This window comes from Meiothermus rufus DSM 22234 (assembly GCF_000423425.1).
Taxonomy (GTDB): Bacteria; Deinococcota; Deinococci; order Deinococcales; family Thermaceae; genus Meiothermus; species Meiothermus rufus.
Genome location: NZ_AUHY01000006.1, coordinates 1 through 55136 on the forward strand (window position 1 = coordinate 1; position 55136 = coordinate 55136).

Genomic DNA, 55136 nt, shown 5'->3' on the forward strand with positions numbered 1-55136 from the left:
ACCTTGGGGCTAAACTATTGCTTGTGTCTGCCGGGATGGCGGAATGGTAGACGCTACGGACTTAAAATCCGTTGCCCGCAAGGGCGTGTGGGTTCGAGTCCCATTCCCGGCACCAGCTTTTGGGAGGGCTAGCCCTCCTTCACAATTTTTTCCACTACTTTGCGTACCCGCTCCCCCGGGGCCACCGGGCCTAGGGCTTTGGTGGCAATGCCCACGGCAGCCATAGGCGACTTGAGCGAGGAGAAGTCTACGTTGGCCCGTAGCCAGGCTTCGATTTCTTTCTCGCTCATCTCCTGCGGCAAGTAGCGGTCGATGAAGGCTAGCTCGAAGGAGTTGTTGTTTTCCTCCGCGGTAGCCCGCAGGGCCTTCAGAATTTTGACTGCCTCGGTATCGGGTAGAGGGCGGCCATCGCCTTTACGGTCGAACTCTGCTTTGACCACCCGGGCGAAGTCGCGGCTGGCCGTGTCGCCCCGTTTCATGGCCTCGGCGATTTCCCTTTTGATGCGCTCGTAGATGCTGCTACTCATATTCTTAGTCTAGTGCACTTTTGCTTGCGCGGTATGATGGGCCGGGTATGCGTGCGCTTCTGTCTGTCTCGGATAAGACGGGTTTGGTAGATTTTGCCGCTGGTTTGTTGGAACTGGGTTTTGAGCTGGTTTCCACCGGTGGAACCTATCGGGTGCTGCAGGGTGCAGGGCTTCCTGTGACCTATGTTTCTCAGGTGACCGGCTTTCCCGAAATTCTGGACGGGCGGGTCAAGACCTTGCATCCTCACATCCACGCGGGCCTACTGGCGACCAAGACCCCAGCGCACGAAGCTGAGCTGCAGGCCCACAACATAAGCCGCATCGAGCTGTTGTGTGTGAATCTTTATCCCTTTCGCGAGACCCTGGCTCGAGGTGCCCCTTTCGAGGAATGCCTAGAGAACATCGATATTGGAGGGCCTGCTATGTTGCGGGCGGCGGCCAAAAACCACCCGGTAGTGCTGCCAGTCTGCGACCCGGCCGATTACCCGAGGGTGCTCGAGGCCTTGCGAAACGGCATCAGCGGCGAGTTTCGCCGGCAGTTGGCCTACAAAGCTTTTGCCCATACCGCAGCTTACGATGCTGCCATTGCCAACTTTCTAGCCTTTGAGAAGTTCCCTCAGACCCAGCTCCTTACCCTCAAGCGCCTGCCGGTGGAGCTACGCTATGGGGAAAACCCCCACCAGGAAGCGGCTTTGTATGCCTTGGAGGGCCAGAGTGGGCCGGTATTGCAGGCCCAGGTACTGGCGGGGAAGCCTATGGGTTTCAATAACTACGCCGATGCTGAAGCGGCCTGGGCCTTGGTACAGGAGTTCGACCTGCCGGCCTGCGTTGTGGTAAAGCACGCTAACCCTTGCGGGGTGGCCCTGGCTGATAACCCCAAAGTAGCCTGGGAAAGGGCCCGCGATGCCGATACCCTCTCGGTATTTGGTGGGGTGGTGGCTCTCAACCGCCCCGTAGACCTCGAGACCGCCATGGCCATGCGGGGTACTTTCCTCGAGGTGCTGATTGCCCCCGCGGTAAGCCCGGAGGCTTTGGAATGGTTCCGCAGTAAGAAGCCCGACCTGCGGGTGCTGGTCGCGGGCCAGGAAGACGCCGACTTACGCGAGTTTCGCCCCTTGCTGGGGGGCTTTTTGGCCCAGGAGCGCGACCGCCGGCGCTGGGAAGATGTAGAGCTTCGCTACGTCACCGAGCGCATCCCTACCGCTGAAGAACTCTTGGACCTAAAGTTCGCCTGGTATGTGGTCAAGCACGCCCGCTCCAACAGCGTGGTGCTGGCCAAGGATGGGGCCACGGTGGGCCTAGGTACCGGGGCGGTGAGCCGCATCTGGGCTGCTGAGCGGGCTATCCAAAACGCCGGCCCCCTGGCTCAAGGAGCGGTACTGGCCTCCGAGGCTTTCTTCCCTTTCGATGATGTGGTGCGGGCCGCAGCGGCAGCGGGGGTGCGGGCCATTGTGCAGCCGGGCGGAGCCAAGCGCGATGCCGAGGTGATTGCGGCTTGCAACGAGCTGGGTTTAGCCATGGTTTTCACCGGCTCGCGCCATTTCAAGCACTGACGGGAGTGGGCCGCATCTGGCTGCGAAAGACCAGCCCCACCCCCAAAAGTACCAGTCCCGCGCCCACCCAGGTCCAAAGGCCTAAAGGTTCGCGCAAGACCAGCCAACCCAGCAAAAGGGCAATGACCGGGTTGACATACGCGTAGGTGGTGACCAAGCTCAAGGGGAGCAGCCGCACCGCCAGGATGTAGGAGGTGTAGGCGATCAGCGAGCCAAAGACGATCAGGTAGAGGTTAACCGCCCAGCCTGCCAGGGTGGCCCCTTGCCAGTTTTCGCCCAGGAGGGCCGATAGCAGCAAGAACCCCAGGCCACCGAATAGCTGCTGGTAGCCCGAGACCACCACCGGGTGGATGGGGGTGTGCTCGAGCCGGCTGCTTTGGCGTTGGGTGTAAAGGGTGCCGCTGGCCCAGAAAAAGGGGGAAAGCAAAAGCAGAAAAAAGGCCAATAGATGGGTGGGGGCCCCTTGGCTGAGCTTGGGTACGTTCAGGGCCAGGATGCCCAAGAGCCCCACCAGCAAGCCCAGCACCAGGAGGCCCGGGGGGCGCTTGCGGTGTAAAAGCCCCTCCAAAAGGGCAGCCCAGATAGGAGAGGTGGAGATCATCAGGGCTACGTAGCCCGAAGGGACGTACTGGGTGGCCAGCAAAATAAGGCCGTTACCCCCCAGCCAAAGCATAGCCCCCGACAAAGCCAACATGCCCACCTCGGCTCGCTTTAACCGAACCCGCCAGCCCTGCCAAGCGGCAAAAGCCAAGAGCAATAGTGCGGCAGGGATGAAGCGGGTGGCCCCCATCCAGAAGGGGGCAAAGCCATACATCAACCCTAGCTTGAACGCCAGGTAGGTGCTGCTCCAGACCAGGTAAACCACCCCCAGGTGGAAAAGGCCAACGCGGGAGAAGGTCATGTTAGAAGAGGGGGTCTTGCTGGATGGCCTTGATCTCTACCCCTTGCTTGGGGCCGAGTTCGTCGAGGGTTTTTTTCACCAGCTGGATGTCCAGCCAGGTGAGGTGTTTGGGGCTGCCGGGCTCGCGCGAGGGGTTGCGCAGCAGGTAAGCCGGGTGAAACATGGGGAAGACCTTGATGCCCTGCCATTCAAAGAACTTCCCCCGTACCTTGGTGATGGAGAGCTTCTCTCCAGCAAAGAACTCCAGCGCGGTAGCCCCCAGGGGGATGATGATCTGAGGGCGCACGATTTGAATCTGCTTAATCAGCCACAGCGTGGTGCAGGTTTTGGCCTCGAGGGGGTCGGGCACTCGGTTTTGTGGAGGGCGACACTTGACGATGTTGGTGATGTACACACTGGTGCGGGGAATGCCGGCAGCCTCGAGGATTTTGTCCAGCAGTTGCCCGCTGCGTCCCACAAAGGGACGGCCCTGCAGGTCTTCTTCTTCGCCGGGGCCTTCACCGACGATCATCAGCTTGGCATCGGGGTTGCCTTCGCCGAAAACGACGTGGGTTCGCTGGCGCGATAGCGCACAGGCCACGCAGGCTTTGGCTTGGGCAGCAAGCAGCTCGAGGTTCATAGGCAAAAAGAGGAGGGGTGGACGGTGGAGCCACCCCTGGTGGTGCTGGTTATGAGCCGGCTCGGTCGCAGTCTTCTACGAGGTACGGGCTTACTCCAGGGGTTTGCGGGCTTTGCGGGCTTCCCGACGCACCTTAGGGTCTAGCCCAATCATCAGGAAGAAATTCTCCAGGGCGTTCTCCTGGCCTTTGATCTCGGGGTGGGCATCCTCGGCAGTGCCAGTGACGAACGGCAGGGACTGGTACATTTCCAAAGCCTGCGCCACCACTGCATCAGGCCCCTGGGTTTCGGCCACCTCAGCCAGCTTGGCGTAGATTTCCCGCCGGGCTTCGGCGTGCAGGCGGAAAACCTCGGGGTTGGGGGTTTCCGGCGCCCGGAGGACGTCTTGTTTGGCAATACGGCGATAGTGCTTGAGACCGCGCACGATTTCCTCGGTGGAGAGGGTCACCTTGTACTCCATCCTGGCTCCTTTCAACGCTAAACCCCTGGGGCGAGGATTAGGTTGATACTACCGAAGCGATTATAGGATTCCCAAAAATAGGGTGTCAACGCGGTGTAATAGGAATGCTTTTTGGGTAAGCTCAGGGTTTTAAGGGTCGGGGGAAGGCGGCTCTGGCAGGCTATACTGCCTTATATGGAAAGCCTGGGGCACTACTTGTTGCGCGGGCCCTTGGCCCTGCCCGAGGGGGGTGCAACCGAGGTTTACGAGGGCCAGGATGTGCGAACCGGCATTGAGGTGCTGGCCTTCAGGCCCTGTAGTGGGGAGCCGCCCAGGCTGGCTTTTGCCCAGGCCTTGCCCTGGATAGACCACCTCGAGCAGGCCTGGATTGCCGAGGTACCAGTGGGGGCAGTACAGGCTTCCTGGCTGGTGGGCCAGGTGGAGCCTGTGCGGCTGGCCCAGTGGGTCAAGCAACTGGTGGGGTTGCTCGAACAGGCCCGCGCGCAGGACATTCCCATTGGGCGGATCATTCCCGAGCTTATCTGGGTGCGGGGGAGCCGGGCCTGGTTGGGCGGGGTGGGGGTGGAAGTCCCAGAGCAGCGCTGGGATTTTTCCGGTTTACTGCAGGCCATACGGGCCATCGCGAAGGAAACCTACCCTACCCTGCCCTGGCGGGAGGTACTGGAGGGCTATTTGACTGGGCAGGTGGGGCACGCCCAACTGCTGGAGCAGCTCGAGGCTTTTATCGCTGCACCCGAGGCCGAGGTGGCTCCCACAGCACAGGAGAGTGCACCGACGGAGCCTTCTTCTGCGGCTTCCCCCCCGCCCAACAAGTCCCTCAAGGTGGAACAGGAAGAACCCCCCCCGCCCCCACCCCCGCCGCCCCGCCGCATTCGCATTGAGGAGCGCCTCGAGCCGCCTTTCGAGGTGCTTGAGCCACCCCAAACCAGCCGCCGGGCCTTGCTTTTCTGGCTTTGGCTGGTTCCGCTTTTCTTGTTGCTGGGGGGGGTGGGCCTGTGGTGGCGTTATCGGCCTCCGCCTTCCCCTCGGGCCACGGGCTATCCGGTGGTGTTTCGCCTCGAGCCTTCCGCGGCCCGTGCCTCGCTGGCCGTGCTGGAAGCCCCCGAGGGCTCAGCTATGCCCCTAGGGGTCGAGCTAGCCGAGCTGCCGGGAGAGGTGACCTTCGACCGCCCAGGGATTTACCGCATCCGGGTGCGGGTGCCGGGCCGGGCCCCAGTAGATGCCCTCATCGAGGTGCCCAATCCTGGCGGGGTTACCATCCAACTGCGCTAGGCGCTCGACGCCTGTATTGGCCAGGCCGTATGCTGCTGGCATGAGCGTGGTTATTCTCGACTTTGGCTCGCAGTATACCCGGCTGATTGCCCGGCGTATCCGAGAGCTGCGGGCCTACTCAGTAATCCTACCGGGAACTGCCAGCCTCGAGCGCATCCAGGCTGAGAACCCCCAGGCCCTGATTCTCTCTGGGGGGCCAGCCTCGGTTTTCGATCCAGCCAGCCCAAAGCCAGCACCTGGGGTATTGGCGCAGGGCTGGCCGGTGCTGGGTATCTGTTATGGCATGCAGTACCTCAGCCAGCACTACGGGGGCCGGGTGGAGCGGGCCGGGCGGCGCGAGTACGGCAAGGCCCACCTGATTTTCCACACCGGGCCGCTTTTCGCGGGCCTCGAGGGCGAACTGCAGATGTGGATGTCCCACTCTGACGCAGTGACCGCGCTGCCCCCTGGTTGGCAGGTAGTCGCTAGTACCGAGGAAAACCCGGTGGCAGCGATTGCGGCACCGGATGGACGAACCTTTGGCGTGCAGTTCCACCCCGAGGTGGTACACAGCCCCAAGGGCATGCAGGTGCTGGAGAACTTCCTGAGCCTGGCTGGGGTCAGTCGGGACTGGACTCCCCAGCACACCCTGGAAAACCTAATCGCCGAGATTCGCACCAAGGTAGGCTCCGATAAGGTTTTACTGGCGGTTTCGGGGGGGGTAGACTCCTCCACCCTGGCCCTGCTGCTCTCCCAAGCCATCGGCGACCAGCTCACCGCGGTTTTTGTGGATCATGGTCTGCTGCGGCTCAACGAGCGGCACGAGGTGGAGCAGGCTTTGCGCCCGCTGGGCCAGGCCCTACGAGTGGTGGAGGCCTCGGCCCAGTTTTTGGCCGCGTTGCAAGGGGTTACCGACCCCGAGGAAAAGCGCAAGATTGTGGGCCGAGAGTTTATCCGGGTTTTCGAGCGCGAGGCCCGGCGGCTTTCCGCGCAGGGCTACCGCTGGCTGGCCCAGGGTACCCTTTATCCCGATGTCATCGAGTCGGCGGGGGGTGGCGAGGGCAGCGCCAACATCAAGAGCCATCACAATGTGGGTGGCCTACCCCCTGACCTCCAGTTTGAGCTGCTCGAGCCCTTCCGCTACCTCTTCAAAGATGAGGTGCGCGAACTGGCCTTGCTTTTGGGTTTGCCCGAGCCTATTCGAATGCGCCACCCCTTTCCTGGCCCCGGCCTGGCCATCCGCATCTTGGGGGAGGTGACCCCGCAAAGGTTGGATATTCTGCGCCGGGCCGACGATATCTTCATCTCCAGCCTGCGCGATTGGGGCCTTTATGACCAGGTTTCCCAGGCTGCGGCCATCCTTACGCCCTTGCAAAGCGTGGGCGTGGTAGGGGATGAGCGTAGCTACGGCTACGTGCTGGGCCTGCGGGCGGTTTCCACCACAGACTTCATGACCGCCGACTGGGCCCGGCTGCCGCTGGAGTTTTTGGACGAGGTGGCCCGCAAGATTACCCGCCAGGTACCGGAGGTTGGCCGGGTGGTTTACGACATTACTAGTAAGCCTCCGGCCACCATCGAATGGGAGTAAGCCTTAAGCCAGTGTAGATTAGGGGCAATGCACGCTTCTGACTATAGCGCAACCCGCCCGTTGGTGGTGCTGCACCAGGGCCATAGCCGGTGGTATCCACCGCTGCTGGCGGCCTCGCTTAGCCTGGATTTGCCGCTATTTGTCTACCCCAGCCAGGTTGGCCCTGCCCTCGAGGCCGCCCTAAGGGGGCTTTGGCCTTTGGGCTTTCGTGCCGCAGCTATAGAGGACCCCGGCCTACAGGCGCTGGCTTTAGACCTTGTGGCCCACCTCGAGGCCGAGGCCGCCCAGGCCCGTCGGGTTGACCTGGTGGTGCCTGAGCCCAGCGGAACCCGAGGGTTTTACCAGGAGGCCTTGGCCCTGGCCCAGCTGATCCGTCGCTATGCCCTAGGCGACCAGGCCTTGTGGTTGGGGCCCCTCCGCCCCGAGCTGGCCCTGGGGCTGCGGGGCCTGGGCAAAGTCTCGCTTATGGCCCAGAGTTTTGCCCAAGGCGAGAGCTTTTTGCGCTTGCTTCCCTCGCCCCAGCAGGGGGTGGTGGCGGTCTCTTTGGCTCAGGCGGCGGGGGTGGCCCGCCAGGCTGATCTCATTCTGTACCTTGGGGGCAGTCTTCCCTTGGGTCTGCTCCAGCCGTACCATCGCTTAATTGCCCTCAGCCCCCTGCCTGCCGAGGCGTTGCGCCAGATTGGGGAATATGTGCCTCCAGAGGAGTTCCAACGCTTTCACCTGTCGGCCTTGCTCGAGCCCCTTGGCTATGCCTTGCCCCCGGAGGCCTTCACCCTTTGATACCACCCTTGGTAAGAGCCTATCTTGCTTCGATAGGGTAGGCTAGCGCTCTTCCAGAACCCCCTGTCGCAGCAGGGCGGGCAGAATGGGATCGCCCACCCGCAGCAAGGCATAGCTGCCCAGTCGGCGGGCCACAGTGCGCAGGCGCAAAAGGTGTTTTTCCAGAGCCTCCTGATAGGCTTTGACCTCAGCCGGGCCTACCTCGAGGCGCTGGGCGGTTTCCACGTCCTGTAGCAGGGTCTCGCCAAAGCTAGGCGCCAGCTCTTCAGGGGCCATAACCTGTACCAGCACCACACGCTGTAGCTTTTGCAGCAGCCGCGACCAGTCTAACGCGTCGAGTCCATCGGTAATGAGCACCGTGACCCCGGTGGGTCGGGGGAAACGGAGCAGTACGGAAGGACCTTCGGCCTGGGGCCGGGGCTGGCCCCGGTAGCGCCCCGCACCCCATAGCCATGCTCCTTCGGTACGGGCTAGGCCAGCCAGTAGGCGCAAAACCCGCTGGGCATAAGCCTCCTTACCGAAGAGCTGCATGCTAGGGGAGCCGTCTAGGAAAAAGGTAAAGCGGGCAGGGGCCTCGTTTTGGAAGATTCGGGTGTAAAGCCGGCCTGTACGGGCATAGGCCCGCCAGTCGATGAAGCGGGGCTCGTCACCCTGGGCATAACCCCGCAACTCATAGAACTCCAATCCTCGACCGGGCCGGGCCTGGCTGCGCTCGCCGGCTAGCGGTTGGGTGGGGCGGATGCGGATGCGGTAGCGGGTCATCCTGCCACCGATGGTACACCCCATGGTTGTAAGTTTGGCGGAGAGGTGCTAATATCCCCATTTGGTGCTCGCATAGGCCAGACGGCCAGAGCAGCCAAAGACAGCGACGGGCCTACGCCTTAATCATGTCGCCGAGGCGCTAGTAGGGAAGCGTTCTTTGCAGCTATAGGCTTGGGAGTCCCTAATCCCAAAAGAGCCGGGCTGAAGGCTGGCTTTTAGGTCTTGCGCAAGACCTAAGCTCCAGCTCTAAGGCCTAGACTAGGAGGAACTTTGCCTAGCAAGCGCAACATCGAAAAACTCGAGGCGCTGACCGCCATGCTCAAGCAGGCGGAAGGCTCGTTCTTCTTGGTGAACTATCAGGGGCTCGAGGCAGGGCCAACCGGCAAGCTCCGCCGGGTAGTGCGGGAGAAGGGGGGCGAGCTTTTCGTCGCCAAGAACACCCTTATCCGCAAAGCCCTGAGCGAGCTGGGCCTACCGGAGATCGAAGGCCTGCAAGGGCCTTCAGCGGTGGTAGTTTTCCAAGACCCTGCCGCGGTAGCCAAGGCTCTAAAAGAGTTCGCCAAGACGAACGATAAAGGCATTCCTGCCTTTAAGGCGGGCCTGCTGGCAGGACAGGCCCTCACGGGCCAGCAGGTAGAGGCCTTGGCCGACCTGCCCAGCCAGAAGGAGCTGCAGGCCGAACTTGTTGGTGTGCTCTCGGCCACGATGTCCAATTTCGTGGGTGTACTGGGAGCAAAGGCACAGGAACTGGTGGGCATTTTGGAAGCCCAGGTACAGAAACTAGAGGCCGCCTAGGCCAAAAAGGAGGAAGGAAATGGCTTTGGATATTGCTGCGATCAAGGCTCAACTCTCCAATGCAACCGTGCTGGAACTCAAGCAACTCATTGATGAGCTCAAGGAGGAGTGGGGTGTAACCGCGGCGGCCCCGGTGGCGGTGGCTATGCCGGGTGCAGCGGCGGGTGCGGCAGCCCCGGCGGCGGAAGAGAAGACGGAGTTTGATGTGATCCTGAAGGAAGCTGGGGCCCAGAAGCTCAACGTCATCAAGGAGCTCCGGGCCATCACCGGACTGGGCCTGAAGGAGGCCAAGGACCTGGCCGAGGCTGGCGGTGTGGTCAAGGAAGGTGTTTCCAAAGAGGAAGCCGAGAAGATCAAGAAGCAGCTCGAGGACGCTGGCGCCAAGGTGGAGCTCAAGTAAGCTCTTGCGACCGTAGGGCCCTGCGCTGGCCTGTGCCCCTGGCTTCGGCTAGGGGCTTTTTGTTTTATAGTGAGCGTGATGTCTGGCTACGATGTGCTGATTGTGGGGGCAGGGATTATCGGGGCGGCCTGTGCCTACCGCCTAGCCGAACGGGGGTTGCGGGTGGGGGTGCTCGAGCGGGCCCCGGCTCCGGCTATGGGCTCCACCGGCAAGAGCGCTGCGGGGGTGCGGGTGCAATTTACCGAGGCCACCAATATTCTTCTGTCCTGGCACTCCATTCAGGAGTACCGGCAGATGCCCGAGGCGGCCTACCGGCCCATTGGCTACTTGCTTTTGGTACCCGAAGGCCAGTGGGCCGCGCACCTGGAGGGCGTGGCGCTGCAACAGCAACTGGGCGTGCCGGTGGAGGTGCGCGACCTCGAGGCAGCCCAGGAGTGGTTCAACTTTTTACCGCTGGCAAAGGGCCTAGAGCCCATCCGGGGGGCGACCTACGGCCCTGCCGACGGCATCGTAGACCCCCACGGCATCTGCCTGGCGTATTTGCACCGGGCGCGGGCGCTGGGGGCCGAACTTTATACCGGGACCGAGTTTCTGGCCGCCGAACCCGATGGCGTTGGTTGGCAGGTGCAGACCTCGAGGGGCCTTTTTACGGCCCGCTACGTGCTGAATGCCGCGGGGGCCTGGGCCGGCGAGGTGGGCCGGCGGGCGGAGCTTTCCATTCCGGTAGAGCCGGCCCGGCGGATGGTCTTCTGCACCGCACCGGTGCCACACCCCTACTGGCATCCCCTGACCATCGACCTTTCCAGCGGCTTCTGGTTTCGCCCCGAACACGACCGGCTGATTTTTGGCCGCAGCAACCCCGCCGACCTGGGCTTCCAGGAAGGCATGGACTGGGCCTGGCTCGAGCCCACCCTGGAGGTGGGCCTGGCCCGCTTCCCCTGGCTAGAGCGCCTTCAGCTCGACCAAAGGGCTAGCTGGTGGGGCTACTACGAGATCACCCCCGACCACAATCCCATCCTGGGGCATATGCCGGGCGTGGAAGGCTGGGTGAACGCCTGCGGCTTCTCCGGCCACGGGGTGCAGCAGGCCGCCATGGTGGGCCGCCTGATGGCCGAGGAAATTGTTCTGGGCCAAGCCCAGAGCCTAGACATCACGCCTTTGCGCTACGAGCGCTTCCTAAGGGAAAAGCGGTTGGTGGAAAAGAACATCGTCTAGCCCAAGGCCCGCCATAGGGGGCTTTGGGGGTTGGCCAGGGCCTCTAGGATGTTGAAGTGGTGGTAGCCGGGCAGCACCATCACCTCGGGGCAGTTCTGCGGCCAGGCCTGGTGCAAGAGCTGGCTCTGACGGTGAAACTCGCTGGACTCGAGGGCCCCCACCGCCAGCACCAGCGGGGCGGGGAGGGTGGGCTTTTTATGAACCGGGCTACAGGCTCGAGCCTGGGCGCTGTCTAGCCGTAGGTCGGCGTTGACCGAGACCTGAAGAAGGGGCGTCAGGTCGAACAGGCCGCTGAGGGCCAGCCCCCCCACAATGGCCTGGTCTGGCACACCGTAGTCGGCCCACTGGGTGGCGAATAGCTCGGCGGTCAGGTGTCCCCCGGCGGAGTGCCCGCTAAGAACCATGCGCTGGCTGTCGGCCCCGTAGCGAGGGGCCTGGTGGTAAAGCCAGGCTACCGCCCGGCGGCACTGCTCGGTGATCTCGGCCAGGCTGACTGCAGGGCACAGGGGGTAGTTCAGCACCGCCAGGCTAAGGCCTGCCTCCACCAGGGGTGGGGCTAGCCAGGAGAAGTCGTCCTTGTCGAAGGCCCGCCAGTAGCCACCGTGGATGAAGACCAGCAGGAGGCGGCTTTTTTGTGCGGGAAAGAGGTCGAGGGTCTCCTTAGGCCCGGGGCCATAGGCCAGGTTGGCCCGGTAGGCTAGCTGCGCCCGCGCGGCCCGGGAATCCTCGGCCCAGCGGCGGAAGTATTCGGCATGCTCGGGTACCGAGAGCCGGGGGTTGTACTGGAGTTCGTGCCAGGAGGGTTCCATCTTGCTCGTGACGACTCCCCGGACTAAAGTCCAGGGCTTCTCGGGAATCATAGCATGGCTATGCCCGAAGGCCCCGTCCAGGCCCAGCATCGCATCGCGACGCAATACCTTGACTCCGTATCGGCAGGCGAGCGCTATGCTCAAGCTCTGCCATGGGTTTGCGTTTGGAGTTTTACCCACCGGACTACCCGGTGGAACCCCCTACCCCAAGTTTCAAGGTTCGCCGGGGACTTGCGTCCCCATAGGGAATTGTAGCATACCTGTTGTCCAACACAGCAGTCCACCTGCGGTGGACGTGAGGGTCAGATTGCGCCGACGCCGAGCGCGGCGCAATCCCCCGGTTTGAAAACCGGGGGATTATAGCCCCCCACGCCCCCTCTTCTCTAAACGCTCAGATACCGCTTCCATACCTCGGGCTGGTGCCGGAGGGCCTGGGAGTCGCCCTGCCAGACCACCCGCCCTCGCTCCAGGATGGTGTGCTGGTCGGCCAGGGCGATAAGCCGCTCGATGTACTTGTCGATGACCAGGATGGTCTGGCCGCTTTCCTTGAGGAGGCGCAAAGCGCGCCAGATTTCCTGGCGCAACAGGGGGGCCAGGCCTTCGGTGGCCTCGTCCAGGATGAGCAGCCGGGGGTTGGTCATCAGGGCCCGGCCAATGGCCAGCATCTGCTGCTCGCCGCCGGAAAGCTGGTAGCCCAGGTGGTGCTGGCGCTCCTTCAGGCGGGGGAAAAGCGCGTAGATCCGCGAGAGGGTCCAGGGGTTGGGGCTTTGGTTGCGGTTGGCGGCAAAGGCCACCAGGTTCTCCTTCACGGTAAGGTTGGGGAAGATCTGCCGGCCCTCCGGCACCAGGGCAATGCCCCGGGCGGCGATCTGCTCGGGCGGCAGGCCGTCGATGCGCGCGCCGGCGAAGCGAATCTGGCCGGCGCGGGGTGGGGTCAGGCCCATAATGGAGCGCACCGTGGTGGTCTTGCCCATCCCGTTGCGGCCCAGCAGGGTGGCGACCTGGCCCGGTAGAATCTCCAGGTGGACGTCGAAGAGCACCTGGCTGGGGCCGTAGGCGGTCTGGAGTCCCCGGATTTCCAGCAGTGGATTCACAAAGCCCCTCCTTCGTCGCCCAGATAGGCTTTGTGCACCTCGGGGTTGGCGCGGATTTCCTCGGGGGGACCCGAGGCGATGACCTGGCCGTAGACCAGCACCGAGATACGCGCTGACAGGCGAAAGACCGCGTTCATATCGTGTTCGATCAGCAGGATGGAAAGGCTTTGCCCCAGCCGGGCGATGAGTTCGACCATGCGCTCGGACTCCTCGAGCCCCAGCCCGGCCATGGGCTCGTCCAGAAGCAACAGCTTGGGCTGGCAGGCCAGGGCCAGGCCCACCTCGAGCTGCCGCTGCTCGCCGTGGGAGAGCTGGGCCACCGGGGTGTGGTTGCGGGCGCTCAGGCCCAAGAGCTCGGAGACCTTCTCTGCCTCTTCCCGCAGGCCTCTCTCGCGCGACACCGGCTGCCAGAAGCGGAAGCTGCTGCCCAGGCGGGCCTGTACGGCCAGCTCGAGGTTCTCCAGCACGGTGTAGTTTTTGTAGAGGTTGGTGATCTGGAAGGTGCGGGCCAGGCCCAGCCGCACCCGCCGGTGCTGCGGCAGGGAGGTAATCTCCTGCCCGTCGAAGTAAATCCGGCCCCGGGTGGGGGGCAAGGCCCCGCTGATGAGGTTGATCAGGGTGGTTTTTCCTGCCCCGTTGGGGCCGATCAGGGCGTGAATCTGGCCGGCCTCGACCTGCAGGTGGCAGTTGTTTACCGCGGCCAGGCCGCCAAACTGCTTGCTGAGGCCCTCTAGCACCAGGAGGCTCATAGACCCTTCCTCCGGCGCCATAGCCCGGCTAAGCCCTTGGGGGCAAACAGCACCACCAGCAGCAGGATCACCCCCACCCCAAGCTGCCAGTGGATGGTCAGGTCTTGCAGCACCTCCTCCACCAGCGACAGCACCACCGCGCCCAGCACCCCGCCCCAGAACTGCCCCACCCCACCCAGGATGACCATCATCATCAGGTGGCCGGACTGCTGCCAGGCCAGCAGGTTGGGGGAGGCGTACTGGGTGTAGTGGGCCATCAGTACCCCGGCCAGCCCGGCCAGCGTTCCAGCCAGCACGAAGGCCAAAAGCTGGAAGTAGTAGACCGGGTAGCCCAAAGCTGCGGTGCGCGACTCGTTTTCCCGGATGGCCTGCAGTACCCGGCCAAACCTCGAGCCCACCAGGCGGTAAAGCCCGTACAGGCAAGCCGCCAGCACGCCCAGGGTGAGGTAGTAGAGGGTGGTGTCGTTGAGCTCGAACAGACCGAACTCGGGCCGCCTTGCCCTAAGCCCATCCTCGCCGCCGTACTGTTTGAAGGAGACCACCACGAAGTAGATCATCTGGGCAAAAGCCAGGGTAATCATGATGAAGTAGACCCCCCGGGTGCGCAAAGAGATGGCCCCAATCAAGAAGGCCAGCAGGGCACACAGCGCCAGGGCCACCGGCCAGATCACCCAGGCCGAGGTCAGTCCTTCGCGGGTCAGGATGGCCACGGTGTAGGCCCCCACCCCGAAGTAGGCTGCATGGCCGAAACTGACCATACCGCCGTAACCCAGGATCAGGTTGAGGCTGCTGGCGGCCAGGGCGAAGATCATGATCTTGGTCAGCAGGCCCATGTAGAACTCGAGGCCGGTCGCGCTGGCTACGGGGGGAAAGGCCAAAAGCAGGCCCAAAAGCAGTAAGAGCCATCCCTTTCGCAACATCCGGTACTCCTAGGTGCGCGCTGGGAACAGGCCCTGGGGCTTGAAGAAGAGCACCACCGCCATCAGCAGATAGATCAGGATGGAGGCCAGGGCCGGGCCCAGGTTGGAGGCCACCTCGGGCGAGGCCACCTGCCCTAGCAGCAGGGGTAGAAAGGCCCGCCCGGCGGTGTCCACAATGCCTACCAGCAAGGCCCCCACCAGTGCCCCCTTGATCGAACCGATGCCCCCAATCACAATCACCACAAAGGCCAGTATCAGAATGCTCTCGCCCATGCCCACCTGCACGGCCAGAATGGGGCCCAGGAAAGCCCCGGCCACCGCGCAAAGGGCCGCGCCCACCCCAAACAGCAGGGTGAAGAGGGGCTTGATGGGTACCCCCATGGCCTGGGCCATCTCCCGGTTTGAGGCCCCGGCCCGCAGCCACATGCCGGCTCGGGTGTGGTTGACCAAGAGCAAAAGCAGCACCGCTACCGCCAGCCCGACCGCAATGATGGTCAGGCGAAAAGCCGAGTAGAAGAGGCCCGGCAGAATTTCCACCGGCCCCGAAAGCCCTTCGGGGGCCGAGAGCAGCAAGGGCTGGGAGCCCCAGATGAGCCGTACCCCCTCGTTGAGGATGAGGATCAGGGCAAAGGTGGCCAGTACCTGGGAAAGGTGGTCCCGCCGGTAGAGCTGGCGCAGGATGGAGACCTCGAGCAGCATCCCAATCAGGGCCGTGCCCAGCACCGCCAGCACCACCGCCAGCCAGAAGACCCCGGTGAGGCCCACCAAGGTGGCGGTCAGGTAGGCCCCGATCATGTACAGCGAGCCGTGGGCCAGGTTGATCATGTCCATGATGCCAAAGACCAGGGTCAGGCCGGCCGCGAGCAGAAAGAGCATCAGGCCAAACTGCAGGCCGTTCAGCATCTGTTCTAGGAACAAAGAAGGGGGCATAGGGACGGGTTAGCGCAGCTTGCACTGCGATACGTAGGCGTCGCTGTGGTTGGTGAAGATGGTGCCCACCAGCCGGTTGACGATCTCGCCATTGGGGGCCTGGATCACCTGGCGCAGGTAGTAATTCTGGATGGGGTAGCCGTTGGGGTTGAACTTCAGGGGGCCTCGAGTGCTGTTAAAGCCGGCCAAAAAAGCCTTGCGCAGCTCGTCTTTTTTGCTCAGGTCGCCGCCCACCGCCCGGATGGCCGCATCCAGCATCAGGGCGGTGTCGTAGCCTTGCGAGGCGTAGAGGGTGGGGGTGCGGCCATAGGCCTTGCGGAACTCCTCCACAAAGCGCTGGTTCACCGGGTTGTTGAGCTCGAGGGCCCACTGCGAGCTGTTGTAGACCCCCACCAAAGCCCGGCCCACCGCCCGGATGACGTCGGCATCGGCAGAGAAACCGGGCAGAAAGAGGGGAATCTCCCGCATCAGGCCCGCTTCGGCATACTGCTTGATGAAGTTAACCCCCATGGCCCCGGGCTCGAAGGCGTAGACCGCTCTGGGCCTAGCGGCCCGAATCTGGGCAATCTCGGCGGAGAAGTCGAGCTGGTTGAGGCGGTGGTACACCTCGGCCACCACCCGGCCCCTGTAGAAGCGCTTAAAGCCGGTCAGGGCGTCGCGCCCGGCAGGGTAGTTGGGGGCCAGCAGGAAGACGTTTTCGAAGCGGCGGGTCTGGACATACTGCCCCATGGCCTCGTGCAGATTGTCGTTCTGCCAGGCGGCGTTGAAGAAGTAGGGGCTGCAGCGCTCCCCGGCGTACTCCGAGGGGCCGGCGTTCAGGCTGATGTAGAAGACCTTTTCCTCGAAGATGGCCTCGCCTACCGCCAGCAGGATGTTGGAGAAGATGATACCGGTGAGGAAGTCGACCCGGTCGCGCTTGAGCATCCGGTCCACCGCCTGACGGGCCACGTCGGGGTTCTGCTGGTCGTCGGCGATCAGAACCTCCACCGGCAGGCCGCCTAGCTGGTTGTTCAAAAGCCGCACCGCCAGGTTGAAGCCGTCGCGGGCGTCGATGCCCAAGGCGGCCCCGCCACCGGAGAGGGTGCTGACGAAGCCCACCTTGACGCTGCGCGGCTGGGCCAGGGAAAAACCAACCAACCCCAAGAAAACCAACAACCAGAGCACTTTTTTCATCCTTACCTCCTAGGGCTTGCCGTGTTTGAGGCATGATACCGGGTTTGCCATGATTTGTTGAGCCTCACTCATAGCTCGGTGCGCACCTGCCACAGCTCGGGGAAGAGCACGACCTCCAGGGCCCGCTTCAAATAGGGCACCCCGGCGGTGCCCCCGCTGCCAGGCTTGTGGCCGATGGTGCGCTCGACGGTGGTCAGGTGGTTGAAGCGCCAGCGGCGGAAGTTGTCCTCGAGGTCAACCAGCTTTTCGGCCAGGTAGTAAAGCTCCCAGTGCTCCTCGGGCTGGTGGTAGACCTGTAGCCAGGCCTGCAGCACCGCAGGGTGGGCCTGGTAGGGCTGGGTGTAGTCGCGCTCCAGCACCTCGGCAGGCAACGGCAGCCCCCGGGCGGCGAGCAGGCGCAGGGTCAGGTCGTAGAGGCTGGGGGCTTTGAGGGCCTCTTCCAGCCGCTGGTGGTGGGCGGGCTGGTGCCGGTGGGGCCGCATCATGAAAGGCACTTTGTTGCCCAGCAGAAACTCCACCAGGCGATACTGGTACGACTGGAAGCCCGAGGCCCGCCCAAAGGCCCAGCGGAACTTCAGGTAGTCGGCGGAGGTCATGGTCTTGAGCACCTCCCAGCTCCGGCTCATCTGCTCCTGGACCCGGCAGACCCGGGTGAGCATCTTGAGGGCCGGGTCTACTACCCCCTGGGCCAGCAGCCCCATGGCGGCTTCCAGCTCGTGGATGATGAGCTTCAGCCATAGCTCCTGCACCTGGTGGATCAGGATGAAGAGCATCTCGTCGTGGGCCGGGGTAAGGGGGTGCTGGGCCGATAGCACCTGCTCAAGCCGCAGGTAGTCGCCGTAGGACAAATCCTGGCCGAAGTCGGTGTGGGCCTGGGTATAGATCTCGTCCTTCATGGCATCCCCTTCAGGTCACTTTGGCCCGGGCCTGGTAGTGAGGGTCTTTCCAGAGGGCCTGCTCGAGTACCCGCTTTAGCCGTTCTACCGCCTCCACCACGTCGGCATAGCGCAGGTAAAGCGGGGTGAAGCCAAAGCGCAGGATGTCTGGGGCGCGGAAGTCGCCGATGACCCCCTGGTCGATCAGGGCCTGCATGATGGCGTAGCCCTCGGGGTGGCGGTAGGAGACCTGGCTGCCCCGCCGATGGTGCTCCAAGGGGGTGGCCAGGCGGAGGCCGTAGCGCCGGGCCAGGGGCTCCATGCGCTCGATAAACAGATCGGTAAGGCCCAGCGACTTCTGCCGCACGGTTTCCAGATCCACGTCGGCGAAGACCTCGAGGGCCGCGTCCAGTGCACAGAGCGAGAGGATGCTGGGGGTGCCCACCATCAGGCGGCGGATGTCCTCGGCGGGGGTGTACTCCGGCATGAAGGCAAAGGGGTTCTGGTGGCCCATCCAGCCCGAAAGGAAGGGCACCACCGATGGCTGGTGCCGCTCGGCCACGAACAAAAAGGCCGGAGCACCGGGGCCGCCGTTCAGGTACTTGTAGCCGCAGCCCACTGCGAAGTCCACCTGGTGCCGATTAAGCGCCACCGGGAAGGCCCCCGCGCTGTGGGCCAGATCCCACAGCACCAGGGCGCCGTGCTGGTGGGCCAGCCGGGTCAGGTGGGCCATGTCGTGGCGGTAGCCGGTGCGGTAGTCCACCTCGGTCAGCAGCAGCACCGCGGTCTGGTCGTCCAGGGCGGCCTCGAGGCCCTCCTTGTCGACCAGGCTTAGCTCGTAGCCTTCTAGCAGCCGGGCCACTCCCTGGGCGATGTACAGGTCGGTGGGGAAGTTGTCCCGCTCCGAAACGATAACCTTGCGCCCCGCCCGAAGCCGCAAAGCAGCTAGCAGCAGTTTGAAGAGATTGACCGAGGTGGAGTCGGCGGCCACCACCTCCTCTGGCTTGGCCCCAATCAGCCGGGCGATCTTGGCCCCGACCCGCTGGGGCAGGTCGATCCAGCCGTGGCGGTTCCAGCTACGGATCAGGTCCTGGCCCCACTGCTGGGCCACCACCTGCTCGAGGTGGCCCAGTACCCGCCGGGGCAGGGCGCCCAGCGAGTTGCCGTCCAGGTAGATCACCCCAGGGGGCAGGACGAACTCGGCCCGCTTGTGCCGTAGGGGGTCGGTCCGGTCGAGGGTGTGGATGGGGGTTGGCATAGGACTCCTTTACTCCGGTATAACCGCGGTGGCTTCGATCTCTACCTTGGCCCGCTCCTCCATCAGGGCCTTGACCTCCACCACCGACATGGGGGGGAAGTGGCGCCCCATCACCGCACGGTAGGCGGCCCCCAGGTCTTCCAGCGAGGCCAGGTACTCCTCTTTACTGGTGACGAACCAGGTCAGGCGCACCACGTGGGCGGGGCCGGCCCCGGCCTCGGCCAGCACCGCCACGATGTTTTGTAGGGCCTGGCGGGCCTGCCCCACGAAATCGTCGGTCTCGAACTGGCCCTCGGGGTTCCAGCCCACCATCCCGGCCACGAAGACCAGGGTGCCCCGGGCGGCCATGCCGTGGGTATAGCCCTTGGGCTGGGGCCAGCCTGGTGGGTGCAGGATGCGGGGGGTCTCCCGCACCGGCTTCATGCTGCGCCCCCTTTGGGCTGGGCCTCCTGCCGCAGCAGGTAGCGCTGCAGCTTGCCGGTCTGGGTGCGGGGCAGGCTCTCGCGGAACTCGATGGCCCGGGGATACTTGTAAGGGGCAATTTTCTGCTTCACGAAGTCCTGTAGCTCCCGGGCCAGCTCGGCGGAAGGGGCTACTTCGGGCCTTAGCACCACGAAGGCCTTAACGATCTGCCCCCGCTCGGGGTCGGGCACCCCCACCACCGCACACTCGGCTACCGCGGGGTGCAGCAGTAAAGCGTCTTCGACCTCCGGCCCGGCGATGTTGTAGCCGGAGGAGATGATCATGTCGTCGGTGCGGGCCTGGTAGATGAAGTAGCCCTCCTCGTCCATCAAGTAAGCATCGCCGGTGATGTTCCAGCCGTGCTGCACATAGTTGCGCTGGCGCTCATCGGCCAGGTAGCGGCAGCCGGTGGGGCCCCGCACCGCCAGCCGCCCTATCTGGCCGGGGGGCAGGGGCCGGCCCTGCTCGTCCAGGATGCAGGCTTCGTAGCCCGGCACCGGCTTGCCGGTGGCCCCGGGTTTGGCCTCCTCCTCGGTGTGGGAGATGAAGATGTGCAGCATCTCGGTGGCCCCGATCCCATCGATGAGCTCAACTCCGGTAGCCTCCTTCCACAGCTGGCGGGTAGAGGCAGGCAATGGCTCTCCGGCAGAGACACATTTGCGCAGGGAGGAGAGGTCGTGCTTGGAAGCCTGGGCGGCCATGGCCCGGTAGGCGGTGGGGGAGGTGAAGAGCACGTTGGCCTGGAACTCGGCTAAAGCGGGCAGCAGCAGCTCGGGGCTGGCCTTTTCCAACAGCAGGCTCGAGGCCCCGATGCGCAAGGGGAAAAGCACCAGCCCCCCTAAGCCAAAGGTGAAGGCCAGCGGAGGACTGCCGGTGAACAGGTCGTCGGGGGAGGCCCGCAGCACGTGCTTGGCGAAGGTATCGCAGATGGCCAGGACATCGCGGTGGAAGTGCATGCAGCCCTTGGGCTTGCCGGTGGTGCCGGAGGTGAAGGCGATCAGGCAGGTGTCCTCGCTGGCGGTCTCAACATTGGTGAAGTGGGCGGGCTGGCGCTGCATCAGGGCCTCGAGCTGCCCTCCCTCCCCCCAGTAGACCACATGCTCTAGGCTGGGGCAGCCGGGCCGGGCCTGCTCCAGCTCTTCCCGCAGGCGGATATCGCACAGGGCGTGGCTGATCTGGGCCTTGTGGGTCACCTCGATCAGCTCCTTGGCCCGCAGCAGCGGCATGGTGGTGACCGCAATGCCCCCGGCCTTCATCACCCCGAACCAGGCCGCGACCAGCATGGGGTGGTTAGGCCCCCGCAGCAGCACCCGATTGCCGGGCACCAAGCCCATCTCCCGGGTGAGCACCTGGGCAATACGGTTGGCCTGCTCTAGAAGCTGGCCGTAGCTCCACGAAAGCCCCGGGGCCCGCAGGCAGAGGCGGTCGGGGTGCTGCTCGGCCACCCGATCCAATAGCTCGCTGGCACAGTTGAGCCGCTCGGGATAGTGCAGCTCCGGCAGCTTGAAGATAAGCTCGGGCCACTCGGCCTTGGGGGGTAGGTGGTCTTTGGCGAAGGTGTCTATATGGGCGCTATACCCCATCTTCAGCCCTCCTTTCCTGGAAACGCTTGAGCAACTCCCGGGCGATGATGAGCTGCTGCACCTCGCTGGCCCCTTCGTAGATGCGCAGGGCGCGGATTTCGCGGTACAGCCGTTCGACCACCTGCCCCCGGGTTACGCCCAGCCCGCCCCATAGCTGCACCGCGGCGTCGATGACCTGCTGGGCGTTTTCCGTGGCGCTAAGCTTGGCCATGGCGGCCTCCTGGGTGATGCGCGCTCCCCGGTCGCGCAGCCAGGCCGCGCGGTAGGTGAGCAGGGCTGCGGCCTCGATCTGGGTGGCCATCTGGGCCAGCCTGGCCTGGGTGAGCTGGAAGTGGGCCAGGCTCTGGCCAAAAAGAACACGCTGGGTGGCCCGCTTTAAAGCCTCGTCCAGCGCGCGCCGGGCAAAGCCCAAAGCTGCGGCAGCCACTGAGGTGCGGAAGACATCCAGGGTCTGCATGGCGATTTTGAAGCCCTGGCCTTCCTCGCCCAGCCGCTGGCGGGCGGGTATGCGGCAGCCCTGAAAGCGCAGGCTGGCCAGGGGGTGGGGGGCCATGACCTCGAGGCGTTGGGCGATTTCTAGCCCCGGGGTGTCCGCCTCCACCACAAAGGCGCTGATGCCCTGGGTGCCCTGGCTTCCTGGGCTGCGGGCAAAGACCACGTAGAAGTCGGCGATGCCCCCGTTGGAAATCCAGGTCTTCTCTCCCTCGAGCACATAGTCTTCCCCCTCGAGCCGGGCCTGGGTGGTCAGGGCCCCCACGTCGGAGCCGGCCTCCGGCTCGGAGAGGGCGAAGGCGGCAATATAGCGGCCCTGGGCCACCGGGGGGAGGTAGCGCGCTTTCTGCGCCGGGGAGCCAAAAAGGCTGATGGCCCCCGAGCCTAAGCCCTGCAGGGCGAAGGCGAAGTCGGCCAGCCCGTGGTGGTAGGCCAGGGTCTCGCGGATCAGGCAGACCGCCCGGGTGTCGATGGCCTCGGCGGCGCCGCCGTAGGCCTGGCCCCCCACCGCGTAGCGGGTCCAGCCTCCCTGGCCCAGGACCTGCACCAGGCGGCGGCAGGCCTGGTCTACCTCCGGCACAGAGGCTGCGCCATCCAGATCAAGACCGCCCAGGGCGTGCCTGGCCCAGTCGGCCAGCTCGAGGGCCAGCCGGCGGTGGTGCGCCTCGAAGAAGGGCCAGTCCAGATAGGCGCTATCCACCTCAGTCCCCCTGGAAGACCGGTTTCTCCTTGGCCACGAAGGCCTGGTAGGCCCGGCGGAAGTCGTGGGTGGCCATGCACAAAGCCTGGGCCTGGGCCTCGGCCTCGAGGGCTTCCTCCAGGCCCATGCTCCACTCCTGGTGCAGCATCCGCTTGGTCATCGCATGGGCAAAGGTAGGGCCTTGGGCCAGCGAGCGGGCCAGGGCCTGGGCCTCGGCCAGCAGGCTTTCCGGTGGGCACAACCGGTTGAAGAAACCCCAGGCCAGGGCTTCCTCGCCGCCCAGGGTGCGGCCCGTGTACAAAAGCTCGGCGGCCCGCCCCTGGCCCACGATACGCGGCAGCATGGCACAGGCCCCCATGTCGCAGCCGGCCAGCCCCACCCGCACAAAGAGGAAGGCCACCCGGCTGCGGGCCGTACCGTAGCGCAGGTCGGAGGCCATGGCCAGTATGGCCCCGGCCCCGGCGCAAACCCCGTCCACCGCGCTCACGATGGGCTGGGGGCAGGCCCGCATGGCTCGCACCAGGTCGGCGGTCAGGCGGGTGAAGGCCAGCAGGCCCGGCATCGCCATCTGGGTAAGGGGGCCGATGATCTCATAGACATCCCCGCCGGAGCAGAAGTTGCCCTCGGCCCCGGATAGCACCACCGCCTTTACCTCTTGGGTCTGGGCCAAAGCCCGGAAAAGGTCGCGTAGCTCGGTGTACGACTCGAAGGTGAGGGGGTTTTTGCGTTCGGGCCGGTTCAGGGTAATGGTGCCGACGCCCTCTTCTACCTTCCAGAGGAAGTGTTGCGCGGGGTAGTGGGCCAGTTCGTGGGGGTTCATGGGGCCTCCTTTTGGTTGAGGTGGGCCTTGAGCTTGCCCAGCAGAGTGTACAGACTCTCTTTTTCCGCTGCCGAGAGACCGCCGAACAGCTCGATAACCCAGCCCTCGTGCACCCGGGCCATCTCGGCGAAGAGCTGCTGGCCCTTAGGGGTCAGCCGGACGATGAAGGAGCGGCGGTCCTGGGGGTCTATTTCGCGGCGCACCAGCCCCTCGGCCTCGAGCTGGTCGGTGATGCCGGTGACGTTTCCGGTAGTGACCATCATGCGGCGGGAAAGCTCGCCCATGCGCAAGCCCTCCGGGTGGCGCTCGAGCTGGGCCAAGAGGTCGAAGCGGGGCAGGGTGGTCTCGAAGCGCTCGCGCAGCCGGGTGCGAATCTCGGCGGTGATCAGGTTGGTGCAGGTCAAAAGGCGCAGCCAGAGCTTCAGGGCCTGGTGGTGGTCCTCGGCCAGGCGGGTCTCCAGGTCGGGCTTGGGCAGCACTACATCACCTCCCCTCCGGCGATGGCGATGGCCTGGCCGGTCAGGGCCGCCGAGCCGGGTAGGCACAGCCAGAGCACGGCCTGGGCCACCTCGGCGGGCTCGACCAGCCGGCCCTGGGGGTTGGCCTGGGTGAGCAGGGTGCGGGCCTCGGCCTGGCTGCGCCCGGTTCTCTGGGCAATCTGGGCCAGGCTGGCCTCGAGCAGCTCGGTCTGGGTATAACCGGGACAGACTGCGTTGACGGTGATGTTTTTGCGGGCCAGTTCCAAAGCCAGTGCGCGGGTCAGGCCCACCAGCCCGTGTTTGGCCGCGCAGTAGGCGCTCACGTAGGGGTAGCCCCGCAGCCCGGCGGTGCTGGCCACGTTCACGATGCGACCCCAGCCCACCTCCAGCATCCCTGGCAGGGCGGCCTGGGTGCAGAGGAAGGCCCCGGTCAGGTTCACCTCGAGCATGCGCTGCCACAGCGTCAAGGTAGTCTGGCCAAAGGGCTGGCTCTCGACCTGCCCGGCGTTGTTGACCAGGATGGTCACCGGGCCCAGGGCCGCTAGGGCGCCCTGGAAGGCCCGCTCTACCTGGGCGGGGTCGGTGATGTCGCAGGTTTCCAGGTGGGTTTGGGCTGGGAGTCTTGCGGCCTGGGCCTCCAAGGCCGCCCGCTGGCGCCCCAGCAGGGTGAGCCGGGCTCCGGCCTGGGCCAAGGCCTGGGCAATGGCCGCCCCAATGCCGCGCCCCGCGCCGGTGACCAGGGCGTGCCGTCCTTGCAGGGGCAGGGGGCTCATCGCAGGGCCAGCTCCTCGGCCAGCTCGGCCTGGGTTCGGGCCAGGTTGCGCTCGAGCTGGGCTTTGCCCGAGAGGTACGGCATGGGCCAGGTTATCTCGCGGTAGCCCAGCTTGGCCGCCTCGAGCAGCGTCCAGTGGGGGTTGGCCAGATGGGGCCGGGCGATGGCGCACAGGTCGGCCCGTCCGGCGGCGATGATGGAGTTTACGTGGTCGGCTTCGTAGATGGCCCCTACCGCCATGGTGGCGATCCCCACCTCGTTGCGGATGCGGTCGGCGAAGGGGGTCTGGTACATCCGCCCGTAGATGGGCCGGGCCTGGCGGGTGGTCTGGCCCGAGGAGACGTCGATCAGGTCGCAGCCAGCCTCCTTGAACATCCGGGCCATCTCCACCGCATCGTCGGGGGTGTTACCGCCGGGAGCCCAGTCGTGGGCGGAGATGCGCACCGACATAGGCAGGTGCTCCGGCCAGACCGCGCGCAGCGCGCGGAAGACCTCGAGGGGGTAGCGCATGCGGTTTTCCAGGCTGCCCCCGTAGGCATCGGTGCGGTGGTTGGTGAGGGGGCAGAGGAAGGCTGAAAGCAAGTAGCCGTGGGCGCAGTGCAGCTCGAGCCAGTCGAAGCCCGCCTCGAGGCCCCATAGTGCGGCCTGCACGAACTCGGCCTTGACCCGCTCCATGTCCTCTTGGGTCATCGCCCGCGGGGTCTGGTTGTTGGGGCCATAGGGGATAGGGGAGGGGGCGATAAGGGGCCAGTTCCCCTCCGGCAGGGGTTCGTCCATGGCCTCCCAGCCCACCTGGGTCGAGCCCTTGGGCCCGGCGTGCCCTAGCTGGAGGGCGATTTTGGCGTCGGTGTAGGTGTGTACGAAGTCCACGATCCGCTGGTAGGCCCGCATATGGGCCTCGCTCCACAGCCCGGCGCAGCCGGGGGTGATCCGTGCTTCGGGGGAGGGGGCGGTCATCTCGGTGAAGACCAGCGCGGCCCCGCCTAAGGCCCGGGCCCCCAGGTGCACCAGGTGAAAGTCGTTCACCAGGCCGTCCTTTGCCGAGTACATGGCCATGGGCGAGACCACCACCCGGTTTTTTAGGGTGAGGCTACGCAGGCGGAAGGGGGTGAACATGGGGGGCACCGGCTTGGGCGGCAGGCCGGCGCGCTGGGCCAGCCAGGTCTCCACATGCTCCAAAAAGCGGCGGTCGCGCAGCCGCAGGTTTTCGTGGGAGATGCGCTGGGAGCGGGTGAGCAGGCTGTAGGCGAACTGCAGGGCCTCGAGGCCGCTGTAGCGCTCCACGTTCTCGAACCACTCGGTGGAGTTGCGGGCGGCGTTTTGCAGCTTCAGCACCTCCACCTGGCGCACCGCCTGGTAGGCTTCCAGCACCTCTTTTAGGCGGTCGGGGCTGTCGCCTAAGCGGGCGAAGGTGCGGCTTAGTTCGATGGCGTCCTCCAGGGCCAGCTTGGTGCCGCTGCCGATGGAGAAATGCGCAGTATGGGCGGCATCCCCCATCAGCACCACCGGAACCTCGCGCCCCTCGAGGCGGTTCCAGTGCACCCAGCGCTGGCAGACCACCCGGGGGAACTTGATCCAGATGGCCGAGCCGCGCAGATGGGCGGCGTTGGACAGGAGCTTGTGGCCCTCCAGGTGCTTAGCAAAAAGCCGCTCACAGAAGGCGATGCCCTCCTCCTGGCTCATCTCTTCCAGGCCGGCCTTCTGCCACACCGCCTCCGGGGTTTCCACGATGAAGGTCGAGGTATCGCTGTCGAAGGGGTAAGCGTGGGCCTGGAACCAGCCCCACTCGGTTTTCTCGAAGGCGAAGGTAAAGGCCTCGAAGCGTTTTTTGGTGCCCAGCCAGACGAAGCGGCACTTGCGCACGTCGATATCCGGCCCGAAGGTCTGGGCGTACTTCTGGCGGGTGCGGCTATTGATGCCGTCGGCGGCGATGACCAGGTCGGCCTGGTAGGCCCAGGCCACGGCCTCGTCGTCGGTGACCTCGGTCTGGAAGACCAGGTTCACCCCCAGCTCTACGCAGCGCTCCTGCAGGATTTGCAACAGCCGCTTGCGCCCGATGCCGATAAAGCCGTGCCCGGTGGTGCGGATGACCTGCCCTTTGAAGTGGATTTCGATGTCGTCCCAGTGATAGAAGGCCTGGCGGATGCGGTGGTAGCTGGGGTAGTCGGCCTGTTCCAGGTTGGCCAGGGTCTGGTCGGAGAAGACCACCCCCCAGCCGAAGGTGTCGTCGGGCCGGTTGCGCTCGAGCACGGTGATTTCGTGGGCAGGGTTCTGCTTTTTCATCAGCAGGGCGAAGTACAGCCCGGCTGGCCCCCCGCCGATGCAGACGATTCTCATAGCCCAACCTCGGGGCTGGTTTGGGTAAGAGGCTCTTTGGGGCTTCCCGTCATGCTGGCCCTCCTGGTCTTGGTTGTGTATTTTAGACCTAAAATGTTTAGGTGTAAAGCAATATAGACAAGCCAGGGTGCTTTGTCAAGGAGGGTTGCCTCAGACGAAGAGGGGTAGGCTCGAGGGCGGAATTAACCCCGCCGCCTGGCCTTGGCGGAATAGCTCCTCTACCGCTTTTTCTCCTTCTGGCCCCACGTCGAGGGAAAACCCGTTGACGTAGGTGTGGATGTGGGCCCAGATGACCTCTTCCTCCAGCTCCTGCGCATGCTTTTTGATGTAGGCCAGGGCCTCCTCAGGATGGGCTTGGGCATACTCCAGGCTTTGCCGCACCGCTTGGTTCAGGGCTTGCAGGGTTTCTGTGCCCAGGTCGCGCCGGGCCAGGATGGCCCCCAGGGGCAGGGGCAGCCCGGTGCGCGCCTCCCACCATTCCCCTAAATCCAGCACCTTGGTGAGCCCATGCCGGGGGTAGGTGAAGCGCGACTCGTGGATGATTAAGCCAGCGTCTACCTGGCCTTCGGCTACGCTGGGCATAATCTGGTCGTAGCGCATCTCTACCGGAATAAAACCAGGGCTATGTAAAGACAGCAGCAAGAAAGCGGTGGTGTTCCGCCCGGGAACGGCAATGCGCCGGCCCGAGAGGTTATCTGCGGCGATGGCCTGACGGGCCACCAACAGCGGCCCCACCCCCCGGCCCAGCGCGCCACCCGCGCGCAGGGCCACATAGCCCTCGCGCAGATGGCCGTAGGCCGCGTAGCTGATTTTTGTGAGGGGGAGCCGGCCTTCCAGGGCCCAGCGGTTGAGCGTTTCGACGTCCTCCAGTACCTCCCGGATGGGGAAGGGGTTGGGTACCTTGCCGTGGACCAAAGCGTAGAAGATGAAGGTGTCGTTGGGGCAGAAGGAGTAACCAAGTTCCACGCCCGTATGCTACCGCGCTTTTTTCGCTAGACTGAGGCCATGCGCTACGTTCGCTTGCTGCGCCACTTCTGGGGTACCTCCCTGGCGGCGGAGCTCGAGTACCGCGGCAACTTTATTCTGGCCACCCTCTCGGCCCTAGGGGCGGCAGCCGGGAGTCTGTTTGGCATATCCCTGCTCTACCAAGGGGGCTACCAGCCGGGAGGGTGGCGCTTCGAGGAGGCTTTGCTGGTGCTGGCTGCCTTCTTGATGCTGGACGGCTTTGTTTTCATCTTGCTTACCCCTAACCTTAGCCGCATCGTGGAACAGGTGCAAAAAGGTACCTTAGACTTCGTGCTGCTCAAGCCGGTGGACAGCCAGTTCTGGCTGTCTTTTCGCAGCTTTTCTCCCTGGGGCTTGACCGACCTGACCATGGGCTTGGCCTTGTGGTTCTACGCCGGGGCCAAGCTGGGCCTGGGCTTGGCCGACTACCTGCTGGGGTTTGCCCTGCTGGCGGTGGCTTTGCTGATTCTCTATAGCCTGTGGTTTGTAATCGGCAGTAGCAGCATCTGGTTTGTCAAGGTAGCCAACGCCACCGAGGTACTGCGGGCTTTGTTGGAGGCCGGGCGCTTTCCCGTGCAGGCCTTTCCTTCGGCCTATCGCTTTGTGTTTACCTTTGTGGTGCCGGTAGCCTTTCTGACCACCGTGCCCGCCGAGGCGGCCTTGGGCCGGCTGAGTGGGGCCGGGTTGGGCCAGGCCCTTTGGCTGGCCGGAGGGCTTTTGCTCTTTACCCGCTTTTTCTGGCGTCTGGCCTTGCGCAGCTACACTTCGGCCTCGAGCTAGGCCGCCGACTCCTTCCACGCGGCGCTTAGCCTGCGCCAGACGGTAAAGCCCAGCAGCAAGGTGGTGCCGGAGGCACTGACCAGAATCACCAGAGGGCTCAGCCCCTGCACCGCCATAGCCAGCAGGTTAGCCGCCAGGGTAACGCCCCACAGGGTGAGCGTGGTGCGGCGCTGGGAGAAGCCCCGAGCCAGTAGCCGATGGTGAATGTGGTCCTTGCCTGGGGTAGACATGGGGTTTTGTCGCCGCAGGATACGGCGCACAAAGACCTGGGTGGTGTCTAGGATGGGCAAAAGCAGAAACAATGCGGTAGGTACGAGGGCAAAGACCGTGGTTAGTTTGAGGTTGCCCAGAAAGGCGGTGGCGGCTAGTACGTAGCCAAAAAAATAGGCCCCCGCATCGCCCATGATGATTTTGGAAGGGTGGAAGTTGTGCCTTAGGAAGCCCAGCGCAGCGCCAGCCAAAGCCGAGAGCACCAGGGTGGCTGCGGCCCACTGGGGGTTTTGGGCTGAGACGGCCAGGAGGCTCATGGCGGTAATAAAGGCGATGCCACCCGCCAGGCCGTCTACTCCGTCCATCAGGTTGATGGCGTTGGTGATGCCCATGACCCAGAAGATGGTTAACACCACCCCCCAGAAGGGATCCAAGGCGGTGCCGAAGGCGGCTTGAAAGCGGATGTCCACCGCCACCAGCAGCAAGGCGCACAAAAACTGCACCAACAGCCGGAACAAGGGGGGCAAGCCGAACTGGTCGTCCACAAAGCCCACCAATACCAGGATGGCCCCCCCTAGGAGGATGGCCAGCACCTGCACCTGTACCTCCTGAATCAGGATGGGCCGCAGACTGGTGGCAATCACCAAAGCCGCCACCACCCCGGCGAAGATGGCCAGTCCTCCCGCGTTGGGTAGGGGCTCCTTGTTGAGCCGCCGGGCGTTGGGCTGGTCGGCCCAGCCGACCTTAAGGGCGAACTGGCGCACCCGGGGTATGAAGCGCCAGGTAACCACCCAGGCCACCACAAAGGTAAACGCCACCGCCAGCCAGCCGGTTCCCGCGGGGTTGGCGATGCCGATGGCTTTGAGAAACTCGGTCATAAACACTCTGTGCAGCCCCGACCCCTGGGGTCTGCACCTTGGCGCTATCCAGCCTAAACCTAACTCTCGAAAACGTGCGCAATCGTGAGCACGTTTTCTTCCTGCCCCGATCCCTTGCCGGAATCGTATCTGACAGGCGTGACTTTCCCGACTGCGACAGAGGGCGTCTCTGGCACAGCGCCGCCGTTACCGGTCGGACTCGCCTCGGGTAGGGCAGTTACGGTTGCCAGCCACCGCATTACTATACACTAACGCCTGGCTTACGTTTATAGTGTTCTCCGTATTCACAGTTAGACACTTTAAGTGTCTTTTGTTAAGACCAGATTCTAGCTCCCTCGAGGTTTCCGCCAGCCTTACTTGGTCCCGTAGATGCGGTCGCCGGCGTCGCCTAGGCCGGGCACAATGTAGCCGTGGTCATTGAGGTGGCTATCTACCGCGGCTACCACAATTTCCACATCGGGATGGGCCTCCTGCACCCGCTGGATGCCCTCCGGGGCGGCGATGATGCTCATGAGCTTGATCTGCTGGGCTCCTTTTTCCTTCAGAATGGAAAGCGCATGGACGGCACTACCAGCGGTGGCCAGCATGGGGTCGGTGAGGAAGACCCGGCGTTCGGCGATATCGGGGGGCAGTTTGCAGTAGTACTCCACCGGTTTTAGGGTCTGGGGGTCGCGGTATAAGCCGATGTGGCCCACCTTGGCTGCGGGTACCAGCTTGAGGATGCCGTCTACCATGACCAGCCCAGCCCGCAGGATGGCTACCACAGCCAGTTTTTTGCCCGAGAGCATCCGAGCGGTCATGGGGGCGAGAGGAGTCTCGATGGTGACGGGGGCTAGCTCGAGGTCGCGCATGGCCTCGTAGGCCATCAGCATGGTGACCTCTTCCATCAGCTCGCGGAACTCCTTGTTGCCGGTGTGTTTATCGCGCAGAATGGCCAGTTTATGTTGAATGAGCGGGTGCTCTACTGGGGTCGGTTTCATGCTGCCTGCATGCTAACACCGCTTCCGGGCCGGGAGCAAACGCGGTTTACCACGCCTGCCACGCTTGGTAAAAGGCTAGGGCTTTGGGCATTTTGTCGGCTACGGCGGCCTCGAACTGCGCGGGTTGTTTGGTGCGGAACCAGTGCATGTCGTGAAGGTAGGTGAGGGGTACCCAAAAGCGCAGCCGTCGCCAGACCTCCTGTGGCTCAGGGTAGCCAGCTATGATGGTTTGCAAGGCTTTTAGGGCGGCCTCCTCGCCCAAGAGCACCAGGGTACCGGTGGTCAGGATGGCCAGGTCGCGGGCCGGGTCGTCGGGCTGGGCCCGTACCCAGTCCACCACCAAAGCCTCGGGTACCCCGACGGCCTGGGGGTCCTTGAGCAGGATGTTGCCCGCGTGGGGGTCGCGGTGGCAGAAGGCCTGGGGGGTGCCCGCCACCTCCTCGAGGTGTTGGGCCAGTAGCCCAACCAGCCGTTGGGCCGAGGGCAGGTCGAAAAGGGTTCGGCCGAACTGTCCAAGCCGTTCTTCTAGCCGCTTACGGCTGACCACACCGGGTTCGGCGATGGCGTGCAGCCGGGTGAAAAAGCTGGCCAGATACTCCAGGGCTGCCGGGCTAAAGCCTTCGGGGGTGAAGGTGTGGCCGGGGTAGCGCCGGGTGACCAGCACCCCGTGTTGCTCTAGGCATAGGGCCTCGACCACCCAATCGCCCAGCCCCGCTTTGGTCATGTTCAGGGCCTCGAGGCGGGCGGCATAGATGCCCCCAGGTGGCTTTTGGTTTCCCGGGGGATAAATCTTGAACACCAGCCCGTCGCCTGCAAAGGTGCGGGCCTCAGCCCCGCCGGTAAGGGGGGTGAGGTGCATCTGGTAGTGGGCCTCGAGGGCCGGCAGAATCTCCACTGGAACCAGGATACCCGGTAAACTGCCCTAACCGAGTGCTAACGCCCTCTGGTTAGGGCTTTCCGAGGGAGGACGATGCCAAGACGACACCCTCAGAATCCGGGCCGTGGTAAAACGACCCTGGGCCGGTTTACACGGGACAGACCCTTTTGGCCTGTCCTTGCGGCCCCTGCCCATCGAGCCAGCTCTTTGGGCATAACACACGCTCCATGCAAAGCCATCCTCCAACGGGGGTGCGTTCGGAGCAAGCCTCCAGGGTTTTACCCCAGCAAGGCGTCTTCGTACTGGGAACCCCATACCTTGGCTATCAAGGTTGGCCGGGGTAGCTTTACCCCTAAGCCCATCCTAACTCGTCCTGCGAAAGGAGGGAAGGGTAGAGCCGCCTTCGGGCGGCCTGGGGCTCTGCCTCCCTGGCCAGACGCTGGCCAGGGTCTTTCGCCCCAGACTCCATCGGACGAACACCTCAATCTGAGGCCACCCGTGGGGTAGGAGCCACAGGTTCCCCGCTGCTTAGGCTTCTAGGCCAGGCCCAGCGCAGGAGGGCCAGCGAGGCTATAGCAGTGCCTATGCCCAGCACAGCTACCCCCCAGCGCACCCCCAGGTGATCCATAAACCAGCCCGAAAGGTAGGCCCCCAGGGGGCCCGAGCCCAGCAACACCATAGAGTAGATGGACATCACCCGTCCTCGGATGCGGTCGGGGGTGACCAGCTGCACGGTGGTGTTGCTGTTGATGAGGGTGGTGATCATGCCCAGTCCGCCCACCCCCAAGGCCACCGCTGCCCATAGGGTGGGTAGGGGTAGGGCCAGGCTCAACAGGGCGCAGCCCAACAGCAGGCTGCCCCATACTGCCCGCTTGGGCCGGGCCTTGGCCGCGGCAGCCTGGATCAAAGCGGCCATAATCGAGCCTAGCCCCACGGCCGACATCAACAGCCCAAAGCCCTGGGCATCCAGGCCCAGCTCGAGCCGGGCGTAGGCTGGCACGATGGTTTGGAAGTTCATCCCTAGCAGGCTGGTCAGGCCCACCAACAGCACCACCTGCCGCACCAGCGGGTGACCAAAGGCAAAGCGCAGACCCTCGAGGGCATCCCGCACTGCCCCATTGGCGCTGGTTTGCGGGCTTTGCCCAGGAATGCCCAGCAGCACGGCGATCAGGGGCATAAAGGATAGAGCGTTGGCTAGGTAGCTCCAGGAAAGACCGAAGCCAGCCATCAGCAGCCCAGCCAAGGCTGGCCCCACCAGGCGGGAGGTGTTGAAGCCAAAGGAGTTTAGGGCAATGGCCCCCGGGTAGCGCTCTTTGCCGGCCAGTTCCACGGTGAAAGCCTGGCGCACCGGTAGGTCCATCGCGTTGAAGAGCCCATAGAGAAAGGCAAAAACCAGTACCTGTTCGTAGCGCACCCACCCGGTAGCGATCAGAGTAAACATGCCGAAGGCCAAAAGGCCCATGCCGCCTTGGGTTAAAAGCAACAGGTTGCGCCGGTTGTACCGGTCGGAGAGCACCCCTGCTGGTAGGGAGAACAGCAGCGAGGGCAGGAACTGCAAGGCGACCACCAAGCCCAGCCGCTCGGCGCTTCCGGTAAGCTCGAGCACCAGCCAGCCTTGGGTGGCCGCCTGCATCCAGGTGCCAAGTTGGGAGAGAAAGAGGGCGATCCAGTAGATCCGATACCGACGATCCCGCAACAAAGCCAAGGCCAGCACCCTTCCATCATACGCCCAAACTGACCAGCCAGTCAGCTAGACGTCTGTCCCTTGACAAGCGCGGGGTAATTTGTAGACTGACCACAGCCGAAAGCGGATACTGAATCGGCATCCTAGGATGTTTGAGGGTTGCAAAACCCGCGCTTTTTGGAGGTAGACCATGAAGTTGGGGAGACTGATGGTGGCTGTGTTGGTTTTGGTTCTGGGCACCGCGCTGGCCCAGCAGCGCCCTCGAGTGGTGATCCCTACCGGCAGTACCGGAGGGGTGTTCTTCTTCTACGGTCAGGCCATCGCCAAAATCCTGACCGAGTCGGGCGTGGCTGAGGCCACCTCCCAGCAGACCGGGGGGTCTTACGACAACCTGCTGCTTCTGCGCGACCGCACCGATCCTCGCTCCAACACCTACTACTGCGCCTTGGCCACCACCGATTCAGCCCTGGTCACCTACACCGGTCAGGAGCCCCGCTTTGCCCAGCGCAAGGCCGACATGCAGCGCATCATGTTCTACATGTACCCCAGCCTGATCCACATCATCACCAGCGAGAAAAGCGGCATCCGGGTGGTACAGGACCTCAAGGGCAAGCGGGTTTCCACTGGCCAGCCGGGCTCTTCCACCGAGAACCTGGCTCTGCTGGTGTTGCAAGGGGCCAACCTCAAGCCCACCGACTTTGCCAAGCGGGAGCGCCTTCCTGCTGCGGAGTCGGCCAAAGCCCTTTCCGAGGGCACCATCGACGCCTACTTCTGGGTAGGGGGGGTGCCTACTGCCAGCGTGGTGGAGCTGGCCCAGAGCCTAGCCCGTAAAGGCGATCGCATCGCTATTGTTCCGGTACCTCCACAGAGCACCACCGCCCAGCTTCTGACCCGGCGCTTCCCTGGCATCGTAACTACCGGCACCCTGCCCAGCAGCGCCTACGGTACGGCGACCAGCGTGCCCGTGCTCTACACCGGCAATGTTTTCCTCTGCCCGGAGTCCATGCCCGAGGAACTGGCGGCGGCCATCATGAAGGCGGTCTTTACCAACCTGCAGACCCTCACGACTGCCACTCCGGCAGCGCGGGACACCACTCTCAAGAACACCGCCGACCTGTACAACCAGAAGGTGGTCATTCCTTTCCACCCTGGGGCGGTGCGCTACCTGCGGGAGGCGGGGGCCATTCGCTGAAGCTGAGTAAGCCTAAGCCCCCCCCAGCCTGGGGGGGCTTTTTCCCGACCCTTTGAAGGGTTTTTGAGGGTATAATCCCGCGCAATACGTAGCCTTTCTGGAGGTTTTACATGGAAATAGCGCAAGATGCCAGTACGGGCCAAGGCCGGTTGGGGCGGCTGACCTGGATGATTTTGCTGGTGGGGGCTTTGTTCAGCCTCTACCTGGTGCTGCATCCCTTTACCCCTCTGAGTCGCTTCGACCTAAGCGTTCTCGACCAGGTGCAGCTCAGACGGGCCACCCACGTGCTTTTGCTTTTGCTGGCGGGCTATTTGATTACCGCACAGCTCCCGCCGGCCCGCCCCACTTTGGGCACGTGGGTTTTTGCCCTCTTGAGCCTGCCCTTTCTCTACACCTTCTGGGTGCCCAATGTGCCAGGGGTGGAAATCTCGCCCCTGGGGCGGGCCATGGGTACGCTGGCCTGGGCCCTGGCGGTGCTGCCAGGCCTCTGGCCCAGGGTTCGGCGCTACGCTGACCTGGCTGCAGCTTTGTTGGCTGTTCTGCCCTGGGTCTACCAGGTGCGCTACTACGAGGAGCTGGTGAACCGGGCGGTTATTCCCACCGACTGGGACATGAGCATGTCCTTCACCGTTATGATTCTGGTGCTGGGGTTGGTCTCGAGGTTGCTGGGCCCCATCATGCCCTCGTTGGTGTTGGTTTTTCTCACCTACAACATGTACGGCCATCTGGTGCCCGGCACCTTCCAGGGCGCTAAAAACGGCATCGACCTGATCCTGGGCAAGTCCTACAACGAGACCGAGGCCGGCATCTATGGCCTCATCACCGGGGTTTCGGCAAAGTACATCGTCTATTTCACCATTCTCTCGGGTTTGATTGGCACGCTGGGCCTGGGCAAGGTGGTGGCCAATATCGCGCTGTCCATGGTGGGCCGTACCCCCCAGACCCCGGGCCGGGTGACCGGTATCGCCTCGGTCTTTATGGGCATGTTCAGCGGCTCGGGGGCTGCCGATACCCAGTTTGTGGCTGCGCTGACCAAGCCCTTATACGAGCGGGCCAACTACGACCGCATGACCGCTGCGGGTTTGGTGGCCACTGCCGGCACCATTGCCCTGATTACCCCACCGGTGCTGGGCTCCATCGCGTTTGTGATGGTTGAGATTCTGCAGATCAGCTACCTGTGGGTGGTGATTATGGCTCTGGGGCCCATGTTGCTCTATTTGATGGGTATCCTGGCCTACAACGAGTTTTATACCCGCAAGGCCAAGCTGCCGCCGGTAGGGGCCGAAGGGCATCTGGGCCGTAACTATGCTCTACGCTACAGCACCATTTTTCTGCCGATTCTGCTCATCGTGGTCATGTTGTTTTTGGGAACCGAGGTGGCCACTGCGGTCTATCTGGCCTCGCTGGCTTTTGTGCTCATTGCCTACCTCGACCCTACCCTGAGGCCTGCGGCCTTGCAGGAGGCCATGCAAAGCCCGGCCTACCGGGTGGGCCTGCCTTTGGGGATCGGGTTGATGCTCCTGGGGGCCTTCCTGCCCGTGCTTTTGGGCTGGAACCTGGGCAAGATACCTGTGCTGCCGGTAACGTTGGCGGTGGTGGGGTTGTGGGTGGGTACCTTTTTCTATCCCGCGGCGGCCAGTGGGCAGCTACGGGGGGTGTTGCGGCCCATTGCCCAGGGCTTGGTGGAAGGTTTTCGCCAGCTTATTCCCATTGGCTCGGCCATTGTGGCCGCCAACATGATCTTCGGCATGATGGTGATTACCGGGCTACCGGCCAAGTTCTCTATCTTTTTAGGCCAGGTCTCGGGGGAGAGCCTACTCTTGGCCACCTTGGTTACCGCAGTGTTTAGCCTGATTCTGGGGATGGGGGTTCCGCCTACCGCCACCTATGTGCTCACCGCATCCCTCACCGCCCCGGCCATTATCAAGATTGCTGCGGCCAACTTCCAGGGCTATGGCCTCGAGCCCCAGCAGGCCCTGTTGGCGGCTACCCTGGCTACCCATATGTTCCTCTTCTACTATGCGGTGCTGGCCGATGTGACGCCCCCGGTGGCCCTTTCTGGCTATGCCGCAGCCTCGGTTTTCAAGACCAACCCCATCCTGACCGGTGTCTATGCCGCACGGGTGGCCTTGGCCAAGTACATCATTGGCTTTTTCTTCCTACTCTCCTTCACCGGAACAGGGCTTTTGATTTTGCCGGTGCTGCAGAGCCTGCCGGGCCTCGAGGGCTGGCTCATCATCCTAGAGCGCTTCTTCTTCACAGGGGTGGCCATCCTTTTCCTGGCTGCGGCCACAGTGGGCTATACCCGCCGGCCTTTGAGGCGCTGGGAGAGCTGGGTGATGGGCCTACTGGCTTTGGCCCTGTTTTACCCCTATCCCAACCTGTGGATGGCCTTCATTCCCTTTGGTCTGGGCTTGCTTTTCTTCCTGCGCAAAGAAAAGGACTCGGCCCCCCAGGCGGCGGACTGAGGGTCAGAAGCACTACCATAGGCCAGCCGGGCGATTAGACTTAAGGCATGTTGACCCTAATGCGCCGTGCCGGCTTCCGCTTTTACGTCAAATCGGGGAGTGCCCAGGAAAAGCCGCACATCTACGTGACTCGCGACGGCCAGTCTTGGGCCAAGTTCAGCCTGAACCCAGTGAGCGTGGAGATGAACAACGGCTTTAGCCGTACCGAGCTGACCCGCCTACAGGGTATGGTGACCGACCTCGAGCCCCAGCTTTTGCAGGTATGGGGGGAGTATGCCAGGAGCCAGGGGGTTCGGCCTGAAAAAGAGGAGCGGCAAGCGCCCAAGCCCGCCCCTTCCCCCCAGGCGGCCGAGGCCAACGCAGACCCTGCGGCCTAGCCGGGTTGACCCATGATTCAGGTTTTCACCGGGGATAGCTTCCTGGCTCGCGAGGCTTTATTGCAGGAGGCCAGCTTGCAGGGGCTGCCCCCCCGCCTGATGCCTCCCGAGCCGGCTTTGCTGGTGCAGGAGGTCAGCGGTGGGCTTTTCGGCCCCAGTGGGGCTCTGGTGGATTTGCGTGACCTTGGCGAGGCCGAGTGGAAACCCCTGCGGGAGGTGTTGCAACATCTGCCGCAGGGGGCCGTAGTGCTGCTGCTCGATCCTAAGCCCAGTGCCACACGCAGCCGGTGGTATGCCGACAATGCCCAACGGCGCGATTATCCTGTGCCCAGCCCCAAGGAGATGACCCAGTGGGTACACAACCGTGCCCGCCACTACGGCCTGAAGCTCCCCGGGGCGGTGGCCGCGTATCTGGCGGGCTTGGTGGGCGCAAAAGGAAGCGCGGAGAACCCCACCGTGGGCCTCGAGGCCCTCGATCAGGAACTACAGAAGTTGCAATGGGCCACGCCCCCCCTCACCTTGGAAAAGGTTCAGGCCCTCGTTGCCTTGGAGACGCCCATTTCGGGCTTCGACCTGGTGCGCTCGATTGCCGAGGGTAAGCCTCTTCAGGCCTTCAAATACGCCAAAGAGCTTTTACAGCGCGGCGAGGACCCCTTGCGCATTTTGGGCGCGCTTTCCTGGCAGTACGTGCGGGTAGCCCGGGCCTGGGCTTTGTTGCAGCAAGACCCCTTGTTGGGTGAGGGGGCTGCGGCCAGCGCCCTGGGTATGCACCCTTATGCCGCCAAGCAGGTTTTGCTGTTGGCCAAAAGGATGCCAGGGGAGAAGGTGGTGCGGGCCTTGGAGATTCTTATGGAGGCTGAGGAGGCGGCCAAAACCGGAAGGGATATGCGCCTGGCCTTAGAGCGGGCCATGGTGGGGCTGGCAGCCCTACACGCTCCGGCCTAGCCCTGCAGCAGCCAGAAGGTATAGGCGGCGTACAGGGCTAGAAAAACCGCGCCTTCCCGCCGGCCCAGCCGGGCTCCGGTGACCAGAAAGGGCCACAGCAGCAGGCTGGCTCCCAGCATAACCGCCATGTCCCGTTGGATACTGGCCCAGGGTAGGTCAATGGGTTGTACCAGGGCGGTGAGGCCCAAAATGCCCAGGATGTTGAAGATATTGGAACCCACGATGTTGCCCAAGGCAATGTCCGGCTCACGCCGCAGGGCCGCGACCACCGAGGCGGCCAACTCGGGTAGGCTGGTGCCCAAGGCCACGACGGTCAGGCCGATCACCAGCTCGGATACGCCGAAGCCTCGAGCCAGCGCTACCGCGCCTAGGGTTAGGATGCGGGCCCCCAGCCCCAGCAGGACTAGCCCCAGAGCCAACCCGAGGTAGTTGCGCCAACTTATCTGGGCGGGCTGGCCGTACTCCTGTTCGAATTCCTGGGCTACCTCTGGGTTCTCGCCGCTGCTGCTTTTGTAAAGGAAGCCGATGTATAGCCCCAGCAAAATCAGCGAAAAAAGCCCTTCCCAGCGGCCTACCTGCTGGCCCAAGTAGAGAAAGGCCCAGAGCAGCAGGGCGGTGCCAATCATAAAGGGCACCTCGCGGCGGATGAACTGGGCCTGGGCCCGTATGGGTTGGATTAGGGCGGTCAGGCCCAGAATCAGCAGGATGTTTAGGATGTTCGAGCCCACTACGTTGCCTATAGCAATGCTGGGGCTGCCGGAAAGGGCTGCAGCCAGACTGGCGGCCAGTTCGGGGCTGCTGGTACCAAAGGCCACCACGGTCAGGCCTACCACCATGGTGTTGATGCCCCAGCTACGGGCCAGAACCACCGCGTTTTTGACCAGCACCTCGCCGCCAAAGTACAAGAGCACCACACCACCTGCGATAAGCAAGAGATTCAGAAGCAGCTCCATGCCCCATAGGATAGCCGGTTACTCCACAGGATGGTCGTTTTCCAGGTATTCCAGCACCCCTCGAGCAATCCCATAGGCCAGCCGGTCGAGATAGTTCGGTTGGCGCAGATTCTGCCCCTCGAGGGGGTGGCTCAGGTAGCCCATTTCCACCAAGATGGCCGGCACGCTGTTGTAGCGGATGACATAGAAATCGGCGCTGCGTACTCCCCGGTTGAAAGCCGCCGTGGCCCCCAACAGATGGGCCATAACGCGGGTGGCCAGGGTGCGGGAAAGCTCCATGCGGCGCAGTGAGTTCATAAGGGGCGTGGGGGTGGGCAGGCTCTGCGGCGGGATGGGGTTGACGTCCTCGGGGCTGGGCTGGGCCAGGTCGGGTGGGGTGGGGAGGGTTTCTAAGGGGCTGGGGGCGATGGCCAGTGGAGGGGGCTGGAGTGGGGCGGGGGCTGGGAAAAAGGGGCGGGCGTTGCCGGGGCCAAAGTAGTAGACCTCGAGGCCGCACCAGCCATCAGCCCGGGGGGGAGCAATGGCGTTGGCATGAATGGAAACGAACAGATCCTTGCCCTCGGCCAAGGCCACCCGCTGGCTTAGGTCGGTGCGCTTGTCGGGGGAAAAGGTGTTATCGTCCTCGCGGGTCAAGGTGACGGCCACCCCGGCTTCCTCCAGCAGACGGCGCACCCGCAGGGCCACCTCGAGGTTCACCACCTTCTCCGCTACCGGCCCCATGGCGCCGGGGTCGGGGCCGCCATGCCCGGGGTCCAGCACTACGGCAAAGCGTCTTCCGTTAGCCTTAACAAAGCGAAAGCCCGGAAGGGGTGACAGCGGGCTGGTATCCACAAAGGCTCCCGAAAGGTCAAGCACCAGACGCTGGCCCTCCCCTTCCAAGGCCGGTAATACCATGCTGCGAAAGCCAGAGCGGGGCGTGGCTCCCTGGGGGGTGAGCAAAATCAGCGTGGCGCGGTCTTCAAACTGCTCCAGCACATAGCCGGCCAGTTCCGGTTGGCTCACAAAATGCACTCCAGGGTTGACCTTCTGCCCGGGCAGGGTGACCTTTAGCGCAGCCCCCAAGGGCTCGAGCTGGTAGGTAGCCTCCTTAGGCAGATCCAGCACCACCCGGGTGAAACCGGGTTGGTCGCCAATGCGCGGTGGGGGCAGCACCTGGCTTAGGGCAAATGGCCCTAGGGCGAGTAGCAGCAAGAAAAAGAGCCTCCTCAAGGCGGTCTTAGTCTATGTGAGTTCGTGGTGGTAAGAGGTGAGTTGTGGCTTCCCCAGCCTTCATAAAAGCCGCGGGCCCATACCTTGACCCGTTTTTTGTTCAAAATGGAAGCTAGCGCCGGAAAGCGTTGAGCTAAACCCTGCTAGCCTAGAGGTGTTAGGAGGAGGTCACGTGTTGGCAGAAGCCTTGGTAGAAGAGGTGTTACAGCGTGCCCGTGCGGGCGGGGCGGACTTTGCCGAGTTGTATGTGGAGCGCTGGCGGCGGCGGGCCTTGCGGGTGCTCTCGGGCCAGGTCAAGGAGGCTACCAGCGGCATCGAGTATGGGGCTGGGCTGCGGCTTTTTTATGGTACCGAGGTGGTCTATGCCTATACCAACGACCTAAGTCCCCAGGGCCTCTTCGAGGTGGCCGAAACCCTGGTCAAGCTTAGGGGTAGCGCGGGCCAGGTCGATGCCCGTGGCCAGGGCGGGCTGGACTTCCGCAGGGCTGTGGCCCAGGGCTTGCACGCCCCCGAGATTCCCTTCACCGCCCGCGACAAGCGCTACCGCCTGGAGCGCATCCGCGAGGCCGAGGCCGGGGCCATGGTGGGGCCCCAGATCAAGCAGGTGCAGACCCAACTAAACGAGTGGGAGCAAGAGGTGCTGGTGGCTACTAGCGAGGGCGTCTGGGCCGAGGATCGCCGGGTGCGCACCCGTTTTTACGTCACCGCCATCGCCCAGGACGCCTCGGGGATGCAGACCGGGGTGATGGGGCCGGGGCTTTCGCTGGGCCTCGAGCTCTTCGACCGCTACCCTCCCGCCGAGGTGGGGCGCAGGGCCGGGCTGCAAGCCCTTACCAACCTGCGGGCCAAACCCGCACCCGCCGGCACCATGCCGGTGGTGATTGGCAATGGCTTTGGCGGGGTGATCTTCCACGAAGCCCTGGGGCACCTCCTGGAGACCACCTCGGTGGCCAAGAAGGCCAGTGTGCTCTCCGATAAGTTAGGGGAGAAGGTGGCCTCCGAGGTGGTGACCTACATCGACGACGGCACCACCCCCCACGGCTGGGGCTCGCAGGAGTTCGACGACGAAGGACACCCCACCGAGCGCACCGTGCTGATTGAAAACGGGGTACTCAAGAGTTACATGGTCGACCGGCTGGGCAGCCTCCTGACCGGCTACCGCCCCACCGGCTCGGGCCGCCGCCAGGACTATACCTTTGCTCCTACCAGCCGCATGCGCAACACCTTTATTGCCCCCGGCACCACGCCCAAGGAGAAGCTCTTTGAGGGCATCGAGTTTGGCCTTTATGCCGCCGATATGGGCGGAGGGCAGGTGCGGCCCGGCTCGGGGGAGTACAACTTTGCCGTCAAGGAGGGCTACATCATCCGCAAAGGCCGCATCGAAGAGCCGGTGCGGGGAGCCATGCTGGTAGGCAAGGGTCCCGAGAGCATCCAGAAAATCGTGGCGGTTTCCGACGACTTAGAGACCGGCCCCGGCATGTGTGGCTCGCTGTCGGGCAGCCTGCCGGTGGAGGTGGGCCAGCCCCATTTGCTCATCTCGGAGATTGTGGTCGGGGGGCAGGCCTAGCCCCTTGCAGAAGCGAGGCGTGTGTATGACCTTTGAAGAAGCCAGGGATTACCTTTTGCAAAAAGCCAGGGCGCTGGGCCTCGAGGCCGAGGTGCTGGCCATAGAAAACCGTGAGCTGACCGTACAGGCCCACGGCGGTAGGGTAGAGAACATCACCCAGGCCACCCAGGGCGGGGTGGGGGTGCGGGTGGTGGTGGAAGGCAAGACCGGGTATGCCTATACCGAGGAACGTACACCCGAAGCCCTGGACTGGGTGCTGGCCGAAGCCCACGAGAACGCTTTGTTGCAGTCGGAGACGGGCGGATTCTTGCCTGCTGGCGGTGAGCTGGGCCGCCACGATCTCTTGGGCGAGGGGCTTTCGGCACCCTTGGAGCAGAAACGTCGGGCTGCGCTAGATGTGGAGTTGGGCTTGCGGGCCGACCCAAGGACGCGCCAGGTGCAGATGACCCGCTATGCCGAGCACGAGACCCAGGCTTTCCTAGGTTCGACCCAGGGGGTCTCGGGGGCTTTCCGCAATGGCTACGGTGCCCTGATGGCCTACGCAGTGATGGGCCAGGGCCAAAGCCTCAAGCAGTCCTTTGAGCTGGAGGTTTCTAAGGAGTTTCACGCCCTCGACCCGGGCCGCACCGCGCAGGAGTTCATTCGGAAAACGGGCCGTTTGCTGGAGGCCCGGCCCCTCAAGACCGGGCGCTACAGAGCCTACTTTGAGCCCAGAGCCTTTGGCCAACTGCTGGCGGTGATGGGGATGTTCATGCTTTCGGCCAAAAATGTGCTCGAGGGCAAGAGCCTGCTGGCGGGCAAGATAGGCCAGAAGATCGCCTCGGAAACCTTCACCCTGGTCGACGACCCCACCCTGCCGGGCGGGCTGGCCTCGCGCCCTTTTGATGCCGAGGGAACCCCGGCCCAGCGCACGGTGCTTATCGAGCAGGGGGTGCTCAAGACCTTCCTGCACAATGCCGAGACTGCCCGCAAAATGGGGGTGCCCAACACCGGCCACGCCTGGCGGGGCTACAAGGGGGTGCTGGGGGTGGGGCCTTCCAACCTTTTTGTGGCGCCGGGTCAGGGTATCCAGATGGACGAGGGCATCGTGGTCACCGACCTGATGGGCCTGCACGCCGGGGCCAACCCCATCTCGGGTGAGTTCAGCCTACAAGCCCTGGGCCTCAAGGTGGAAGGGGGCGAGGTGGCCTATCCGGTGGAAAACTTCACCGTGGCGGGGAACTTCCTGGAGCTTCTTGCCCACATTACCGCGCTGGGCACCGAGCTGGAGTGGAACCCCATGATGGGCATCGTAGGGTCGCCGATGGTGGAGGTGGCCGAGCTGTCGTTTGCCGGGGCTTGAGCCGGGCGCGTTTGGGTATTTTTGTACCGGGGTCTTGGTTCTAGGATGGGGCTATGGAACAACTCGAGTACGTTCGGAAGAACCTCGAGGCCCTGGGCGAGCGCGACCGCCTGGAAGTGCTGCGGCAGACCCCTGAGGCCCTGGAAGAGCTGTTCCCTCGCCTGGACATGCGCCGGGGCTGCGAGCTGACCCACTGGACCGCAGGGGAGATTTACTGCCACCTGGCCGACCTCGAGATCGGCTACGGTTTCCGCATCCGCCAGGCCCTGGCCGGGGCAGAGCAGGCCCAGGCCTTCGACCACGACCGCTGGGGCATCCGCTACCGCAACTACGAGAGCTACTCGGCCAAGCTGGCGCTGGATGCCTTTTGCGGCCTGCGTCGGTGGAACCTCGAGCTGCTGCGCAACCTAAAGCCCCAGGACTGGGAAAAGGTGGCCTACCATCCCCAGCGCGGCCCCGAGACCATCGCCTTCATCGTGAAGATGCTGGCAGGCCACGACCTGCGCCACCTCAAGGAACTGGAGTACATCGCCGGCTACGTCGAGGCGGGCTAGGTGGGCTGCGAGGGCCGATAAGCGGCTAGCAATCCTTGCAGCCGGGCCTTCACTTCAGGCCACTCCTGGGCCAGGATGCTGTAGACCGCGCTGTCGCGGATGCCCCCATCGGCAGCGGGCCGGTGGGCCCGCAGAATGCCGTCCAGCCTGGCCCCCAGCCGGGCGATGGCCTGGCGCGAGCGTAGGTTTCGGGCATCGGTTTTGAGGGTAACCCGGTAGACCCTATAGACCTCGAAGGCGTGGGTGAGCATCAGCAGCTTGGCCTCGGTGTTGAGGCCGGTACGCTGGGCCTGGGGGGCCAGCCAGGTCCAGCCAATTTCCACCGCATCGGGCAGGCCCGCTCGGCGGTAGGGGCTGTTCGTTTCCCAGGGCCAGTACTCAAACGCGCCAAAGCGGGTGCTGCCCACGGCCTGGCCGCTCCGCCGGTCTACCGTTAGAAAGGGCAGGGCCTGGCCCCGGGCCTGTTCCTCCAGGGCAGCCTGGATGTAGCGGCGCATGCCCTCTTCGGTCTTGGGAACCTGGGTGTAGGGGTATTCCTCGAGGCGCGCCAGCTTCAGCAGTACCGGCAGATGCTCGAGCGTAAGAGGCTCGAGGCGAACCAGGCGACCCTCGAGGGTGATGGGCTGGGTCAGGTTGGGGTTCATCGAAAGGGCCTCCTTGGGGTTCAGGATAGAGGCTTTTGGGGGCCTTTTCTACGGGGTTTCGGGTTTAGCGAAATTTAGACGTAGAGTTCAAACTTGCCCCGTAAGCCTTCCAAAAATGCAAAGGGGTTAGTATCCTAAGACCACAACAAAACCAAAGCTTGTTGCTGAGGAGGGTTAACATGAAACTAACGCGTCGGCAGGTTCTCAAAGCTGGTTTAGCGGCTTCTACGGTCTACAGCCCCTGGATGATTGCCCGGGCCCAGGCCCGCCCGGTCAAGCTTGCGGCCATTCTACCCCTCACCGGGTCCTTTGCTTTTGCGGGTAACGCGGCCCTCGAGGCCTTCCGCGATGCGGCAGACCTCATCAACGATAGGGGTGGCATCGGCGGACGGCGTTTCGAGCTGGTGGTGGAGGACGACGGCTACGACGTGGCCCGGGGTACGGCGGTGTTCAACCGCATTGTGCAGCGCGAACGCCCAGACGAACTGGTGTTTGTATACGGCAACTCCACCGGGCTTTCCAAAGCCCTAGCCCCGGAAATCACCCGCTTGCAGCTACCCTACACGGCCACCTCCTTCTCCAACGAGCTGGCCGATCCCCAGACCTACCCCACCATTTTCGTCTTTGGTCCCACCTACAACGACATGGCGGGGGCCTTGCTGCAGCAGATTCGCCGGCAGAAGGGGCGCGGGGCTAAGATTTTCCTCTGCTATTCCAACTCCGAGTTTGGCCGCGACCCCATCCCCTTCATCAAGGAGCAGTCAGCCCGGCTGGGCTTCCAGATCGTGGGTGAGGAGGTAACCCCCCTGGCTATTGCCGACGCCACCCCCATTGTGACCAAGCTGCGCCAGGCCCAGCCCGACTTCGTGATTCTGCAGGGCTATGTGCTCACCGTGGAGCCCCTCCTGGTGCGGGCGGCGCGGGAGCAGGGCATCCGTGCGACCTTCATGGGCACCTACTACTCCGCCGAGCTGGCTCTGATGCAGCGGGCCGGGGCTGCTGCCGACGGCTTCATCGTGACCTACCACAACGCCTATTACTACGACGCCACTGTGCCCGCCGTGGAGCAGATCCGTGCCTTGCGCCGTTCCAAAGGGCGCGACCTCTCCTACCGCACCACCTACTACATGGGCTCTTGGATGGCCATGGACGTGATTGCTGAGGCCATGCGCCGGGCCCACGCTGCCGGTAACCTGACCCGACCGGGGATGATTCAGGCCTTGGACACCCTAGGCGACTACAACGCCGGTGGGCAGGTGCGCAACCTGCGCTGGGTCAACCGGCGGCTGCCCTTCACCAAGCTCTACCGGGCCAACGTGCGCGATGGCCGCTTCGACGCCATGACCGACTGGGTGGACGGCTCTAAGCTTTAGCCAGGTCTGGGTGGCCGGGGGCGGGCCTGGCTCGGCCCCGGCCCCTTGCGCAGGCCCCGCTGCCTTGGGTTGGGCTTTGTCTCGAGGAGAACATGGATTTTGCACTGGTTCTGCAAACCGTTTTCAACGGTCTAGCCAATGGGGCCTTGTATGCGGTGATCACCGCTGGCTTCGTGCTGGTGTACCGTGCTACCAGCGTGGTCAACTTCGCTATCGCGGAGTTTTTGCTTATCGGCGCTTACCTGACCTATACCCTTTCGCTTTTCCTACCCATGCTGCCAGCCATTTTTCTGGCTTTGCCCCTGGCTTTTGCCTTTGGGGTGCTGGTGGAGCGGGGTTTTGTGCGCCCGCTTTTGGGGCGCAACGTGGTGGCTGTCATCATGGCCACGATCGGGCTGGCCTCGGCCCTGGATGGGGCCGCCCTGATTGTTTGGGGGCCCGACCAGAAGGCCATGGGGGCGGCCAGCATCGCCCAGCTCCCTAAGGAGGTGCCCAACCTGGCTTTCAGCATAGGGGGCGTTTTCCTTTCCTCCAAGGCGGTTTGGAGCCTGATTTTGGCCCTGCCACTGGCGATTCTACTAGTGGTTTTGCTCAAATACAGCCGCTACGGGGTCTTGTTGCGGGCTGTTTCCGAAAGTGAGACGGCAGCCTTGGCCATGGGCATAAATGCCCCGCGGGTGGTGGCGGTGGCCTGGGGGGTTTCCGCGGTAATGGCTACCATTGGTGGGGCTTTTCTGGCGGGTGCCGCAGGGGGCGGTGGCCCAGGTCATCACCTGGTTCTGTTGGGTTTGATTGTTTTCCCCATCGCCATCCTAGGGGGATTCGACTCGGTGCCGGGTGCTGTGGTGGCGGGGTTGCTGATTGGCTTGATCGAGGCCTTTTCCCAGCTTTATCTCGAGTCCTTGCTGCCCGGCATTACCCAAGCCATCCCCTTTGTGATCGTGCTGCTGGTGCTGCTGGTTCGGCCCTATGGCCTTTTTGGGCAGCATCGCATCGAGCGGGTTTGAAACCCCTGTAGGAGCTTTGCATGGCTGAGATCAACGTGGAGAACCTGAAGGTGGTTTACCGGGGGGTCATCCTGGCGTTGCAGGGGGTGAGCCTTCGCGCGGGGAGGGGCGAGGCCATTGCCCTCTTAGGGCCGAACGGGGCGGGTAAGAGCACCCTGGTGCGGGCCATGGCGGGTCTGCTGCCACAGTACGACGGGCGGGTGCTGGACGGAAGGATAGTCCTCAATGGTCAGGAGGCCCATCACCTACCGGCGCTCAAGGTGGCCTCGTTGGGTCTGACGGCCATTTTGGAGGGCCGCCCCATCTTCCGCTACCTGACCGTGCTAGAGAACCTCCGGGCTGCAGGCCACAAGCTCTCTCCCCAGCGTCAGAAGGAAATCACCGAGGAAATTTTCACTCGCTTCCCCCGTCTCTACGAGCGCCGGTTCGAGCAGGGGGGGTATCTTTCCGGAGGGGAGCAGCAGATGCTGCTACTGGGGATGGCCTTGCTCACCGAGCCTCGCATCCTGGTGGTGGATGAGCCCAGCCTAGGGCTTTCCCCCAAGCTCACCGAGGAGGTGATGCAGGTGCTGGATGCGCTGCGCCGCGATAAGGACCTCACCTTGGTTTTGGTGGAGCAGAACGCCCGCGCGGCCTTCTCTATTGTAGAGCGGGTGTATGTGATGGAGCAGGGCCGGGTGGTCTTCGAAGGTACCGCCCAGCAGGCGCAGGCCGACGCCGATGTGATGGAGTTTTACCTGGGTGGGGCGGTGGCCGGGGGTTTTTCCGAGGCCAAGCGCTACCGTAGGAGGAAGCGATGGGTCTAGGGCCTGTTTGTCGCAGTGGAGAACGGCTCGAGGTTTTCTGTGGGGTGAAGCATGTCTAGGGTATTGCTCGAGGCCCACGACCTGCACCTCTCCTTCCGCGGGGTCAAAGCCCTGGTGGGGGTGAGCTTCCGTGTTTCGCAGGGCGACCTTTTTGCGGTTATCGGCCCCAATGGGGCGGGCAAAACCAGCCTGCTCAACGTGCTCTCGGGGCTGTACAAGCCCCAGCAGGGGCGGGTCACCTTTTTGGGCGAGGATCTGGCTGGATTGAGCCCTCAGCAGCGGGTGCGCAAAGGGCTGGGTCGTACCTTCCAAAACCTCGAGCTCTTCCGCGGCATGACCGTCTTGGAAAACGCCAAGCTGGGTGCGGAACTGGCCGTAGGGGCCTACACCGACCTGCTGCCCAAGGCGAGGCTCGAGTGGGAAATTCGCCGCCATGCCGAGGAAGTGCTGGACTACCTACACCTTTCCCCCTACCGCCATGCTCCGGCAGGTGCCCTGCCTTACGGCCTGCAAAAACGCGTGGAAGTGGCGCGGGCGCTGGCCGGACGGCCCAAACTCCTTTTGCTCGACGAGCCCATGGCGGGGCTTAGCCTGGAGGAAAAGCAGGACCTGGCCCGCTTTCTGCTGGATGCCCGGCGGGAGTGGGGGGTGACGCTGGTGCTGGTGGAGCACGACCTGAAGGCTGTGCTGGAGCTTTCGACTGGGGTGCTGGTGATGTCCTATGGCGAGGTGCTGTACCAGGGAGCCCCGGCGGGGGTGCGGGACAACCCCCGTGTGGCAGAGGCCTATCTGGGGAGGAGCGCATGAGCGAGACCCTTGTGGAACTCCTGGCCCAACACGCCCGTTCCAAACCCCACACCCCTGCGCTGCGGGTCAAGCGCCTGGGGGTGTGGCAGACCACTACCTGGGCTGCTTTACAAGAACAGGTAATCCACCTGGCGGGGGGGCTGCTCGAGCTGGGCCTGGCCCCAGGGGATGTGCTGGCCATTCTGGGCCAGAATGCCCCGGAGTGGGTTATGGCCGAGCTGGCGGCCCAGACCGTGGGGGCCATGCCCATGGGCATCTACGCCGATGCCATGCCAGAGGAGGTGGGCTACTTCATCGAGTTTTCCCAGTGTGCGGGAATCGTGCTCTCGGATGAGGAGCAGCTCGATAAGGTGCTGCCCCACCTGGACAGGCTCCGCTTCGTACTGGTCTGGGAAGAGGCCGGGATGAGCAAGTACTGGAGTCCTAAGGTGCGCCCCTTCAGCGCCGTGCTGGAGCAGGGCCGCTCGGAGCGAAACCGCTCGGCGGTGGAGGCGGCCAAGGCTCAGCTTCGGCCCGAGACCATCGCCTTGCTGGCCCCCACTTCTGGAACCACAGCCCGTAGCAAGCTAGCTATGCTGTCCCACCGCCAGCTTATCGCAGGGGCCAAGGCCGGCCAGGACGCTATTGCCATCGGTGGGGGGGAGTGGGTGTTCTCCTATCTACCCCTGCCCTGGATTGGGGAGCAGATGCTCACAGTGGTGCGTAGCCTGACCGATGGCACGGTGGTGCACTTCCCCGAGGACATGATGACCGTGCGTGAGGATGTGAAGGAGGTACAGCCCGACTTTTACCTGGCCCCGGCCCGCCTTTGGGAGGATATGGCCGCCATTGTGCGTAGCCGGATGGAGGACGCCGACGGTCTGAAAAAAGCCGTTTACCGCTGGGGCATGGGGGTGCTGCTGGAGTGTGCCCAGCGGGAGTTCCGCCGCGAGCCCATCGGGTTTGGCCTGGAGCTGGCCCGGGCTTTGGCCTACCCCTTGGTGGCCCGCCCCATCCGGGCCCGGCTGGGGTTGGCGGCCTGCCGCATCGCGGCGACGGGTGGGGCTCCTTTGGGGCCGGAGGTTTTTACCTTCTTCCGTGCTTTAGGGGTAGACATCCGCCAGGTCTATGGGCAGTCCGAGACCGCGGCCACCAGCGTGGCCCACCTGCCCGGCGATACCCCCCCGGAGACGGTAGGGAAGCCGCTATCCCATACCCAGGTGCGCATCGCCGAGGACGGGGAAATCCAGGTTAAAGGTGCGCAGGTCTTCAGCGGTTATTTCAAGAACGAGGCGGCTACCCGGGAGAGCTTCACTGAGGATGGTTGGTTCCGCACGGGCGATGCCGGCTTCTTCAATGAAAACGGTCATCTGGTGCTTCTGGGCCGGCTCAAGGAGGTGGGGGCCTTAGCCGATGGGACGCGCTTTGCGCCCCAGTTTTTGGAGAACCGCCTCAAATACTCCCCATATATCCGTGAAGCGGTAGTAATTGGTCACGGGAAGCCTTTTGTCACCGCACTCATCGAGCTGGACCCTGAGAACACCCAGAACTGGGCCCGCAAACGGGGCATCATCTTCACCACCTACCAAAGCCTGACCGCTAACCCCCAGGTCTACGAGCTGATTGCCCAGGAACTACGCATGGCTTGCGAGAGCCTACCCGAGGAGCTTAGGGTGCGCCGCTTCGCCATCCTGCCCAAAGAGTTGCACGCCGACGATGAGGAGATTACCCGTACCCGCAAGGTTAAGCGGGGTACGGTGGAAGGCCGCTATGCCGTCCTGATTGCCGGGCTATACGACGGCTCGAGCCTGGTTCGGCTGACCCTGCCCATTAAATACCTCGAGGGGGAAGGAAGGCTCGAGGCCGAGGTGCGGATTGCCGAGGTGGGCCGCTCCTTGCCAAAAGAAAAGGTGGGGGCATGAGGGGGGGTGGGTTGTGTACCGCTTGAGCCAGTCGCTGACCGATGCATTCAGCCGCCGCTTTTCCCGCACCGTACGGGAAGACTACCGCCAGGACGAGGCCTACGCCAGCACCCCCCAGGGGCGCTTTTGGTTGGCTGTGGCCTTGGTGGGTTTGCTGGTTTTGCCCCTTTTGCTGCCGCAGTACCCCATGTTTGTGGCCACCCAGATTCTGATTGCCGCCCTGGCTGGGCTGGGCCTGCACTTGCTGGTGGGTGGAGCGGGCCAGATTTCCCTGGGCCAGGCGGCGTTTGTGGGCGTAGGGGCCTATGTTTCCAGCCACCTTAGCGGCGACTTGGCCCCGCTGGGTATCTTGCTAGGGGGGCTAGTGGCCGCAGCCATTGGGGTAGTGTTGGGTATTCCCTCCTTGCGCATTAAGGGGGCCTACCTGGCCATCGCCACCCTGGCCTTCCAGTTCTTAGCCGACTATATCTTCAAGCGCTGGACCGACTTTACCGGGGGTGTGGCAGGGCGCCGGATTCCCGCCGAGGCTACCTTTTGGGGTCTCCCGCTGGCCGACGACCGGGTGGTCTTCTACATCGGTTTAGCCTTTGCCATCCCCATGTTCTTCTACGCCAAGCGGCTGCTTTCCACCCGGGCAGGCCGGACTTGGTTTGCCGTGCGCGACAACGACCTCTCGGCCCAGCTTTCTGGGGTGGATTTGGTGCGAGCCAAACTCACCGCATTTGCCCTTTCAGCCTTTTATGGGGGCATCGCTGGGGGGATTTTGATGCACCTTATTGGGGCAGTGACGCCCGACAACTTTGTCCTGGCCTTTAGCATCCAGTACCTAGCCATCGTTATCGTGGGTGGTGCAGGAACTGTGCTGGGTGCTGTGTTGGGCTCTTTCTTCATCGTTTTGATTCCCGAGACCTTGAGCGTGATCGCGGGGGCCTTTGGCCCGCAGTACGTGGCCCAGCTTTCGGCCTGGCGCAGTGTGGCCTTTGGGGTGCTGATCCTGATGTTCCTGATTCTAGAGCCCAGGGGGCTGGTAGGGTTGTGGGGCCGTATCCGGGACTACTTCCGCACCTGGCCTCTACCTTACTGAAGGCGGAGGCGTGGCCGTGCTCGTGGGACAGGTGGGCGCTTTGGCGCTAAACAGGTAAACTACGGGCATGGTGGATTACGACCTATCTGAATCGGCCCTGGTCAGCCTGGTGGTGCTGGCCCTCGAGGAGCAAAAGGGGCTGCGCCTGGCGCAGACCGGGGCCCGTAGTGTGGGCGATGTCCTCTCGGGCCGCCGCTCCCGCCCAGTACGCCTCGAGCGTGAGGGGGATAGCCTCACCGTGGACCTCAACGTAAGCGTGGACTATGGCCGGCCGGTCATGGAAGTAGCCAGGGAAGCCCAGCGAACCGTGGCTGAGGTGCTTACAGCCTCTACTGGACTCAAGGTTCGGGCGGTCAATGTGACGGTAGTGGGCGTAGAGTACAAGGAGCCCCATGCGGCCTGAGGCTCGGTTGGGGAGGGTGTATGCGGCGTAAGGCCCGTGAACTGGCCTTTAAGGTGCTCTTCGAGCACGCGGTAGGCGGGGTTCCCCTCGAGGTGGCCTGGCAGCACGCCACCCAGGAGCTCGAGCCCGACGATTCCGAGCCAGACTGGGATACCCTCGACCCCGAGGGCCTCGCCTTTGCCCAACGCCTGGTGCAGGGCTACCAGGCCCAACAGGAGGTGGTCAACCAGGCCCTGGCCAGCACCATCCAGGGCTGGAGTTTTGCCCAAATGGCCAAGACCGACCTGGCGGTGCTGCGCCTGGCTACCTACGAGATGCTCTTTGAGCCGACGCCCCACGCTCCTCTAATCGAGGTGGCGGTCAGGATTGCCCGGCGCTATGGGGGGGAGGACTCGGGCCGCTTCGTCAACGGCGTGTTGGCCCGGCTGCACAAGCGCATCGAGGCCGGTGAGCTTCCCCCCGCGGTTCAGGACAGCGACTAGGCTATTTTTTTGAGGTGCGCATGCTGGAACTTGCCGGTCCTCCGGTTGCTGAGACAGTTTATCAGGAACTCAAAGCCCAGCTGGCCCAACTACCCTTTGTGCCTCACCTGCGGGTGGTACGCCTAGGGGAAGACCCAGCCTCGGTGGCCTATGTGCGGTTAAAAGATCGCCAGGCCAGAAAACTGGGGCTTTTGAGCCAGGTGGACGTTTTCCCGGAAACCCTGAGCCAGGAGGCGCTTTTACACCACATTGCCCAGCTCAATGCCGACCCTGGGGTAGATGGTATTCTAGTGCAGTCCCCAGTGCCCCAGCACATCGACTTCAACGCCGTACTCGAGGCCATAGACCCCCGGAAGGATGTGGACGGTCTGACCCCTACCAATGCGGGGCGCTTGTGGATGGGACTAGAGGCCCTAGAGTCTTGCACGCCGGCGGGGGTCATGCGCTTGCTGGCCCACTACCAGATTCCCCTAGCCGGCAAAGAGGTAGTGATTGTGGGGCGCAGCAACCTGGTGGGCAAGCCCCTGGCGGCCATGATGCTGCGGGCCCACGCCACGGTAACCCTGGCCCATTCCCGCACCCAGAACCTAGTCGAGGTCTGCCGCCGGGCCGACATACTGGTGGCGGCAGTGGGTAAACCGGGCCTGATTACCCCCGAGATGGTGCGCCCGGGCGCGGTGGTGGTCGACGTCGGCATCAACCGGGTGGGCCAGAACGAGAAGGGCCGCGACATCCTGGTGGGCGACGTGGCACCCGAGGTGGCCCAAGTAGCCTCGGCCCTAACCCCGGTGCCGGGCGGGGTAGGCCCTATGACGGTAGCGATGCTCCTGCGCAATACCGTGTGGGCGGCCATGCGCCGGCGAGGGGTAACCCAGCCTCAGCCGATGGTAAGATAGTGCACAGTGGCTGAGCTCTTCTCCAACCAGGTGCTGTGGACGGCTATTTTGGCCAGTGTTGTGGCCCAGATGCTCAAGCTTTTCATCTACTACATGGTGGAGCGCCGCTGGGAGTGGGAGCGCCTGGCCGAGACCGGCGGAATGCCCTCCTCGCACTCGGCCACGGTGGCTGCTCTGGCTACTGGAGTAGGCATTACCGAAGGCTGGGACAGCGCTTTTTTTGCTATTGCGGTGGTGTTGGCCATCATCGTAATGTACGATGCTACCGGCATCCGCCGGGCGGCAGGGTTACATGCCCAACGCCTCAACGACCTCATCGAGGAGTTTCGAGCCCTAGTGCAGCAGGGGCCCCAACCCGAACCGCTCAAGGAGTTGCTGGGCCACACCTACCTCGAGGTGGCCGTGGGGGCAACCTTGGGCATTCTTTTTGCGCTGCTGAGCTTTGCCCTGTTCTGAACTCTCTATATAAGCTCGGATTACTTCTCTTTACACTGTGTCCATTGCGCCCGGCTGACCCTTGGGTCTACCATTGACAAACAAAACTGCCCAGGAGGCCGAGCGATGAAACCTTCATCCCAGCAAGTCATTCAGGAGAACCGCGACTACACCTTGTTTTCCTGGTCCGTACAGAAAAGTGCCCATCCTATCCACATGGCTAAAGCCCAAGGGGTGTGGTTCTGGGACGGGGAGGGCCACAAGTGGTTGGATTTTAGCAGCCAGCTCATCAACATCAATGTTGGCCATCAGCACCCTAAGGTTCTCGAGGCTATCAAAAAGCAGGTAGACGAGCTTTGTTTTGCCGGGCCTAGCTTTGCTACTGAACCGCGGGGTGCTTTGGGCAAGAAGCTGGCCGAGGTGACCGGCCTCGCCAAGAGCTTTTTCACCTTGGGTGGGGCCGAGGCCAACGAGAACGCGATGAAAATCGCGCGTCTGTACACCGGGCGCGATAAGATCATCACCCGCTACCGCTCCTACCACGGGGCTACCATGGGGGCTATGACCGCTTCCGGCGACCCTCGCCGCTGGCCGGTGGAGCCGGGTATTCCCGGCATCGTGCGGGTTTTTGACCCCTACTGCTATCGTTGCCCTTTCGGTAAGACCCGCGAGACCTGCGGGCGGGAATGCGTGAGCCACATCGAAGAGGTCATTCAGCTGGAGGGCCCCCACACCATCGCGGCCATCATGGTGGAGGGCATCACCGGCTCGAACGGGCTGTTGGTGCCGCCCGAGGACTACTACCCCAAACTGCGGGCGCTATGCGACAAGTATGGCATCCTGCTCATCACTGACGAGGTGATGTCGGGTTTTGGCCGTACCGGTAAGTGGCTTTCCACGCAGCACTACGGTATCAAACCGGACATCGTAACCTGTGCCAAGGGTCTAACCAGCGGCTATATGCCCTTAGGGGCGGTGATCGTATCCCAGCCCATCGCCGAGTTTTTCGAGGAGCACATGCTCTGGGGTGGGCTGACCTACTCCGGCCACCCGGTTTCCTGCGCGGCGGCCGTCGCCAACCTGCAGGTCTACGAGGAGGAGCGCCTGTTCGAGAATACTTTAGAGCAGGGCCGCTACCTAGGCGAGCGCCTCGAGGCCATGAAGCGCAAGTATGCCTGCGTGGGCGACGTGCGCTACATTGGGCTGTTCAGCGTCATCGAACTGGTGCGCGACAAGGCCAGCAAAGAACCTTTGGCCCCCTTCAACGGCACCTCACCCGAGATGCAGAAGCTGGCGGCCTTCCTCCGCTCCAGATATCTCTACGCCTTTAGCCGTTTCAACATGCTGTGGGTCTGCCCGCCCTTGGTCATTACCCGCGAGGAGCTGCAATACGGCCTGGACATCATTGAGGAGGGCCTGGCCCTGGTGGACAAGGCCCTGGGGGTAGCACCCGCCGCCGCCGATTAGCGCACGTATGGGTTGTACTCCCGCTTTGCCGCTTTGGCAAGGTGGGTTTTTGTAGAAGCGCTTCCGTACTGGCCTCGGCTGGGATAGACTAGCCGTGTTATGCAAATCCGACGTTCCTTTGGGGTACTGCTGCACCCCACCAGCTTTCCCGGCCGGTGGGGGATAGGGGCCTTGGGCCTCGAGGCCGAACGTTTCCTAGACTGGCTGGCTCAGGCAGGGGCCCGCTGGTGGCAGGTCCTGCCTTTGGGGCCGACCAGCTACGGCGACTCGCCTTATCAGTCCTTTTCGGCTTTTGCCGGCAACCCCTACCTGATTGACCCCGAGCGGCTTTTTGCCCAGGGCTGGCTGGAGGAGGAAGCCCCCCCCAACTACCCCCCGGACTTTGTGGATTACGGCCAGCTTTACCAGACCCGCTGGCCCCTTTTGCGGCGGGCCTTTGCCGGTTTCGAGGCTAGGGCCAGCCGATCCGAGCGGGAGGCGCTGGCAGCTTTCGTCCAGGCCGAGCGG

General features: G+C 63.7%; 55 protein-coding genes and 1 tRNA gene (1 of these 56 running past the window's edge). 28 read left to right on the top strand and 28 right to left on the bottom strand.

Features of this window, described 5'->3' with window-relative positions; genetic code table 11:
* The first annotated feature begins 29 nt into the window (after positions 1-29).
* Positions 30-115, top strand: a tRNA-Leu gene (locus G552_RS0101200).
* 13 nt (positions 116-128) lie between these two features.
* Here G552_RS0101200 and G552_RS0101205 read toward each other — a convergent pair.
* Positions 129-527, bottom strand: a complete 399-nt coding sequence (locus tag G552_RS0101205) for a GatB/YqeY domain-containing protein (protein WP_027881349.1) — start codon at positions 525-527, stop codon at positions 129-131.
* A gap of 47 nt (positions 528-574) precedes the next feature.
* Between G552_RS0101205 and purH the strand changes: the two genes are divergently transcribed.
* Entirely contained in the window at positions 575-2080 is a 1506-nt protein-coding gene (gene purH, locus G552_RS0101210) for a bifunctional phosphoribosylaminoimidazolecarboxamide formyltransferase/IMP cyclohydrolase (protein ID WP_027881350.1), read from the top strand.
* Here the strand turns inward: purH and G552_RS0101215 are convergent.
* The 3 genes from G552_RS0101215 to G552_RS0101225 all read right to left on the bottom strand — a co-directional run bounded on the left by G552_RS0101215 (position 2070) and on the right by G552_RS0101225 (position 4059).
* Complete coding sequence (locus G552_RS0101215) at positions 2070-2981, bottom strand: EamA family transporter (RefSeq protein WP_027881351.1); 912 nt, start codon at positions 2979-2981, stop codon at positions 2070-2072. The genes purH and G552_RS0101215 overlap by 11 nt on opposite strands.
* A gap of 1 nt (position 2982) precedes the next feature.
* Positions 2983-3600 carry a uracil-DNA glycosylase gene (locus tag G552_RS0101220; protein ID WP_027881352.1) on the bottom strand — a complete coding sequence of 206 codons (618 nt, stop codon included), beginning with the start codon at positions 3598-3600 and terminating at the stop codon, positions 2983-2985.
* A 90-nt stretch (positions 3601-3690) separates the two neighbouring features.
* Entirely contained in the window at positions 3691-4059 is a 369-nt protein-coding gene (locus G552_RS0101225) for a hypothetical protein (RefSeq protein ID WP_027881353.1), read from the bottom strand.
* A gap of 174 nt (positions 4060-4233) precedes the next feature.
* On the opposite strand from G552_RS0101225, the gene G552_RS0101230 reads away from it, so the two are divergent.
* From G552_RS0101230 to G552_RS0101240, 3 genes are read left to right on the top strand one after another with little or no spacing between them, the layout of a single operon-like run.
* Entirely contained in the window at positions 4234-5331 is a 1098-nt protein-coding gene (locus G552_RS0101230; protein WP_027881354.1) for a hypothetical protein, read from the top strand.
* A gap of 40 nt (positions 5332-5371) precedes the next feature.
* Positions 5372-6898 (top strand): glutamine-hydrolyzing GMP synthase, encoded by a 1527-nt coding sequence (guaA, locus tag G552_RS0101235; RefSeq protein WP_027881355.1) that lies wholly within the window; start codon positions 5372-5374, stop codon positions 6896-6898.
* Between the two features lie 27 nt (positions 6899-6925).
* Positions 6926-7678 carry a hypothetical protein gene (locus tag G552_RS0101240; protein ID WP_027881356.1) on the top strand — a complete coding sequence of 251 codons (753 nt, stop codon included), beginning with the start codon at positions 6926-6928 and terminating at the stop codon, positions 7676-7678.
* A 42-nt stretch (positions 7679-7720) separates the two neighbouring features.
* Here G552_RS0101240 and G552_RS0101245 read toward each other — a convergent pair whose 3' ends face one another.
* A complete protein-coding gene (locus G552_RS0101245; protein WP_027881357.1) occupies positions 7721-8440 on the bottom strand; it encodes a DUF58 domain-containing protein in 720 nt (239 codons plus the stop codon).
* Positions 8441-8710: 270 nt separating this feature from the next.
* On the opposite strand from G552_RS0101245, the gene rplJ reads away from it, so the two are divergent.
* The 3 genes from rplJ to G552_RS0101260 all read left to right on the top strand — a co-directional run bounded on the left by rplJ (position 8711) and on the right by G552_RS0101260 (position 10850).
* Positions 8711-9235 (top strand): 50S ribosomal protein L10, encoded by a 525-nt coding sequence (gene rplJ / locus G552_RS0101250; protein ID WP_027881358.1) that lies wholly within the window; start codon positions 8711-8713, stop codon positions 9233-9235.
* A gap of 19 nt (positions 9236-9254) precedes the next feature.
* Complete coding sequence (gene rplL, locus G552_RS0101255) at positions 9255-9635, top strand: 50S ribosomal protein L7/L12 (RefSeq protein ID WP_027881359.1); 381 nt, start codon at positions 9255-9257, stop codon at positions 9633-9635.
* 78 nt (positions 9636-9713) lie between these two features.
* Positions 9714-10850 carry an NAD(P)/FAD-dependent oxidoreductase gene (locus tag G552_RS0101260; protein WP_027881360.1) on the top strand — a complete coding sequence of 379 codons (1137 nt, stop codon included), beginning with the start codon at positions 9714-9716 and terminating at the stop codon, positions 10848-10850.
* On the opposite strand, the gene G552_RS0101265 is transcribed toward G552_RS0101260, so the two are convergent.
* The 16 genes from G552_RS0101265 to G552_RS0101340 form a co-directional block, all read right to left on the bottom strand.
* A complete protein-coding gene (locus G552_RS0101265; protein ID WP_245575076.1) occupies positions 10847-11764 on the bottom strand; it encodes an alpha/beta hydrolase in 918 nt (305 codons plus the stop codon). The genes G552_RS0101260 and G552_RS0101265 overlap by 4 nt on opposite strands.
* 278 nt (positions 11765-12042) lie before the next feature.
* A complete protein-coding gene (locus tag G552_RS0101270) occupies positions 12043-12753 on the bottom strand; it encodes an ABC transporter ATP-binding protein (RefSeq protein ID WP_027881362.1) in 711 nt (236 codons plus the stop codon).
* The gene (locus G552_RS0101275) at positions 12750-13502 is read right to left on the bottom strand and encodes an ABC transporter ATP-binding protein (protein ID WP_027881363.1); all 753 of its coding nucleotides are present in this window, start codon (positions 13500-13502) and stop codon (positions 12750-12752) included. Before G552_RS0101275 ends, G552_RS0101270 begins: the two co-directional genes overlap by 4 nt.
* Positions 13499-14422, bottom strand: a complete 924-nt coding sequence (locus tag G552_RS0101280; protein ID WP_027881364.1) for a branched-chain amino acid ABC transporter permease — start codon at positions 14420-14422, stop codon at positions 13499-13501. Before G552_RS0101280 ends, G552_RS0101275 begins: the two co-directional genes overlap by 4 nt.
* A 9-nt stretch (positions 14423-14431) precedes the next feature.
* A complete protein-coding gene (locus tag G552_RS0101285) occupies positions 14432-15352 on the bottom strand; it encodes a branched-chain amino acid ABC transporter permease (protein ID WP_027881365.1) in 921 nt (306 codons plus the stop codon).
* 9 nt (positions 15353-15361) lie between these two features.
* The gene (locus G552_RS0101290; protein WP_027881366.1) at positions 15362-16525 is read right to left on the bottom strand and encodes an ABC transporter substrate-binding protein; all 1164 of its coding nucleotides are present in this window, start codon (positions 16523-16525) and stop codon (positions 15362-15364) included.
* Between the two features lie 68 nt (positions 16526-16593).
* The gene (kynA, locus tag G552_RS0101295; protein WP_027881367.1) at positions 16594-17421 is read right to left on the bottom strand and encodes a tryptophan 2,3-dioxygenase; all 828 of its coding nucleotides are present in this window, start codon (positions 17419-17421) and stop codon (positions 16594-16596) included.
* A gap of 10 nt (positions 17422-17431) precedes the next feature.
* The gene (gene kynU / locus G552_RS0101300) at positions 17432-18658 is read right to left on the bottom strand and encodes a kynureninase (RefSeq protein ID WP_027881368.1); all 1227 of its coding nucleotides are present in this window, start codon (positions 18656-18658) and stop codon (positions 17432-17434) included.
* A gap of 9 nt (positions 18659-18667) precedes the next feature.
* Complete coding sequence (locus G552_RS0101305) at positions 18668-19081, bottom strand: RidA family protein (protein WP_027881369.1); 414 nt, start codon at positions 19079-19081, stop codon at positions 18668-18670.
* Positions 19078-20703, bottom strand: coding sequence for an AMP-binding protein (locus G552_RS0101310; protein WP_027881370.1), 1626 nt, complete (start codon positions 20701-20703; stop codon positions 19078-19080). Before G552_RS0101310 ends, G552_RS0101305 begins: the two co-directional genes overlap by 4 nt.
* Positions 20693-21895 (bottom strand): acyl-CoA dehydrogenase family protein, encoded by a 1203-nt coding sequence (locus G552_RS0101315; RefSeq protein WP_027881371.1) that lies wholly within the window; start codon positions 21893-21895, stop codon positions 20693-20695. The genes G552_RS0101310 and G552_RS0101315 overlap by 11 nt, the downstream gene beginning before the upstream one ends.
* Position 21896: 1 nt before the next feature.
* Positions 21897-22715 (bottom strand): enoyl-CoA hydratase family protein, encoded by an 819-nt coding sequence (locus tag G552_RS0101320; RefSeq protein WP_027881372.1) that lies wholly within the window; start codon positions 22713-22715, stop codon positions 21897-21899.
* Positions 22712-23194, bottom strand: a complete 483-nt coding sequence (locus G552_RS0101325; RefSeq protein ID WP_027881373.1) for a MarR family winged helix-turn-helix transcriptional regulator — start codon at positions 23192-23194, stop codon at positions 22712-22714. The genes G552_RS0101320 and G552_RS0101325 overlap by 4 nt, the downstream gene beginning before the upstream one ends.
* The gene (locus tag G552_RS0101330) at positions 23194-23967 is read right to left on the bottom strand and encodes an SDR family NAD(P)-dependent oxidoreductase (protein ID WP_027881374.1); all 774 of its coding nucleotides are present in this window, start codon (positions 23965-23967) and stop codon (positions 23194-23196) included. The genes G552_RS0101325 and G552_RS0101330 overlap by 1 nt, the downstream gene beginning before the upstream one ends.
* Positions 23964-26303 (bottom strand): bifunctional salicylyl-CoA 5-hydroxylase/oxidoreductase, encoded by a 2340-nt coding sequence (locus tag G552_RS0101335; RefSeq protein ID WP_027881375.1) that lies wholly within the window; start codon positions 26301-26303, stop codon positions 23964-23966. Before G552_RS0101335 ends, G552_RS0101330 begins: the two co-directional genes overlap by 4 nt.
* A gap of 150 nt (positions 26304-26453) precedes the next feature.
* The gene (locus G552_RS0101340) at positions 26454-27269 is read right to left on the bottom strand and encodes a menaquinone biosynthesis family protein (RefSeq protein ID WP_027881376.1); all 816 of its coding nucleotides are present in this window, start codon (positions 27267-27269) and stop codon (positions 26454-26456) included.
* A gap of 39 nt (positions 27270-27308) precedes the next feature.
* Between G552_RS0101340 and G552_RS0101345 the strand changes: the two genes are divergently transcribed.
* On the top strand, positions 27309-28088 hold the full coding sequence (locus tag G552_RS0101345; protein ID WP_027881377.1) for an ABC transporter permease: 780 nt from the start codon (positions 27309-27311) through the stop codon (positions 28086-28088).
* Here G552_RS0101345 and G552_RS0101350 read toward each other — a convergent pair.
* The 4 genes from G552_RS0101350 to G552_RS0101370 all read right to left on the bottom strand — a co-directional run bounded on the left by G552_RS0101350 (position 28085) and on the right by G552_RS0101370 (position 32747).
* Positions 28085-29176 (bottom strand): MraY family glycosyltransferase, encoded by a 1092-nt coding sequence (locus G552_RS0101350; protein ID WP_084640348.1) that lies wholly within the window; start codon positions 29174-29176, stop codon positions 28085-28087. The two genes, G552_RS0101345 and G552_RS0101350, sit on opposite strands and share 4 nt — an antisense overlap.
* 353 nt (positions 29177-29529) lie before the next feature.
* Positions 29530-30156, bottom strand: coding sequence for a uracil phosphoribosyltransferase (gene upp / locus G552_RS0101355; RefSeq protein WP_027881379.1), 627 nt, complete (start codon positions 30154-30156; stop codon positions 29530-29532).
* 46 nt (positions 30157-30202) lie between these two features.
* A complete protein-coding gene (locus G552_RS0101360; RefSeq protein WP_027881380.1) occupies positions 30203-31051 on the bottom strand; it encodes a phosphotransferase family protein in 849 nt (282 codons plus the stop codon).
* Between the two features lie 463 nt (positions 31052-31514).
* On the bottom strand, positions 31515-32747 hold the full coding sequence (locus G552_RS0101370) for an MFS transporter (RefSeq protein WP_027881381.1): 1233 nt from the start codon (positions 32745-32747) through the stop codon (positions 31515-31517).
* 160 nt (positions 32748-32907) lie between these two features.
* On the opposite strand from G552_RS0101370, the gene G552_RS0101375 reads away from it, so the two are divergent.
* The 4 genes from G552_RS0101375 to holA all read left to right on the top strand — a co-directional run bounded on the left by G552_RS0101375 (position 32908) and on the right by holA (position 37699).
* Positions 32908-33909: a TAXI family TRAP transporter solute-binding subunit gene (locus G552_RS0101375; protein WP_036270107.1), complete on the top strand. Its 1002-nt coding sequence runs from the start codon at positions 32908-32910 to the stop codon at positions 33907-33909.
* Between the two features lie 110 nt (positions 33910-34019).
* Complete coding sequence (locus G552_RS0101380) at positions 34020-36377, top strand: TRAP transporter permease (RefSeq protein WP_027881383.1); 2358 nt, start codon at positions 34020-34022, stop codon at positions 36375-36377.
* 47 nt (positions 36378-36424) lie between these two features.
* Positions 36425-36754 (top strand): DUF4160 domain-containing protein, encoded by a 330-nt coding sequence (locus G552_RS0101385; RefSeq protein ID WP_019551669.1) that lies wholly within the window; start codon positions 36425-36427, stop codon positions 36752-36754.
* A gap of 12 nt (positions 36755-36766) precedes the next feature.
* Positions 36767-37699, top strand: a complete 933-nt coding sequence (gene holA / locus G552_RS0101390) for a DNA polymerase III subunit delta (protein WP_027881384.1) — start codon at positions 36767-36769, stop codon at positions 37697-37699.
* Here holA and G552_RS0101395 read toward each other — a convergent pair.
* Together G552_RS0101395 and G552_RS0101400 are read right to left on the bottom strand one after the other, a co-directional pair.
* Positions 37696-38652 carry a calcium/sodium antiporter gene (locus tag G552_RS0101395; protein ID WP_027881385.1) on the bottom strand — a complete coding sequence of 319 codons (957 nt, stop codon included), beginning with the start codon at positions 38650-38652 and terminating at the stop codon, positions 37696-37698. The two genes, holA and G552_RS0101395, sit on opposite strands and share 4 nt — an antisense overlap.
* A gap of 18 nt (positions 38653-38670) precedes the next feature.
* Complete coding sequence (locus G552_RS0101400; RefSeq protein ID WP_036270119.1) at positions 38671-39843, bottom strand: N-acetylmuramoyl-L-alanine amidase family protein; 1173 nt, start codon at positions 39841-39843, stop codon at positions 38671-38673.
* A 190-nt stretch (positions 39844-40033) separates the two neighbouring features.
* On the opposite strand from G552_RS0101400, the gene G552_RS0101405 reads away from it, so the two are divergent.
* From G552_RS0101405 to G552_RS0101415, 3 genes are read left to right on the top strand one after another with little or no spacing between them, the layout of a single operon-like run.
* The gene (locus tag G552_RS0101405) at positions 40034-41428 is read left to right on the top strand and encodes a TldD/PmbA family protein (RefSeq protein ID WP_027881387.1); all 1395 of its coding nucleotides are present in this window, start codon (positions 40034-40036) and stop codon (positions 41426-41428) included.
* Between the two features lie 25 nt (positions 41429-41453).
* The gene (locus tag G552_RS0101410; RefSeq protein WP_027881388.1) at positions 41454-42770 is read left to right on the top strand and encodes a TldD/PmbA family protein; all 1317 of its coding nucleotides are present in this window, start codon (positions 41454-41456) and stop codon (positions 42768-42770) included.
* Positions 42771-42823: 53 nt separating this feature from the next.
* Positions 42824-43324 (top strand): DinB family protein, encoded by a 501-nt coding sequence (locus G552_RS0101415; RefSeq protein ID WP_036270110.1) that lies wholly within the window; start codon positions 42824-42826, stop codon positions 43322-43324.
* Here the strand turns inward: G552_RS0101415 and G552_RS0101420 are convergent.
* Positions 43321-43968: a GNAT family N-acetyltransferase gene (locus G552_RS0101420; protein ID WP_036270112.1), complete on the bottom strand. Its 648-nt coding sequence runs from the start codon at positions 43966-43968 to the stop codon at positions 43321-43323. The genes G552_RS0101415 and G552_RS0101420 overlap by 4 nt on opposite strands.
* Positions 43969-44147: 179 nt before the next feature.
* Here G552_RS0101420 and G552_RS0101425 point away from each other — a divergent pair, with 179 nt between their 5' ends.
* From G552_RS0101425 to malQ, 12 genes are all read left to right on the top strand, one after another.
* Positions 44148-45341 (top strand): ABC transporter substrate-binding protein, encoded by a 1194-nt coding sequence (locus tag G552_RS0101425; RefSeq protein ID WP_027881391.1) that lies wholly within the window; start codon positions 44148-44150, stop codon positions 45339-45341.
* A gap of 92 nt (positions 45342-45433) precedes the next feature.
* A complete protein-coding gene (locus G552_RS0101430; RefSeq protein ID WP_027881392.1) occupies positions 45434-46348 on the top strand; it encodes a branched-chain amino acid ABC transporter permease in 915 nt (304 codons plus the stop codon).
* Positions 46349-46368: 20 nt separating this feature from the next.
* Positions 46369-47154, top strand: coding sequence for an ABC transporter ATP-binding protein (locus tag G552_RS0101435; protein ID WP_027881393.1), 786 nt, complete (start codon positions 46369-46371; stop codon positions 47152-47154).
* A 51-nt stretch (positions 47155-47205) separates the two neighbouring features.
* On the top strand, positions 47206-47961 hold the full coding sequence (locus tag G552_RS0101440; protein WP_027881394.1) for an ABC transporter ATP-binding protein: 756 nt from the start codon (positions 47206-47208) through the stop codon (positions 47959-47961).
* Positions 47958-49862 carry an AMP-binding protein gene (locus tag G552_RS0101445; protein ID WP_027881395.1) on the top strand — a complete coding sequence of 635 codons (1905 nt, stop codon included), beginning with the start codon at positions 47958-47960 and terminating at the stop codon, positions 49860-49862. The genes G552_RS0101440 and G552_RS0101445 overlap by 4 nt, the downstream gene beginning before the upstream one ends.
* 13 nt (positions 49863-49875) lie before the next feature.
* On the top strand, positions 49876-50946 hold the full coding sequence (locus tag G552_RS0101450) for a branched-chain amino acid ABC transporter permease (RefSeq protein WP_027881396.1): 1071 nt from the start codon (positions 49876-49878) through the stop codon (positions 50944-50946).
* A 67-nt stretch (positions 50947-51013) separates the two neighbouring features.
* Entirely contained in the window at positions 51014-51349 is a 336-nt protein-coding gene (locus G552_RS0101455) for an Asp23/Gls24 family envelope stress response protein (protein WP_027881397.1), read from the top strand.
* Between the two features lie 20 nt (positions 51350-51369).
* Positions 51370-51831 carry a transcription antitermination factor NusB gene (gene nusB, locus G552_RS0101460; protein ID WP_027881398.1) on the top strand — a complete coding sequence of 154 codons (462 nt, stop codon included), beginning with the start codon at positions 51370-51372 and terminating at the stop codon, positions 51829-51831.
* Between the two features lie 20 nt (positions 51832-51851).
* Complete coding sequence (folD, locus tag G552_RS0101465) at positions 51852-52727, top strand: bifunctional methylenetetrahydrofolate dehydrogenase/methenyltetrahydrofolate cyclohydrolase FolD (protein WP_027881399.1); 876 nt, start codon at positions 51852-51854, stop codon at positions 52725-52727.
* A 6-nt stretch (positions 52728-52733) separates the two neighbouring features.
* Positions 52734-53183: a divergent PAP2 family protein gene (locus tag G552_RS0101470; RefSeq protein WP_027881400.1), complete on the top strand. Its 450-nt coding sequence runs from the start codon at positions 52734-52736 to the stop codon at positions 53181-53183.
* A gap of 105 nt (positions 53184-53288) precedes the next feature.
* Positions 53289-54629, top strand: coding sequence for an aminotransferase class III-fold pyridoxal phosphate-dependent enzyme (locus G552_RS0101475; RefSeq protein WP_027881401.1), 1341 nt, complete (start codon positions 53289-53291; stop codon positions 54627-54629).
* A 99-nt stretch (positions 54630-54728) separates the two neighbouring features.
* Positions 54729-55136, top strand: partial view of a 4-alpha-glucanotransferase gene (malQ, locus tag G552_RS0101480; protein WP_027881402.1) — the 5' portion only. It continues 1095 nt past the right edge of the window; the window shows 408 of its 1503 coding nt (coding positions 1-408); the start codon lies at positions 54729-54731; its stop codon lies off the right edge, out of view.

Excerpts from the sequence above, each read along its gene's own strand:
- nusB (WP_027881398.1), top strand. The coding sequence starts at position 51,370 with ATGCGGCGTAAGGCCCGTGAACTGGCCTTTAAGGTGCTCTTCGAGCAC.
- G552_RS0101410 (WP_027881388.1), top strand. The coding sequence starts at position 41,454 with ATGACCTTTGAAGAAGCCAGGGATTACCTTTTGCAAAAAGCCAGGGCG.
- kynA (WP_027881367.1), bottom strand. The coding sequence starts at position 17,421 with ATGAAGGACGAGATCTATACCCAGGCCCACACCGACTTCGGCCAGGAT.
- G552_RS0101290 (WP_027881366.1), bottom strand. The coding sequence starts at position 16,525 with ATGAAAAAAGTGCTCTGGTTGTTGGTTTTCTTGGGGTTGGTTGGTTTT.
- G552_RS0101260 (WP_027881360.1), top strand. The coding sequence starts at position 9,714 with ATGTCTGGCTACGATGTGCTGATTGTGGGGGCAGGGATTATCGGGGCG.
- G552_RS0101415 (WP_036270110.1), top strand. The coding sequence starts at position 42,824 with ATGGAACAACTCGAGTACGTTCGGAAGAACCTCGAGGCCCTGGGCGAG.
- G552_RS0101430 (WP_027881392.1), top strand. The coding sequence starts at position 45,434 with ATGGATTTTGCACTGGTTCTGCAAACCGTTTTCAACGGTCTAGCCAAT.
- G552_RS0101335 (WP_027881375.1), bottom strand. The coding sequence starts at position 26,303 with ATGAGAATCGTCTGCATCGGCGGGGGGCCAGCCGGGCTGTACTTCGCC.
- G552_RS0101425 (WP_027881391.1), top strand. The coding sequence starts at position 44,148 with ATGAAACTAACGCGTCGGCAGGTTCTCAAAGCTGGTTTAGCGGCTTCT.
- G552_RS0101380 (WP_027881383.1), top strand. The coding sequence starts at position 34,020 with ATGGAAATAGCGCAAGATGCCAGTACGGGCCAAGGCCGGTTGGGGCGG.
- G552_RS0101455 (WP_027881397.1), top strand. The coding sequence starts at position 51,014 with ATGGTGGATTACGACCTATCTGAATCGGCCCTGGTCAGCCTGGTGGTG.
- G552_RS0101395 (WP_027881385.1), bottom strand. The coding sequence starts at position 38,652 with ATGGAGCTGCTTCTGAATCTCTTGCTTATCGCAGGTGGTGTGGTGCTC.
- folD (WP_027881399.1), top strand. The coding sequence starts at position 51,852 with ATGCTGGAACTTGCCGGTCCTCCGGTTGCTGAGACAGTTTATCAGGAA.
- G552_RS0101225 (WP_027881353.1), bottom strand. The coding sequence starts at position 4,059 with ATGGAGTACAAGGTGACCCTCTCCACCGAGGAAATCGTGCGCGGTCTC.
- G552_RS0101350 (WP_084640348.1), bottom strand. The coding sequence starts at position 29,176 with ATGACCGAGTTTCTCAAAGCCATCGGCATCGCCAACCCCGCGGGAACC.
- G552_RS0101205 (WP_027881349.1), bottom strand. The coding sequence starts at position 527 with ATGAGTAGCAGCATCTACGAGCGCATCAAAAGGGAAATCGCCGAGGCC.
- G552_RS0101345 (WP_027881377.1), top strand. The coding sequence starts at position 27,309 with ATGCGCTACGTTCGCTTGCTGCGCCACTTCTGGGGTACCTCCCTGGCG.
- purH (WP_027881350.1), top strand. The coding sequence starts at position 575 with ATGCGTGCGCTTCTGTCTGTCTCGGATAAGACGGGTTTGGTAGATTTT.
- G552_RS0101240 (WP_027881356.1), top strand. The coding sequence starts at position 6,926 with ATGCACGCTTCTGACTATAGCGCAACCCGCCCGTTGGTGGTGCTGCAC.
- G552_RS0101420 (WP_036270112.1), bottom strand. The coding sequence starts at position 43,968 with ATGAACCCCAACCTGACCCAGCCCATCACCCTCGAGGGTCGCCTGGTT.
- G552_RS0101285 (WP_027881365.1), bottom strand. The coding sequence starts at position 15,352 with ATGCCCCCTTCTTTGTTCCTAGAACAGATGCTGAACGGCCTGCAGTTT.
- G552_RS0101440 (WP_027881394.1), top strand. The coding sequence starts at position 47,206 with ATGTCTAGGGTATTGCTCGAGGCCCACGACCTGCACCTCTCCTTCCGC.
- G552_RS0101310 (WP_027881370.1), bottom strand. The coding sequence starts at position 20,703 with ATGGGGTATAGCGCCCATATAGACACCTTCGCCAAAGACCACCTACCC.
- guaA (WP_027881355.1), top strand. The coding sequence starts at position 5,372 with ATGAGCGTGGTTATTCTCGACTTTGGCTCGCAGTATACCCGGCTGATT.
- G552_RS0101245 (WP_027881357.1), bottom strand. The coding sequence starts at position 8,440 with ATGACCCGCTACCGCATCCGCATCCGCCCCACCCAACCGCTAGCCGGC.
- G552_RS0101320 (WP_027881372.1), bottom strand. The coding sequence starts at position 22,715 with ATGAACCCCCACGAACTGGCCCACTACCCCGCGCAACACTTCCTCTGG.
- G552_RS0101280 (WP_027881364.1), bottom strand. The coding sequence starts at position 14,422 with ATGTTGCGAAAGGGATGGCTCTTACTGCTTTTGGGCCTGCTTTTGGCC.
- upp (WP_027881379.1), bottom strand. The coding sequence starts at position 30,156 with ATGAAACCGACCCCAGTAGAGCACCCGCTCATTCAACATAAACTGGCC.
- G552_RS0101445 (WP_027881395.1), top strand. The coding sequence starts at position 47,958 with ATGAGCGAGACCCTTGTGGAACTCCTGGCCCAACACGCCCGTTCCAAA.
- G552_RS0101475 (WP_027881401.1), top strand. The coding sequence starts at position 53,289 with ATGAAACCTTCATCCCAGCAAGTCATTCAGGAGAACCGCGACTACACC.
- holA (WP_027881384.1), top strand. The coding sequence starts at position 36,767 with ATGATTCAGGTTTTCACCGGGGATAGCTTCCTGGCTCGCGAGGCTTTA.
- kynU (WP_027881368.1), bottom strand. The coding sequence starts at position 18,658 with ATGCCAACCCCCATCCACACCCTCGACCGGACCGACCCCCTACGGCAC.
- G552_RS0101275 (WP_027881363.1), bottom strand. The coding sequence starts at position 13,502 with ATGAGCCTCCTGGTGCTAGAGGGCCTCAGCAAGCAGTTTGGCGGCCTG.
- G552_RS0101385 (WP_019551669.1), top strand. The coding sequence starts at position 36,425 with ATGTTGACCCTAATGCGCCGTGCCGGCTTCCGCTTTTACGTCAAATCG.
- G552_RS0101215 (WP_027881351.1), bottom strand. The coding sequence starts at position 2,981 with ATGACCTTCTCCCGCGTTGGCCTTTTCCACCTGGGGGTGGTTTACCTG.
- G552_RS0101220 (WP_027881352.1), bottom strand. The coding sequence starts at position 3,600 with ATGAACCTCGAGCTGCTTGCTGCCCAAGCCAAAGCCTGCGTGGCCTGT.
- rplL (WP_027881359.1), top strand. The coding sequence starts at position 9,255 with ATGGCTTTGGATATTGCTGCGATCAAGGCTCAACTCTCCAATGCAACC.
- G552_RS0101330 (WP_027881374.1), bottom strand. The coding sequence starts at position 23,967 with ATGAGCCCCCTGCCCCTGCAAGGACGGCACGCCCTGGTCACCGGCGCG.
- G552_RS0101230 (WP_027881354.1), top strand. The coding sequence starts at position 4,234 with ATGGAAAGCCTGGGGCACTACTTGTTGCGCGGGCCCTTGGCCCTGCCC.
- G552_RS0101375 (WP_036270107.1), top strand. The coding sequence starts at position 32,908 with ATGAAGTTGGGGAGACTGATGGTGGCTGTGTTGGTTTTGGTTCTGGGC.
- G552_RS0101305 (WP_027881369.1), bottom strand. The coding sequence starts at position 19,081 with ATGAAGCCGGTGCGGGAGACCCCCCGCATCCTGCACCCACCAGGCTGG.
- G552_RS0101435 (WP_027881393.1), top strand. The coding sequence starts at position 46,369 with ATGGCTGAGATCAACGTGGAGAACCTGAAGGTGGTTTACCGGGGGGTC.